Origin of the sequence: Brevundimonas sp. (assembly GCF_046295075.1) — a bacterium.
Classification (GTDB): domain Bacteria; phylum Pseudomonadota; class Alphaproteobacteria; order Caulobacterales; family Caulobacteraceae; genus Brevundimonas.
On record NZ_JBKBOC010000022.1, the window covers coordinates 1 to 43470 of the forward strand.

Sequence of the window (43470 nt, forward strand, 5' to 3'; positions counted from 1 at the left end):
CGCGCGCGTCGAAGGCGGCGGCGCCGGCGGCCGTGGACAGGTCCAGGTCGCCATAACGAATGCGAGCGTCCTGGGCCGTCGCGGGGGCGACGACGGCGGCGGACAGAACGGCGGCGGCGAAGATGACGGGGGAGAGAACCTTCATCACTTAGCTCCTGAGGCGAAAATTATCGCTCGAAGTGGCGACGAGGGCGCAATAGTCTTGTCATGCAACAGGATGATGAGGGTTCAGGCGCCGATCCGCGACAATGGGATTAAATCGTCGTCACGGCGCCCAGGCCGTCACCCGCTGTTCCTCAATCCCGCCGCCACGCCGTTGATGGCCAGAAGGATGCCCTCGCGGACGCGGGGGTCGTCGTCGCCGGCGCGGCGGCGGCGGATCAGCTCGATCTGGACGTGGTTCAGCGGCTCGACATAGGGCATGCGCAGGCGGATCAGCCGGTCCAGCTCGGGCTGGCCGCCCAGCAGTTGGTCGTGACCGGTGATGGCCAGGATGGCGTCGTGGGTGCGCTGCCATTCCTCGCGGATCTCGCCATAGATGCGTGAGGCCAGAGACGCGTCGGGGACCAGGGTGGCGTAGCGGCGGGCGATGGTCATATCGGACTTGGCCATGACCATCTCCATGTTCTGGACCAAGGTCTTGAAGAAGGGCCAGGCCTCGGCCATCGCCTTCAGCTCGCCCATGTCCTGACCCTGGACGGCCGAGCCGAAGCCGAACCAGCCGGGCAGCATAACCCGGCTCTGCGACCAGCTGAACACCCAGGGGATGGCGCGTAGGTCCTCGATCCGCGTCGAGGCGGTGCGCGACGACGGGCGCGAGCCGATCTTCAGGTCGGCGATCTCGGCGATGGGGGTGGCGGCGCGGTAGTAATCGACGAAGCCGTCGGTCTCATAGACCAGCTGGCGATAGGCGGCCATCGAGCGGGCCGACAGGTCTGACAGGGTGGCGCCGTGCTCGGCGGTGAAGGCGTGATCCGTCCCCTTGCCCAACGAGGCCAGCATGGCGCCGCAGGTCAGGGCGTCCAGATTGCGCAGGGCGATCTCGGGCTCGCCGTATTTGTTGGCGATGACCTCGCCCTGTTCGGTGGTGCGGATGCGGCCCTGGACCGTGCCTTCCGGCTGGGCCAGGACGCCGGCGAAGGACGAGCCGCCGCCGCGCCCGACCGTGCCGCCGCGCCCGTGGAACAGTTGCAGCTTCAGTCCGTGCTTCTGGGTCACCTCGACCAGGGCACGCGAGGCCTCGTGCAGCTCCCATCCCGAGGTCAGGTAGGAGCCGTCCTTGTTCGAGTCCGAATAGCCGATCATCACCTCCTGCACCCCGCGCGCCTTGGCGACGGCCAGGGCGGACGGCTCCTGAAGCAGACGCTCCAGGGTGGGGCGGGCGGCACGCAGATCCTCAATGGTCTCGAACAGGGGGGCGGCCTGGATCGGGCAGGCGGCGGGGTCTTCGGGCCGATAGAGACCGACTTCCTTGAGCAGCAGATAGACCTCCAGCAGGTCCGAGGCCGCGTCGGTCTTGGACACGATATGGGTGCGGATGGCCTGGGGTCCGAAGGCGGCGAGCGAGGTGGCGGCGGCCTGAAGGATGGCGCGCTCCTTCAGCGTCACGGCCTCATAGTCGGCATAGGGGCTGAACAGCAGGCGCGACGAGGCCAGTTCCTCGGCCAGGACTTTCAGCCGCCCTTCCTCGTCGAGCGCCAGATAGTCGGGGCAGACGCCTGCGACCTTCAGCAGGTCGGCGACGACAACTTCATGGACGTCGGCGTTCTGGCGCATGTCCAGGGTCGCCATGTGGAAGCCGAACACCTCGACCGCCGTGATCAGGTCGCTGAGCCGGTCGTCGGCGAAGACGCCGCCGTGGTGCGAGACCAGGCTGTCGTGCAGGGTCTTCAGGTCGGCCTCGAAGGCGTCGGGACCGGGATAGGGCTGGGCCTCGACGGCGGGACGACGCGGGGCGGGGGCGTCGCCCAGCTTCTGGTGCGTGGCGGCGAGACGGGCATAGACCCCGGTCAGGGCGCGGCGATACGGCTCGTCCGCGCGGTGGGGCGAGGGGTCGTGGGCGGCGTCGGCCAGGGCCTGAAGTTGAGGCGACACCTGGGCCAGTTCGGCGGCGAGGCTGAGTTCGGCCCCCAGGGCGTGAATCTCTTCCAGATAGAAGGTGAGCACCGCCCGGGCCTGGGTGCGGAAGGCGGCCGTCATGACCGTGGCGTCCACGTTCGGATTGCCGTCGCGGTCGCCCCCGACCCAGGTGCCGACGCGCATGAAGGGCTGAAGGTCCGGCGCATCCAGCAGGCGCCGCCAGGCCGCCAGCTGCTTGGGCGCAACGTGCAGGAAGATGCGGTCCAGGAAGGAGACGACGGTGTCGATCTCGTCCTGCACCACCAGCCCCTGGGTGCGGACCAAGCGCGTGGCCCACAGGATGACGATTTGGCGGCGCAGAGGCTCGGATACGGCGTCGAGCGTGCAGGCGTCGCCGGCCTTGTCGCAGGCGTCCAGCAGGTCGGTGATGGCGGCGATCCGGTCGATGACGCTCTTTCGGCGCACCTCGGACGGGTGGGCAGTCAGGACGGGCGAGATCAGCGACTGGTCCAGCAGGGCGCGCACGGCCTCGCGGTCCACGCCCTGATCGGCAAGACGCTTCAGCGCGCCTTCGGGGGTGTCGGGTCGGGCTCCGGCCTCGGCCTGGCTCTGGGCGCGGCGGCGGGTCGAGCGGTCCTCGGCGATATTGGCCAGCAGCGAAAACAGGGCGAAGCCGTGCGCCAGCCCGGCCGCCTGATCCACCGACATGGCGGTCAACAGCTTCTCCAACCGCTTGGCGGGATGGGAGGCCGGGTCGCGGTGATAGGCGATGGAGGCCTGACGCACCGCCTCGACGTGGTCGAACAGGGCCTGTCCGCCCTCGTCTCGGATGATGTCGCCCAGAAGACCGCCCAGCAGTCGGACTTCGTCGCGCAGGGCGTCGTCGGCGGCGGGGCTCATCATCGGGCAAATCCTTGGTCGGCACGGGGAGATCGGTATCTGGAAGGGCGAAAGCGGCTGCGTCAACGCACGATCCGTGACAGCCGCCCCCAGAAATCCCCACCGAGATCATGGTGAACCGGCCGTTAGGGTTTCTTAACCGGCGCGGAGCGATGATGCGGGCCTAGGATTCCAGATCGGTTCCGTCCTTGCCCATGTTCGCCAAACGCCAATCCGCCCTCGCCGCCGCCGCCGGAGCCGCTCCGCGCGCCAAGGACGGCCCGAGCCTGACGCCCGTCATCAACGCCCTGAAGAAGCCGCCGGTCGTGGCGGGCTTGGCCGGGCTGTTTCTGCTGAGCACCAGCGCCCTGTTCCTGACGGTGCTGGGCGATCCCAAGGCCGGAACGCCCTCGGCCCATGTGGCGCTGGAGCGCGAAGCCCCGGCGCCGCAAGCGCCGGCGCCGACCGGGTTCGAGGCCTTCTCCATGGGGGCGATGGGGCTTTATCAGAACCTGGCTGGCGGCGGGGACGCCGCCACGGGCGGCGAGGCCATGATCACCCTGCCGGACGGCGGCAGCGTCTCGGGCGGCGGCGCGGCCTATAGCGCGCCGGTCCATACCGCCTCGCCCTTGGCCAAGGCGCCGATCGCGGGCCTGTCGCAGCCCGGCCCGAACGGCGTCCTGCCGATGATCGCGCCTGACGGCCGCGTCCCGGCCCAGGCCTATGCCCGCCCCTTCCGCCCCAACGGCAAGCCGCGCGTGTCGCTGATCGTCGGCGGTCTCGGCCTGAATGCGGTGACGACTCGCGCGGCCATCGAACGCCTGCCGCCGGAAGTGACGCTCAGCTTCGTGCCCTATGCCGACAACCTGCAATCCTGGATCGACCAGGCGCGGGCGCAGGGCCACGAGGTCATGCTGGAAATGCCGATGGAGCCGACCGGCTATCCCGACAACGATCCCGGCCCCTATACGCTGCTGGCCGACGGCGGCGCCGACGACGTGACCGCCAAGATGGACTGGCTGCTGGGCCGGGCCACCGGCTATTTCGGGGTGACCAACTACCTGGGCGACCGGTTCTCAGGCTCGGACACGGGCATGAACGCCTTCCTGGGCATCCTGCGCCAGCGCGGCGTCGCCTTCCTGGACGACGGTTCGTTCCAGCGCCGACCGGGCGCCTGGGCGCGGGCCAGCGCGGATCGCGTCATCGACCGGACCCAGTCTCCCGCCGCCATCATCGCCGCCCTGAACAGCTTGGAAGCCCAGGCCAAGCTGCGCGGCTCTGCCCTGGGAACCGGCTTCAGCTATCCGGTGACGGTCGAGGCCGCCGCCCGCTGGACCGCCGGTCTGGAACAGCGCGGCCTGCAACTGGCGCCCGCCTCGTCCATGTCGATGCGGCCGGGGCGCTAGTGGCCGATCTCGACGCCTATCGGCCCAATGTCGGTGTCGTGCTGTTCAACCGCGACGGCCTGGTCTGGTACGGCCAGCGCCACGCCACGCCCGGTCCGCATAACTGGCAGTTTCCGCAAGGGGGCGTCGATGCGGGCGAGGATCTGGAAGCCGCCGCCCGACGCGAGCTGCGCGAGGAGACGGGCGTGACCTCGGTCGTGCTGCTGGCGCGGACCGACGACTGGATCCTGTACGACTTCCCGCCCGAGGCCATGAACAACGCCAAGGCCTGGCGCGGCTTCAAGGGCCAGAAGCAGCAGTGGTTCGCCTTCCGCTTCACCGGCGACGAGGCGGAGATCGATCTGGCGGCCGACGACGATGTCGAGTTCGACGCCTGGCGCTGGGGCCCGCTGTCGGACGCCTGCGACCTGATCGTGCCGTTCAAGCGGCCGGCCTATGAACAGGTCGTCGCCGCCTTCGCGCATCTGGCGGCATAGAAAAAGGGCGGCGCGAACGCCGCCCTTTGATAGTCTGCCTTGAAACGGCTCAGGCCGCTTCGGCGGCCTTCTTTTCGGCCTTGCCTTCGATCAGCGGCTGGCCGGCGCCGATCTCGATGCGGCGAGGCTTCAGCGCCTCGGGCAGTTCGCGCTTCAGCGAAATCGACAGCAGGCCGTTGACCAGGTTCGCGTTGGTGACGACGACATAGTCGGCCAGCTGGAAGCGGCGCTCGAAGTCGCGCTCGGCCAGGCCGCGATGCAGATAGGTCTTCTGCGCGGCGCCCCCGTCCAGGTTGGCATCGTTGGCGGTCTTGCGGCCGGTCACGGTGAGCAGGTTTTCCTTCACCTCGATATTCAGCTCGTCGGGGCCGAAGCCGGCGACGGCGATCTCGATGCGATAGGCGTTCTCGCCCGTGGTCTCGATATTGTAGGGGGGATAGCCCGTGTCCTGGCCAGTCGTGCGCGAGGCGCTTTCCAGCAGATTGGCCAGACGGTCGAAGCCGACGGCCGAACGGTACAGCGGGGTGAAATCATAGGTACGCATCAGCATCCTCCTGAGGATCAGCAAGGTTGAGCCGCCCGGCGGTTTGGCCCGGACGGTAGGGATGCAGTCCGACGACCCGAAATCGGCGCCGTCAGTCTGGAGAACCCGAAATCGGCGCTCTCGGGAGAAGAGATGGTGACCTGCAAAACCGCGTCAAGGGGCGCGGCGTCGATGATTCTGCTTGCGTCAAATTGGCCGGCGTCTCGCGAACGTCATTTGCTCGGGCGCCGGGTCTGCCTATGGAGAAGGACCTGAACCCGGAGCCCCTGATCATGCGCCCTGCCGTCTTTGGCCTCGCCGCCGTCCTGCTGTCCGCCGCCCCCGCCGTCGCCCAACAGTCGCCCCAGACCGAAGGCGCCTGGACGCCGCCGCGCTCGGCCCTGTCCAGCGCCCTGCCGACCTTCGCCGAGGACACGGCCTTGCAGGCCGCAGTCGCCGCCGAGACCCGGCCCGCCGCCGACCGCGCGCGCGACGTCTATCGCCACCCTTACGAATCCCTGACCTTCTGGGGCCTGACGCCGGGCATGACGGTGGTGGAGATCGAGCCGGGCGGCGCCAGCTGGTGGCGGCACATCCTGGAGCCCTATGCGGCGGCGACCGGCGGTCGCTACGTGCCCGTCAACCGCCCGCTGGAAGACATGGGCGTGGCTGAAGGCAGTGCGGACTTTATCCTGGTGGCGCGCGCCTTCCACAACTGGTCGCGCAACGACCGGACCCAGCCCTATCTCCAAGCCTTCTTCAAGGCGTTGAAGCCGGGCGGCGTCCTGGCCGTCGAACAGCACCGCAGCGCCGAGGGGCTGAACGTCGCCGACGTGGCCTCGACCGGCTATGTGCCTGAAAGCTATGTGATCCACGAGGCGCGCAACGCCGGCTTCGTTCTGGAGGCGCGCAGCGAACTGAACGCCAATCCCAAGGATGATCACGACCATCCGTTCGGCGTATGGACCCTGCCGCCCATCCGCCAGTCGGCGGCGCGCAACGATCCGTCCGGCCGCACCCTGACGCCCGAGGAACGGGCCGCCTTCGACGCCATCGGCGAGAGCGACCGCATGACCCTGCGGTTCCGCAAGCCGGAATAGCCGGAATAGGGGTTCGCGTTTTGACCGGGCCCGCGAACCCCATTAAGCCCAATCCGCCAAGGTGTGTCGGACGCGGGTCCCGATGTCTGCGGGAGTGTTGAATGGCTGATTGTCTTGCGAGCGCGGGCGGATTGTCGCGTCGGTTCCTGCTGAGCGGCGCTGCGGCGCTGGCTTTGACCGGCGTGGCGGCTTGCGGACGCAAGGACGAGACCGCCAAGGCGCCCGAGGCGCCGCCCACGCCCGCCGGCCCGGCGGAAGGGTCGCTGGAATGGGCGGTCCAGGGATCCTGGCGCTCGGCCCAGGACAAGGCGCGCGACGCCTTCCGCCATCCGATGGAGACGCTGCGGTTCTTCGGGCTTCAGCCGCGCATGACGGTGGTGGAGTTCTGGCCCGGCAGCGGCTGGTACACCGAAATCCTGGCGCCCTATCTGGCCAAGGGGGCGGGGACCTATGTCGCCGCCCTGTTCCCGGAAGGGCCGACCGCCGATCCAGCCCAGGCCGTGCTGAACGCCGCCTTCCGCACGCGGTTCTCCAGCGACAAGAAACTGTATGGCGAGCCGCAGTTCACGGTGTTCGGCGCGGAGTCCGGCCCGGTGACCGCAGCAGCGGGGACGGCGGAACTGTGCCTGTTCATGCGCACCCTGCACGGCTGGATGGCGGCGGGCATCGTCGAAAAGGCCTTCTCCGACGCCTTCGTCGCGCTGCGGCCCGGCGGCATATTGGGCATCGAGCAGCACCGGTTGTCGCCGGAAGAGGATCAGGATCCCGTCGCCGCCAACGGCTATGTCCAGGAGGCCTTCGTGCGCCAGCTGGCGGCCGAGGCGGGCTTCGTCTTCGTCGCGGCGTCCGAGATCAACGCCAATGAGGCCGACACCAAGGACCATCCGTTCGGCGTCGACACCCTGGCGCCCACGCGCCTGACGGCGCCGCGCGGCGAGCCGGCCGATCCCGCCTTCGACCGTTCGAAATACGAGGCGATCGGCGAGAGCGATCGCATGACCTTGAAGTTCAGGAAGCCCGAGTGAACCGCGCCCAAGCCTTCGCCGCCAACGCCCCCCTGATGGGGGTTCCGGGCGCCGCCTCGCCACCCGGCGGCAAGGGCGACTGGTTCCGCGGCGCGGGCGGAATGCGCCTGCGCGCCGGTCTGTGGAAACCGTCGCACCTGAGCGCGGACAAGGTGCGCGGCACGGTGGTGCTGAGCCCCGGCCGCACCGAGCCGATCGAGAAATACTACGAGGTCATCGGCAACTTCCTGGCGCGCGGCTGGTGCGTGCTGAGCCATGACTGGCGAGGCCAGGGGCTGTCGGCGCGCCTGCTGCCCGACCGGTTGAAGGGTCACGCCCGCGCGGTCGAGGAGTTTCTGGACGACTACAACCGCCTGCTGAATGCCTATGAGGATCAGTGCCCCAAGCCCTGGATCATGGTGGGGCATTCCATGGGCGCCTGCCTGAACCTGCTGACCCTCGAAAGCGGCGAGGATCGGTTCGCGGGCGCCGTCCTGTCCAGCCCCATGCTGCGCATCAAGACCGGCAAGCGGTCGATGTGGTCGGTCAAGCTGGTGGTGCGCTGGAACATCCGCCACGGCCAGGCGGGCGACTATATTCTGGGCGATCCCGACGATCCGTTCGACCACAACTTCGCCGAGGACGCCCTGACCTCGGACGAGAGCCGATACGAGACCTGGCGTCAGCAGCTGTATGCCTGCCCGCACCTGGCCATCGGCGGCCCGACCTATGGCTGGCTGGCCTTTGCCCTGGACGCCGGCGAGCGGGCGCTGAAGCCCAAGGCGCTGAAGGCGGTCAAGGCGCCGGTCGTCATCGTCCAGGCCGACGCCGACGACGTGGTGTGGAAACAGACGAACCGCTGGGCCGCCAAACGCATCCCGCGCGGCCGCTATGTCGAGGTGGCTGGGGCCAAGCACGAGGTCATCATGGAGGCCGACGACCTGCGCGCCGTCTTCCTGAACGAGTTCGACGCCATGGCCGACCTGGTCGCCCCGACGGCGGATGCGGTCACTGATCCGTCGGCGAGGACGGTGGATATGACGGCGGAGACGCCGTCCGTCGCCTGAGTTAAATCATGGGCAAAGTTGATTTAATGAGCATTGCCGACTTCCCTTTCATTGCCGTGACCCTCGCTGCACTGCTCGTGCACCTCCTCAGCGGCATCGTGGCAACTTTGATCAAACCTGTCTGGCAAGGCGACACGGTGCTGGATCGCTGGTGGGCGCCGGCCCAGACAGCGAGACTTTTCAATGTGAAGCGATCAGAAATTGGATCGACGCTTGTCTGGTATGCTCTGGTCACGGCGCGTATCGCGCTAGTCATCGCCGTCGTATCGTTCACGCTTGATCTTTTCATAAACTAGAACTGCGACACCCACTCACATCGCCGCCCGCTTCAGCGTCACCAGGGCCTGGTCGATCAGGCGGGCGTCGCCGACGGCGAGGATCTGGCCGTTGTCGTCCGGCGCCGCGCCGCGCCAGTTGACGACCTTGCCGCCAGCGGCCTCGATCACGGGGACCAGGGCGGACCAGTCCCAGGGTTTGAGGCTGGTCTCGGCGACCAGATCCATTTTGCCCGCCGCGACCATCGCATAGGCATAGGCGTCGCAGCCCAGGCGGGCCAGGCGAGCGGTGGCGCGGACCTGGGTCCAGGCGCCCAGTTCGGCGCCGTTGAAGATGTCCGGGTCGGTGGTCGAGATGACGGCGTCGGTCAATTTCTCGCACGCCCTGACGGCGAGCGGCGTCTGGGTCTCGCCGCGCAGCAGTCGCGCGCCGGACGGGCCGCCGATGAAAATTTCGTCCAAATAGGGCTGGGCGATGACGCCGACCGTAGGGCGCGCCTCCTGGCGCAGGGCGATCAGGGTGGTCCATAGCGGCAGGCCCGAGATGAAGGCGCGGGTGCCGTCGATGGGGTCCAGCACCCAGACATGCTCGGCGTCGGGTCGGTCCTGACCGTATTCCTCGCCGATGACGCCGTGGTCGGGATAACGGGCGGCGATCAGGCGGCGGATGGCGGCTTCGGCCTGTTTGTCGGCCTCGGTGACCGGGTCGAAACCGGCGGCGCCGCCCTTGTCCTCATGCCCAATGTCGGAGCGGAAGAAGGGCAGGGTGACGCGCGCGGCTTCGCGCGCCAGTTCGATGGCGAAGGCTTCGTATTCGGTCATGAGGCTCCCTTACCGTGCTTTCGCCGGCTTGGGCGCCCCTCAGCGTCTCAGGCCGGGGCCACATCCGTATGCAGCGACTTGGCAAGATCCAGCAGGCGACGGCGGGGGCGTTCGTCCAGCTGATAATAGGCCTGGATCAGGTCCAGGGTCTCCTTGCGCGAGAAGACCTCGCCGCCCTTGGGCGTCGGCGCGTCATCATCCATCGCCTCGGCGAGACCGTCGTAGAAATAGGCGACGGGCGTTTCCAGCGCCTCGGACAACTGCCACAGGCGGGCGGCCGAGATGCGGTTGGCGCCGCATTCGTATTTCTGGATCTGTTGGAAGCGGATGCCGACCTGGACGGCCAGCTGCTGCTGGGTCAGGCCCAGCAGACGCCGGCGCCGACGCAGGCGGCGGCCCAGATGCAGGTCGATGTCGGCGGCCATGGCCGTGATCCTCGTCTCAACGTCTGTCCCGATGCGGGACGACACACGTCGATGGGGGCAATCGTCGTGCCGGATCGCGTCCGAGGCGAGTTCGGCGATATTGCGGCGAACGTGAAGAGACGACGCAACCGTATGGCCCGAACTGCATTTACTGCTGCAGCTTGGCTTTTAAAGGAAGGAACCACAGCATGGGTTTGGGAATCATTGGTTGGCTCGTCATCGGCATCGTCGCCGGCTGGTTGGCTGAAAAGGTCATGGGTCGTAATCACGGCCTGCTGACGAATCTGATCGTCGGCGTCATCGGCGCTCTGCTCGGCGGCTTCATCTCCAACAACATCTTCGGCACGCCGGTCGGCGGCTTCAATTTCGTCACCCTGATCGTGGCGTTCCTTGGCGCCTGCCTGCTGCTGTTCCTGCTGGGACTGGTCAAGCGTCGCGCTTGATCCGGCAATAGGCTGAAGACGAAGAGGGCGGCTCGAAAGAGCCGCCCTTTTTGCTGCGCGATGTCGTTGATCGATTGCAGGCAAACGAAAGGGCGGTCGGGAAACCCGACCGCCCTTCATCATTCAACCTTGAAAGGCTGTTTTACTGCGGCTCGGTCGGAGCCGGGGTCGCGGCTTCCGGGGCCGGGGCCGGGGCCGGGGTGGTTGGCTCGGTCGTGGCGGGATCGGTCGGTTCCGTGGTCGGCTCAGCCATCGGGTCCGAAGTCGGAGCCGGTGCGGGGGCGGCAGCCGGAGCAGGCGGTGCGCCTGGGATCGGAGCAGCAGCGTCAAACTCGGCCTTGGTGTAGGCCACGACGACGCCGGTGCCTTCCTGGCGGATGCCGCTCAGCGGCACGGCGCGAAGCTGGCCGTCTGCGCCGCGAACGGTGAGCTCTTGCTTACCTTCGGCATTGGACTGAACACCTTCCAGCTTGCCCAGTTCGCCGTCAGGACCTGCGACGCTCGAACCGGGGTTGAGCGAGAGCGATTGCTGCGAGGACGCAGCGGCGGCAGGCGCAGCAGCCGGAGCGGGCGTGGTTTCTTGCGCCATAGCCGGCGCGGCGGTCATGAAGGCGGCGGCAGCGCCGGCCAGAAGAACAGTCTTGATGGTCATGGGAGAACGTCCCCGGTTACGCGAGCCCGACGCCCGCACCGCAATATACTCCCCACGTTACGGATTGTTTCACCTGCCTAGAAATGACCTTGGGAGCGCCCCGGTTGGGCGATTCTTGGTCTATGTTCGGGCAATCACGATTCGAAAGGCCACGCTTGTCCAGCCGACCCAAGCATACGTCAGGTCTGATCCGCCGCCTTCTCGGATTGGCCTATGAGCTGACGCCGCAGATTTTCGCCATTGTGGCGTTCGTGGCCGGGGCCTTGATGCTGGTCACGGCGGTGACGCCGGAGTTCGACGACCGGCTGCGTCGGCTGACCGGGGTCGTGTCTCCGATCCTGATCGACCTGTCCCACTTCGTGGCCAGCATCGCCGGCTTCCTGTTGTTGTTGCTGTCGGCGGGGCTGTGGCGGCGTCGGCGGGGGGCCTATTGGGCGGCTCTGCTGGTGCTGGCGATGGGGGCGGTGTTCTCCATACTGAAGGGACTGGATTGGCAGCAGGCGATCAATCTCGTGATGGTCGCGGCCCTGCTGGCGCCCTGCCGCTCCGCCTTCAATCGCCGGTCGAGGTTGAGCGAGCCGCTGCGGCCCAGCTGGCTGCTGTTGCTCACGGCGGTTGTGGCGGCCATGCTGTGGCTGGGCTTCTTCGCCTATCGCGACGTGGCCTATAGTGATGAGCTGTGGTGGCGTTTCCTCAGCGATCGCCAGGCGTCGGGCTTCCTGCGGGCGGGGCTGGTGCTGGCGATCCTGACGCTGGTCGTGGCGGGGCGCTCCTTGCTGAGTTCACCGGGCGCACACAATCACGGCCCGGCCAGCGCCGCCGACATCGAACGCGCGACGGCGGCGCTCAAGGCGGCGGACTCGGCCACGCCCGAGGCCTGGTTGGCCATGCTGGGCGACAAGGCCCTGATGTTCAGTCCGTCGGGATCCAGCTTCCTAGCCTATCGCGTGCGTGGGCGACGCTGGATCACCATGGGCGAACCGGCAGGCCTGAAGAGCGAGCGTCGTGAACTGCTGTGGTCCTTCGCCGAGATGGCCGACAGCTATGGCGGCGCTGCGGTCTTCTATTCCGTCAGCGAGGATATTCTGGGCGACCTGGCGACGATGGGGCTGGCGGTGCGCAAGGTCGGCGAGACGGCGGTGATCGAGGCCGACAAATTTTCCATCGAGGGCAAGGGCAAGCAGAACCTGCGCACGGCCGTCAATCGCGCCGAACGCGAAGGGTCGTCGTTCGAGGTGCTGCCGCCCGGCTCGGCCGAACCCATCGCCGACGAGCTGCGCGAGATTTCGGACGCCTGGCTGGCCATGCACGAGGGGTCTGAGAAATCTTTCTCCATGGGTCGGTTCGACGCCGCCTATCTGGATTTGACGCCGCTGGCCGTGGTGCGAGAGGGCGGGCGGATCGTGGCCTTCGCCAATCTTCTGACCTCGCCGGACGAGGCGGCGGTGGACCTTATGCGCCACAGGCCTGACGCGCCGCACGGGGTGATGGATTATCTGTTCATCCGCTGCGCCCAGTGGGCCAAGGCGGAAGGCCTGGCCAGTTTCGACCTGGGGATGGCGCCGCTGGCGGGCCTGGAGGATCGCCGGATTGCTCCGGTCTTCGCGCGGGTCGGCGCTCTTGTGTTCGAGGAAGGCGGGGCGCTTTACGGCTTCCAGGGCTTGCGCAGTTACAAGGGCAAGTTCGGGCCGGACTGGCGTTCACGCTTCATCGCCGCCCCCGTGTCCACGCCCCTGCCGCTGGCGCTGCTGGACGTGGCGCTTTTGACCAGCGGCGGATGGCTGGGGATGCTGGGTCTGAGGAAAGGCTAAGTCAGCAGCGCCTTCAGCACCCCGTCCAGCACCGGACGGCCGCGTGCGGTGGCGATCAGCCGGTCGTCTTGCAGCATCAGGAAGCCGTCGGCGATCAGGTCCGCCATCGGCGCGCGCGCGGGCGACAGGTCCAGAGCTGAGAGCAGGCCCACGGGCGCGCCCTCGGTCGTGCGAAGGGCCAACAGGAACCGCTCCTCGGCCGCATCGGCGGGGCTCTGGGCGTCGCGGTCGGGCCAGGGCGTGCCGGCCGATACCCCCACGACATAGTCGGCGATACGGCGATGGGCGACGGTCGCGGTCCTGACGCCGTCCAGGGTCAGCCGCCCGTGGGCGCCGGGGCCGAGGCCCAGATAGTCGCCGCCGCGCCAGACATGCAGATTGTGCGACGACCGGGCGGTCGGGCCGCGCGCATGGTTGGACACCTCATAGGCGTCGAAGCCGGCGGCCGACAGCACGGCTTGGGTGGTTTCATAAAGAGAGGCGGCACGGTCTTCGTCCGGCGGCGTCAGGGTTCCGCGCGCAAAGGCCCGACCGAAGGCGGTGCTGGGCTCTATGGTCAGCTGATAGGGCGAGACATGCTCGAACCCCAGGGCCAGGGCCGTGGTCAGTTCGGCGGCCCAGTCGCCGGGCGTCTGGTCCGGACGGGCGTAGATCAGGTCGATAGACAGGCGGTCGAAGGCGCGGCGGGCCAGATCGACCGCGCGCAGGGCCTCGGCCGCAGAATGGTCGCGACCCAGAAAGCGCAGGGCGGGGTCGTCCAGCGCCTGAACCCCCATCGACAGGCGATTGATCCCGGCGTCGGCCAGGGCGGCGAACCGGCCGGCCTCGGCGTCGGTGGGGTTGGCCTCCAGCGTGATCTCGATCTCGCCAATGGGTGGGAACAGGTCGTGCGCCGCCGCCACGACGCGGGCGACGGCCTCGGGCGCCATCAGCGAAGGCGTGCCGCCGCCGAAGAAGATCGAGGCCAGCCGTCGCGGGCCGGTCAGAATTCTCTGCGCGCGCAGATCGGCCAGGATCGCCTCGACCAGCCCGGCCTGCTCTTCGCTGCGTCCCCGGTCGCGCACGACGTTGAAGTCGCAATAGGGGCAGATACGCGCGCAATAGGGCCAGTGGACGTAGAGGCCGACGTCGGTCCCTGGATCGCAGGGATCAGTCAATCAGGGCGGCCTTCAACTTGGCGAAGGCGCGGGTGCGGTGGCTGATGGCGTCCTTGGCCTGGGGCTCCATCTCGCCGAAGGTCAGGTCGCCGCCGTCGGGCCCATCGTCAGGAATGAAGAGAGGGTCGTAGCCGAAGCCCCGGTCGCCGCGCGGCGGGAAGGTCAGCTGGCCGTGAACCTCGCCCTCGACCACCACGCAGGGGCCGTCGGGCCAGGCGACGGCCAGGGCCGAGGTGAACCAGGCGGCCCGGTCGGTCGCGCCGATTTCCTCCAGCCGTTCCTCGACCTTCTTCATGGCGACGGCGAAATCCTTGCCCGGTCCGGCCCAGCGCGCGGAGAAGATGCCCGGCGCCCCGTCCAGGGCCGCGACGGACAGGCCGGAATCGTCGGCCAGCGAAACCTCGCCCGACAGCTGGGCTGCGTGGCGTGCCTTCAGCATGGCGTTTCCGGCGAAAGTGGTCTCGGTCTCGTCCGGCTCGGGCAGATTCAACTGGCCTGCGGTGACGATCTCGTAATTTCCGCCCAGCAAAGCCGAGATTTCCGGGACCTTGCCGGGGTTATGAGTCGCGACGACGAGCCGCATCCCCTTGATAAGCTTGAGATTCATCGACGATCACGCCCCTGAAACAGTCTATTGCCAAAGTTTAATATCGTTAAACGATATGTAACGTGCCTTTTCTGTCCGCACGGCCTATCTATTGATCGTCAGGAACGAGGTCGCAACGTTCATGGTTTCCGCGAAAACGGAAACGATCATGCGATTAACAAATGCAAAGGGCGATAATCGCCCAAACAGGAAAGACGGAGAAATACCATGCACACGATGAACGTCTCGATGTGGCTCGACAAGGTCGGCGCTGCTTTTGTCAGCACCGTTCTGATCGCCGCCCTGCCGACCGCCCTGGTCGTCATTCTGTTCCAAGGCTTCTGATCTAGCCATTTTCGATCAAGAGAGCTTTGACGACCTGTATGAAGACCGCGATGTATAGAGCCGCGCGCGGGTTCGCCGGACCCCGCGTGGCCACCGCCCCGCCTTCCCCGGCCTGAGATCAGAAAGACCATGCGCCTGCCGACGCCGCCAAATCCGCTGAAGCGAGGCGAGGCAAGCGCCCTGAAGGGGCTGAGCGCCCTGCGTGTTCCGTTTAAAGCCCCATTCAGAGCCATGGGGCCGGGTTCGGTCTCCAGCGTGCTGAAGGTGGTGCTGGACGTCGCCTATATCCTGCTCTGGCTGATCACCGGCCTGCTGCTGCTGCTGGTCATCGCGGCGATCTTCATCCCCCTGGACAATGTGAACATCACCGTCAGCGGGGATTCCGGCGGCAAGCAACTGCCGCTGACGCGCACCCTGCTGCTGTTCGGCCTGGGCGCCGCGACGGCTTATTTCGGCGGCTTCATGCTGATCCTGCGCAGTCTGCGCCGCATCATTCGCACCCTGACCATGGGCGATCCGTTCCAGCCCGACAATGTGCGCCGCCTGCGCCAGATCGGCCTGACCCTGGCGGTCGTGACCGGCGGCGTCTGGGTGGCGCAAGGCTTCGTCGCCAAGCGGCTGGCGCCCGGCGTCATGGACCCGCAGGGGTTCGGCGAACTGCTGACCCCGATCTTTTCCGTGCTGATCGTCTTCGTGCTGGCGGAGGTGTTCCGCGAGGGCGCGCGCCTGCGCCGCGAATCCGAACTGACGATCTGAGCCGTTTCGAATAGGATTTTCCGCATGGCCATCCGCGTCCAGCTCGACCGCGTCCTCGTGGAACGCCGCATGTCGTTGACCGAACTCGCCGACCGGGTCGGGGTGACGGTGGCGAACCTGTCGATCCTGAAGACGGGCAAGGCGCGCGCGGTGCGGTTCTCGACCCTGGACGCCCTGTGCCGCGAACTGGACTGCCAGCCCGGCGATCTTCTGGCGCACGAGCCGGGTCCGGGCGACACGATCGAGGACGACGGCGAGGCATGAGGCGAAAGGGGTCGAGTCGCGACGACAACGGACTGACGCCCGAAGACCGTCGCATCTGGACCCGCGTCGCCGGATCGGTGTCGGCGCCGAAAACGCGCAAGGCCGCCCGCGTCACCCCCGGCGCCGAGACCCCGCCCGAGATCGTCGTCACGCCGATGGAGCGCCCGCGTCCGTTGGCCAAGTCGTCGCCGAAACGCGTCGCCGCCGCGCCCCCGGTCGAAAAACGCCCTTCCCCCCCACGCCCCAAGCCTGCGCCAGAGGATCTGGAGCCGCGTCGCAAGCAGCGGCTGTCGCGCGAACGCGACCCCATCGAGGCGCGCATCGACCTGCACGGCTTTGGCCGGTTCGAGGCCGAGGATCAGCTTCGCGGCTTTTTGACCTCGTGCCAGGCGCGGGGGATGCGGGCGGTGCTGGTCATCACGGGGCAGGGACGGATGGGCGGCGGAGTCATCCGCTCGGCCTTTGCGGAATGGATGCAGTCGCCCGCGCTGCGGGGCGTGGTGTCGGGCTTCACCGTCGCCCACCAGCGGCACGGCGGAAACGGCGCCTTCTACGTCACCCTGAAAAGGCGCCTCTGACGGCCAAGAAAAAGGCCGGACCCGCACTGGCGGACCCGGCCTTTTCGAAAGCACTTGTCGTTGGCTTATTTGGCGGTGATGGCGCCGGCCAGGATCACGTCGATCTGCTTGCCCATATGGTCCGACAGGGCCTGCGCGTCCCATTCGTCATAGGCGGCGCGGCGATAGTTCGACAGATAGGCGTCCCAGATCAGCTCGACCAGCAGACGGCTGTCGGCGTCCTTGGACAGTTCGCCCTTGGCCACGGCCTCCTGCAGGATGCCGCCGATGGCGAGCAGCAGGTTCTTGGTCGCGGCCCGGGCGCGCATCTCGGCGGCGAGGGGCTGGAACCACGACCGGGCGACGATGGCCTGGAACAGGGGCAGTTGGTCCAGCGACGAGTGGTAGCCGGCGCTGAGGGCGGTGACGAGACGCTGGCGGACGGGCTCGCCCTTGGGGGCGGCGGCCTCGACCACTTCGGCCAGACGCGTCATGTCCTCGGTCAGGACGGCCTCGAACAGTTCGGCCTTGTCCTGGAAGTTGGCGAAGACGGCGCCGGTGGACATGCCTGCGCCCTTGGCGATGTCCCGGATGGTGGCGGGCTCGTAGCCGCGCTCGGCGAAGAGCGAGCGGGCGGCGTCGAGAACCTTTTGTCGCGTGCGGATCTTGGCGGCCTGGCGCCGGTTCAGGCGGGGTTCGACGGCGAGGGTTGCGACAGTATCAGTCATAAATCAGGCTTTTACTCTACTTTAAGTCGCGGATGAGGGGGAGCATCCGCCATCGACTTCAGGTGAATATCTCGGCCCGAGGGCGGGACGGATGGGCGCTGCTGCTCCGAAGATGCAGGGATACGGAAGCGGCGCTTGCATCATGGAACCATGACGAAAATGGGTCCGCTTGGCGACCGTAGGTATGAGTCCCTAGTCTTGGCTGGGGGCAGTTTTGGCCGGACGGACCGTGCGGCGCAGCGCCCGGCTGGGGCGATTGCGGCGCTCGATCGGGGTCGCCGCCTGGAAGGCCTTGCGAAACTGGTCGCGTCTCTCGTGGATGGAGGCCAGCACCAGACCCATGGGCACGCCCAGATCGACCAGGGTGTTTTCGGCCAGCTGCAGGCTGGCCTCAGTCGTCTCCGGCACGGCGTCGGTGACGCCCAGGCCATACAGCCGCATGGCGTGCTGGTCGTCGCGGGCGCGGGCGATCAGGATCAGATCCTCGCGCATGGACCGCGCGGCCGTGACCACCTCGTCCACCTTGGTCGGGGCGTCCATGGTCACGATCAGGGCGCGGGTGGATTGCACGCCGCAGTGCTGCAGCATCTCGCGGCGGCCGGCGTCGCCATAGAAGACGTCGAAGCCGTCGCGCCGGCCGGCCGAGACGGCGCCGGGATCGGTGTCTAAGGCGATGAAGGCTTGGTCGTGCTCCTTCAGCATCTCGCCGATCAGCCGCCCGACGCGGCCGAAGCCGACGATGATCACGGCCCCGTCCATCGCCTCGGGCGGAGGAAGGTCGGGCAGGCGCTCGCCATCCGGCGCCGTCTTGCGCGCCAGCCGCTGACCCAGCAGGGCCAGCAGGGGGATGGAGAAGATGCTGACCGTCGCCGACAGGGCCACGGTATTGGTCAGTTGCGGCGGCGCCAGACCTTCGACCAGGCCGGTGGCGAAGACGACGAAGGCGAACTCCCCCGCCGGGGCCAGGACCAGGGCCGTCTCCAGCGCGGGTCGCGCGCCCAGGCCCCAGACCCTTGCCAAGCTGAAGATGACGCCTGTCTTCACCACCGTCAGCGCCAGGGCCAGGCCGAAGACGGCGACGGGATCGGCGGCGATGGCGTCCAGGTCCAGCCCCAGGCCGACGCCGACGAAGAAGACGCCGAGCAACAGGCCCTTGAACGGTTCGATGGAGACCTCGACCTCGCGCCGGAACTCGGTCTCGGCCAGCAGCACGCCCGCCAGCAGGGCTCCGATGCTCATCGACAGGCCGCTGGCCTGGGCGGCGAGGCCGGCGCCCACCACCACCAGCAGGGAGGCGGCGACGAACAGTTCGCCGCCCTGATCGACCTTGCGGGCCTTGGCCACCGACCGGAACATCGGCCGCAGCACGACGCGCCCCAGCAGGACCATCAGCCCCAGGCCGATGGCGGCGGGCACCAAGGTGAACAGGGCTCGCCCCAGGACGGCGGTGTCCAGCGCGCCGCCCTGCTGGGCCAGGGCCGCCAGGACGGTGACGGTGATCAGGATGGGGGCGACCGACAGATCCTGGGCCAGCAGGATGGCGAAGGTGGAGCGGCCGACCGTTCCCTTCAGCCGGCCGCGCTCGGCCAGGACCGGCATGACCACGGCGGTCGAGGACAGGGCCAGGCCCATGCCCAGCACCACGGCGCTGGCCAGCGTCTGACCCATCAGCAGGAAGCCGCAGGCCAGCACGCCGGTGCAGACCACGACCTGCATCAGGCCCAGGCCGAACACCAGCCGGCGCATGGCCCGCAGCCGCTCCCACGACAGCTCCAGCCCGATCATGAACAGAAGAAAGGCGACGCCCAGTTCCGACAGCTGGGCCAACTGACCCGGATCGCCGATGGTCAACCACGACAGCCAGGGCACGCTCTGCGCGAACCGGCCCAGGCCGTCCGGCCCCAGCAGCACCCCCGCCGCCAGGAAACCCAGGATGGGACTGATCTTGAGCCGGTTGACCAGGGGCACGATGACGCCGGCGGCGGCCAGAAAAACCACCAGATCCTTATAGTCCCCGCCCTGACCGTGCATCCGCCCTCCTTATGTCCACGTATGTGACCTTGTTCCCCCGGCCGTGGCGAGAGGTCGCACGGCTTTCATGAACTTTTTTTAAGGCGACACCCCATCGCTCGGGTCTAGGGTCCGCCCCGACCCGTCCGTTTCAGGGGCGACTTCCAGGAATCCGTGATGAAAAGATTGCTTATCGGGGCCGCTGTCGGCGCCATTCTTCTGCCCGCCAGCGCCGTTCTGGCGCAGGACGTCGGCCACGACCACGCCTGCATCGACGAGACCTGCTCGATCGTTTCCCTGTTCTCGGGCGAAGAGACGGCGGCGGGCTGGAAAGGCACAGAGGCGCCCCGCTACGGGACCTGGGGCTTCGACATGGCCGGCCGCGACACATCGGTGAAGCCGGGCGACGACTTCTTCCAGTACGCCAACGGCACGGCGCTGGAAAAACTGGTCATCCCGTCGGATCGCACCAGCTACGGCTCGTTCGCCCTGCTGCGCGAACTGTCGGACAACCGCATGAAGGAACTGGTGCTGGGCCTGGCGAACCGCACCGACCTGGCGCCCGGTTCGGACGAGGCCAAGGTCGCCGACGCCTATCGCTCCTACATCGACGAGGCGCGCATCGAGCAGCTGGACGCCCAGCCGCTGCAACCCTATCTGGCCGCGATCCGCGCCGCCGACAGCCATGAAAAGATGGCCGTCTATATGGGTCAGACGGTCGGCCGATTCGGTTCGTCCTTCTTCGGCACCGGCATCACCATCGATTCCAAACAACCGACCCGCTACGTCGTCTCGACGGGCCAATCGGGCATCGGCCTGCCGAACCGCGACTACTATCTGGACGCCCGTTTCGCCGACAAGAAGGTCCTGTACGAGGCCTATGTCGCGCGCATGCTGGGCATGATCGGCTGGGCCAACCCGACCGAGACCGCCGCCCAGATCGTGGCTCTGGAAAGCAAGATCGCCGAGGCCCACTGGTCGCCGGCCGAGAACCGCAACCGCGACAAGACCTACAACGAGTTCACCATCGCCAAGCTGGCCGAAGACGCGCCGGGCTTCGCCTGGCAGGCCTATTACGACGCCGCCGAACTGGGCGGCGTGCCCCGCCTGATCGTGCGCCAGGACACGGCCATGCCCAAGATCGCGGCCATCTACGCCGAGACGCCGGTCGAGCTGTTGCAGGCCTGGGAAGCCTTCCACACCGCCGACGACATGGCGCCGATGATGTCCAAGCGCTTCTCGGACGCCCAGTGGGAGTTCCGCTCGCGCGACCTGTCGGGCCAGCCCGAGCAGCGCACCCGCGAAAAGCGCGCCATCTCTTTCGCCGAAGGTTCGCTGGGCGAGGCTGCGGGCCGGCTCTATGTCGCCCAGTATTTCCCGGCCGAGTCCAAGGCCAAGATGGAAGAACTGGTCGCCAACCTGCGCACCGCCCTGTCGCACCGGATCGAGAACCTGACGTGGATGGGGACCGAGACCAAGGCGGCGGCGCAGGAGAAGCTGCGCAAGTTCACCGTCAAGATCGGCTATCCCGACAAGTGGCGCGACTACTCCGGCTTGGAGGTCCGCCCCGACGACTTGGTCGGCAACGCCGAGCGCCGCGGCCTGTTCGAGTGGAACTATGACCTGGCCCGCCTGAACGAACCGGTCGATAAGTCGGAGTGGGGCATGACCCCGCAGACGGTGAACGCCTATTACAACTCGGCCAACAACGAGATCGTCTTCCCGGCGGCGATCCTGCAGCCGCCCTTCTTCGATCCGAACGGCGATGCGGCGGTCAACTATGGCGGCATCGGCGGCGTGATCGGCCACGAGATCGGCCACGGTTTCGACGACCAGGGCTCCAAGTCCGACGGCGACGGCGTGCTGCGCAACTGGTGGACGCCCGAGGACAAGGCCAACTTCGAGGCCCTGACGGCGCGTCTGGGTGCGCAATACGCCACCTACGAGCCGATCGCCGGCTACACCATCAACCCCGGCCTGACGATGGGCGAGAACATCGGCGACGCCTCGGGCGTGGCGGTGGGGCTTGAGGCCTATCACCTGTCGCTGAACGGCCAACCGGCGCCGGTTCTGGACGGGGCGACGGGCGATCAGCGCTTCTTCTACGGCTGGGCCCAGGTCTGGCAGTCGAAGTATCGCGACGAAGCCCTGAAGCAGCAGGTCGCCACCGACCCGCACTCGGCGGCCCAGTTCCGGGTCATCGGCCCGGTGCGCAACATGGACGCCTGGTACGACGCCTTCGACGTTCAGCCGGGCACGAAATACTATCTGACGCCTGAGGAACGCGTCCGCCTCTGGTAAGGCGACGCTTCTTCGATAAATGGAAAAGGCCGGGGTCCGCCCCGGCCTTTTTCATATCGACAATCGTCTCTCGAAACCTCGACACCGCATCGACAATTTGTCGAGGTTTTTAGAAGTCACGCCTGGGTTCCAGGCGCGAAAAAGCCCGCTGCGGGGGATACATCGCAGCGGGCTTTCGCGCTCTTTGCAGAGCGGACGTTTCCTCCCCGAAACGCCTTCGAGTGCTGCGCGCTTGAGCAACGCTTGCCCTCGAGTGAGTTCATTTGACGCATCGGCCCCCGCCCCGTCAACGGCCGGTTTCGCCGGAGTCGAACTTTCTTCGACTTATCGCTGATAACTCATCTTCAGCACGCCTTATTATCGAAGCTTATTCGATAATGGATTTGATGGCGGCGACCAGACCGGCGCGGGGGATTTTCATCTGGCCCGGACGTTCGGCCTTCCACGCGTCGTTGTCGGTGATGGCGGCGGCGGCGGCGCGGCCGGCGTCCAGATCCTTGATGGTGACCTCGCCGGCCGCGATCTCGTCCCCGCCCAGGATGACGACGGCGGGGGCGCCGCGCCGGTCGGCGTATTTCATCTGCGCCTTCATGCCTGCGCGACCCAGATAGAGCTCGGCGGCGATGCCTGCGGCGCGCAGTTCGGCGACGGCGGTCAGGTAGTGGGCCATGTCGTCTTCGGAGAAGACAATGACCACGACGGGTCCGCGCACGGCGTCCTCAGCCCCGCGACCGGCCGCGCGCAGGGCCGAAGCCAGGCGCGAGACCCCGAACGAGAAGCCGGTGGCCGGCGTGCTCTGGCCGGTGAAGCGGGCGACCAGATCGTCATAGCGGCCGCCGCCGCCGATGGAGCCGAAGCGCACCGGCCGACCCTTGTCGTCCACGGTGTCCAGCAGCAGTTCGGCCTCGAACACGGCGCCGGTGTAATATTCCAGACCGCGCACGATGGTGGGGTCGAACTTCACCGCCTCCTGACCGACCGACATGGCGGCCAGCGCCCGGTCGATGGCGGCGAGCTCGTTCAGCGCCGCCTCGCCTGCTGCGCCCAGATCGCCCGAGCGCGCGACGGCGTCCAGTGTTTGCGCCCGCGTCAGGCCGGGCGTATTGGCCGAGGCTAGGAAGGCCTCGATGGCCGCCGTCACCTTGGCGGGCAGGGCCGCGCCCTTGGTGTAGTCGCCGGACTCGTCCAGGCGGCCTTCGCCCAGCAGCTGGACCACGCCCTCCCAGCCCAGGCGGTCGAACTTGTCGATGGCGCGAAGCGCCGTCAGCCGCTGACCGGCCTCGGTCACGCCGCCGGCGTCGAACAGGCCGTCGAACAGTTTGCGGTTCGAGACGCGGATCTGGGCCTGTCCGGCGTCGAGACCCGCGCTTCGCAGACCCTCGCAGGCCATGGCGATGATTTCGGCGTCGGCCTCGGGTCGGTCCGAGCCGACGGTGTCGGCGTCGCATTGCCAGAACTCACGGAACCGACCGGGACCGGGCTTTTCGTTGCGCCAGACCGGGCCATAGGCGTAACGGCGGAACGGCTTGGGCAGGGTCTCCCATGTCTGGGCCGCGAACCGGGCCAGAGGCGCGGTGTGGTCGTAGCGCAGGGCCATCCATTCTCCGGGTTCGTCCGAACCGGCGTCGTCTTGCATGGCGAAGACGCCCTCGTTGGGACGGTCCGCGTCGGGCAGGAATTTGCCCAGGGCGTCGGCATATTCGAAGGCTGGCGTCTCCAGCGGCTCGAAGCCCCAGCGCTCATAGACCTCGGACACCCGGGCGACGATGCGCCGCTCGGCGGTCAGGTCGCGACCGCGCTTGTCGGCGAAGCCGCGGGGGTTGCGGGCGAGGGGGCGGATCGGCGTTTCGGTGCTCATGGCGCGCGCTTAAGCCAAGGGGCGAGGGACCGCAAATTGCATGGGCGGCGAGAGCGCTGTGGGCGGGATCAATGAATGTCGGTCGATGCACACAGGCGGTTGTTACGAAAAGAGAAATCGCAATGGGGCGGAACCTGGGCGAGGGCTTTCCGTTGTTGAGGCGATGACGCCGCACGCCCTTCTCGTACCCCGCACCTGCAACACGTCGGACCGACGCACCATCCGCTGGTGGGAGTGCGAACTGGTCGATATGGATGGGTCGCGACACATCCGGCACCAGGCCTTCTTCTCCATCGGCGAGGCGAAATCCTGGGCATCGGCGCAGGGCTATCCGGTCAGCGATGACACCGCGTCGTCCCGCGAAGTCTGATGACCAAGGCGGTGCCGAAGGGCGTTCTGACCGCCGAATCGTTTGACACGCCGCGTATCCTGCTGGCCGGCGCCGTCGATTATGCAATGTACGACAGGTTCCGCGATCAGCTTGCCGACGCCCCCAAGACTGGTCTGACGGTGATCGAGTTGTCGACGCTGGGCGGCGATCCCGAAGTCGCCCGGATGATGGGCGAGGACGTCCGGTTTCAGAGCGACATCAATCCGTCGCGGCGGCTGGTCTTTCTAGGCAAGGCGGCGATCTATTCCGCTGGAGCCACCTTCATGAGCTTCTTCGCCGTGGAGAACCGCTATCTGACACGGGGCGCGCGGGTCATGATCCACGAGCGCAAGATGGACAGGACACTGCATGTGACCGGGCCGTTGACCACCTGCATCGCCTCGGTTCGCGCGATGCTGAACGAGCTGGAACACTCCATCGCCATCCAGAACGAGGGGTTCGAAAACCTGGTGCGCGGATCGTCGGTGACCATGGAGGATGTGCTGAGACGCGCCCCGGCCAACTGGTACATCGAGGCCCAGGAGGCCAAGGCGCTGGGCCTGATCGCGGAAGTGATCTGACCCGGCGGCCGGGTCAGGCCTGAAGCGTCTCCACCGTCAGATTGCCGTTGGTGTAGACGCAGATCTCGGCGGCGATCTTCATCGCCTTGCGGGCGACCTGTTCGGCGTCCAGTTCGGTCTCATCGATCAGGGCGCGGGCGGCCGACAGGGCGTAGTTGCCGCCCGAACCAACAGCGGCGACGCCGTACTCCGGCTCCAGCACGTCGCCGACGCCGGTCACGGTGAAGATGGACGACTTGTCCGCCACCAGCAGCATGGCCTCAAGCCGACGCAGATAGCGATCGGTGCGCCAGTCCTTGGCCAGGTCCACGCAGGCGCGGGCCAACTGGTCGGGATACTGCTCCAGCTTTGCCTCCAGCCGCTCGATCAGGGTGAAGGCGTCGGCCGTGGCGCCGGCGAAGCCCGCCAGCACCTTGCCGCCGGCCAGAACCCGCACCTTGCGCGCCGCGCCCTTGACGATGGTCGGCCCCATGGAGACCTGGCCGTCGCCGGCGATGACGGTGCGGCCGTTCTTGCGCACCGCCAGGATGGTGGTGCCGTGCCAGTCGGGGAAGGACGAGGAGGGAGCGTCAAAGGATCGGGTCATGCCGATCAGATGGACAGTGGGCGCTGCGGGATCAAGTCTAGCAAGCTCCTGACACCGGTGGTCATATTCTGACCGAACTTAGCCGTATAACGGCAATATGCAGGCGTGAATGCCGCGAAACTTGGAACGTACGTTGCTCTATCGCCTGGTTTTTGTGAGTGAAATGATCGGTGGGATCGGGACGGACGTGCAGTCGGTCGCCGAAATCCTCGGCGCGTCCGAGCGTAACAATCGCCGCGACGAGATCAGCAGCGCCATGATGTTTTACGAAGGCGAAGCGGCCCAGATGGCGGAAGGCGCGCGCGCAGACCTGGACCGACTGCTGACGCGGCTGTCGAAGGACCCCCGTCATCGCAACATCCGCATTCTCGAAGACCGCCCGGTGATGCAGCGTCGGATGCGGGACTGGGCTCGTCTGTGCGCGCTCACCGATTTGCAGGCTCAGGACATCCTGTGCGGTCGGCGGTTGAGCGATCTGTCCAGCACGGGGCTGGAAAAGCTGCTGTCGTGCGAACACGTCAAGATGGCCGCCTGACCCGCCTCTGACCCGCCCCCGAGGCGGCGCCTTCTGTTAACCCTCATCGCCTAGCTGTCGCGTGTCGGGCCTTGGCCCTGAGTTGCGTACAGAGTGGGTATGGCGTTGTTCCGCATTGTCTATGTGAGCGAGGCGACCGGGTCGGTCGGCTCCGGCCTGATGCCCCTGATCGACATCATCGGCGTGTCCGAACAGAACAATCGCCGCGACCATCTGACGGGCGTGCTGATGCGTCACGAAGGACGGTTCCTGCAGGTTCTGGAAGGCGCACGCTCCGATTTGAACCGCGTCATGGCGCGGGTGAGCCAAGACCGTCGCCACGATAATCTGCGCATCCTGTCGGACCAGCCGATCTCGGAGCGCCTGTTTCCCGACTGGGCCATGGCGCGGTTGGAGACGACGCCTGATGTCGAAGCCTTTTTGGCTAACGGTCTGAAACAGGCGGACGTCCCCGCCGAGGTGGATCGCCTGCTGGCGGGTCTGGTTCAGACGACGGCCGACGCCGTTTGACGCTGAGCCCCCTCGCGCCCCGTCGTCGGCAGGGCTAAATAGGGCGGTGATCTTTTCCGAAGCCGAAGTCGAACGCTATGCGCGCCACCTTGTCCTGTCCGAAGTGGGCGGGCCGGGGCAGCAGACGCTGAAACGCGCGCGGGTGCTGATCGTCGGCGCGGGCGGGGTGGGGTCGCCGGCGGCGCTTTATCTGGCGGCGGCGGGCGTCGGGACGCTGGGCCTGATCGACGACGACGTGGTGGGCCTGTCCAACCTGCAGCGCCAGATCGCCTTTTCCACGGCGGAGGTCGGCCGGCCCAAGGTCGAGGCGGCAGCGGAACGGCTGGGTGGTCTCAATCCTCATGTGGCGGTCGAGACCTTCGCCGAGCGGCTGACGCTCGACAATGCAGCGGCCCGGGTGGCCGCGTTCGACATCGTCCTGGACGGGACCGACGATTTCCAGACCCGGCTGTGGGTCAATGCGGCCTGCGTCGCGGCCGGCAAGCCGCTGGTGTCCGGCGCTTTGGGCCGCTGGAACGGTCAGGTCGGGGTGTTTGCGGGCCGGCCCTGCTATCAATGTTTGACGCCGGAGATCCCGCCGGACGCGGAAACCTGCTCGCGCGTCGGGGTGGTCGGGGCGTTGGCCGGCGTGATCGGGTCGATGGCGGCGCTGGAGGTGATCAAGCTGATCACGGGGGCGGGCGAGGCCCTGACCGGACGGCTCCTGCTCTATGACGGTCTGGCGGGCACAGCGCGCACCGTGCGGGTGGGGGCAGACCCCCATTGCCCGATCTGCGGCGGCTGAGCCTCAGGCGGCGGTGGCGAAGCGGATGTCGGCCAGGTCCAGATCCGGCAGGGGGGCGGCGAAGCCCAGGGCGGGATTGCTGAGCACAGTCACCAGCCGCTCGCCGCAATACAGATACAGGGTCTCGAACCCGACCCAGTTGCGGGCGATCCCCTCCAGCGCCTGATTGGCTGCCGTGTCGTTGGCGGCGTCCAGGACGCAGATGTCCCGCACCGGAACGCCGGGCAGGTTGACGATGCAATAGTAGGAGTCCAACGCAACACTTCCTCAGACAGGTCGCCGGAAACGAAGCTCGCTCGCGGCGGTTCCTCCCCTGCCCGTGGTTTTCGACAGCCGTGTGAGTCCGGTCCGACAGACTTGTGAACAGGAGGCCCGATGGCCCGACGTCCCGCCTCGCCCAAACGCCTGAACGCCGCCAGTCTGAGCGGGTTGGGGGCGGATCGCCTGGGCGAACTGCTGATGCAGGCGGCCGACGCGGACGCCATTCTGAAGCGCAGGCTCAGGCTGGTGCTGGCGGCCGAGGCCGGGCCGGACCTGCTGGCGCTGGAACTGGACAAGCGTCTGTCGACCATCGCCGCCAGCCGCGCGCGGGTGTCGTGGCGCAAGCGCCCCGACCTGCTGCGGGATCTGGACATCCTGCGCGGGGCTATCGTCGATGATCTGGCCGTGGCGGCGCCGGGGGAGGGGCTGGAGCGGCTGATCGCCTGGTTCGACCTGTTTCGCGGCCTGGCGACGCGGGTCAAGGACCAGAAGGGCGAGGTGTCGGCCGCGTTTGAGACGGCGGCGCCGGACCTGTGGCGGATCGCCGGGGCTGCGGTTCAGGCGGACGAGAGGGCTGTCGCGCTGTTGGCTCAGGCGGTGGAGCGTCAGCCGCTGGAATACGCTCGCTGGATCGGGCCGGGCGGCGAGGAACTGACGGCGGACCTGGCCATGCGGCTGCTGGACCCTCTGGACAAGGCGTCGAGCGCGCGCGGGATGCGGACGGTGATGCGGCGGCTGGCGGACCGGGCCGGCGATCTCGATCTGTGGCTGTCGCTGACGACGCCGGAGGAGCGGGGCTCGCCGGATTTCGCGGCGGTGATGGCCAAGCGGCTGCTGGTCGCCGACCGTGTTCCGGAGGCGCGACAGGCGCTGGAGGCGGCGCTGGCGCCCTCGGCGGGCAATCGGCGCTGGACGTTCGGACGTTCGCCGCAAGCCGGCCCTCCGACCCTGACGCCGGCCTGGGAGGCGACCTCGATCGACCTGCTGGAAGCCGAGGGCCGCAAGGACGAGGCGCAAGAGCTTCGCTGGGCCATGTTCGAACGCGACCTGTCGGCGCCGGTGCTGAGGGCCTATCTGGCGCGCCTGCCGGATTTCGACGATGTCGAGGCGCTGGACCGCGCCCTGGCGCACGCCGCCACCTATGCCGATTTCGAGACGGCGCTGAGCTTTCTGATGGACTGGCCCGCGCACCGCGAGGCGGCGGCCTTGGTCGAACGCCGCATCCGCGAGGTCCGCACGCCGCTGCCGCTTAAGGCGGACTGGGCAGCGCGGCTGGCGCAGAAATATCCGGAGGCGGCCGAGCGGCTGCTGGACGCGGGCTAAAGCATGGCTGGAATGACCCGGTCCGGCGGGCGGTGGCCGTTCTGGTAGGTCATGACATTGGCGATGACCCGGTCGCCCATGTCCTGGCGGGCTTCCAGGGTGGCGGAGCCAAGGTGGGGCAGAAGCACGACATTGGGCTGGCCCAGCAGGCCTGGGTGGATGTCCGGCTCGTTCTCGAACACGTCCAAGCCGACGCCGGACAGGGCGCGCATGGCGACGGCCTGAGACAGGGCCGCCTCGTCGATCAGTTCCCCGCGCGCGGTGTTGATCAGTATGGCGTGGGGCTGAAGCCGGGCCAGGCGTTCGGCCGACAACAGGTGATGGGTGTCCCTGGTCGCCGGACAGTTCAGCGAAACGATGTCCATCCGCGCCAGCATCTGATCCAGGTCGTCCCAATAGGTCGCGCCCAGTTCTTCCTCGATCAGGGCCGGGACGGGTTTTCTGTTGTGATAGTGGACCTGCAGGCCGAAGGCCTTGGCGCGACGGGCCAGGGCCTGGCCGATGCGGCCCATGCCGACGATGCCCAGCCGCTTGCCCCACAGTTTGCGTCCGCACATCCAGGTGGGGGTCCAGCCCTCAAACCGGCCCTCTGCGACCACCTGGGCGCCCTCGACGATGCGGCGGCTGACCGCCAGGATCAGGCTCATGGCCAGGTCGGCGGTGTCCTCGGTCAGGACGCCGGGGGTGTTGGTGACGATGATACCGCGCGCCACGGCCGCGTCGATGTCGATATGGTCCACGCCGGCGCCGAAGTTGGCGATCATCTTCAACTGCTCGCCCGCGCCGTTGATCAGGTCGGCGTCGATGACGTCCGTGATGGTCGGGACCAGGACCTCGGCCCGCTGGACGGCGGCCTGGAGCGCGGCGCGGTCCATCGGCTGATCCTTGAGGTTCAGTTCGGCGTCGAACAGCTCGCGCATCCGCGTTTCCACCGCGTCGGGCAGGCGTCTGGTTAATACGACCTTAAGCTTGCGGGCGGACATTGCGGGCCTTGGTTTGCGGGCGGCGATTCAGACGGATCGAAAGCCCGCGCGACGGGTCGTTCCATTCAGTGTCTAGCAAAGCCGCCGCCATCTTCCAAAGCCTGCGACGCCGCACCGCCGTCGTTCTGGCGATTCTCGGTCTCTGGGTGATGGCCAGTGCGGGCGCGACCATGCCTGACGGCCGCCCGACACCGACCGGGCTGGAGGTGCCGCGCTGGATTTCTCTGAAGTCCTCGCACGTGCGCGCCCGTCAGGGTCCGGGACTGGATTATCCGATCCTGTGGGAATACCGCGCCGCCGGTCTGCCGGTTCAGGTGATCGCCGAGACGACCGAATGGCGCAAGATTTGCGATCCCGACGGCGCCGTGGCCTGGATCCACCGCACCGTGTCGTCGGGCCGACGCTATGTCTTCAACACCACCGCACAGGAAGTGCCGATCCGGTCGGGCCGTTCGGAGACGGCCTCGGTGCGGGCGCGCCTGTCGCCGCGCGCCCTGGTGCTGCTGGACGAATGCGAGGAGGGTTGGTGCAAGGTCCGGGCGCGAAGGCTGGAAGGCTGGGTGGCGCAGCGGGCGGTGTTTGGAACCCAGGAACGGGCGTTGTGCAACGCCAATCGGCCGGCGGGCACGGGGCGCAACTGACCGCACGCTGTTGAGCGAAGCGGCGCGGTCGTGTAACCCGCGCGCAACGTCTTAAGAAACGGAAGCGCCTTGACCCAGTCCCAATACCCTTCGTCCTTTGATCATGAGGCCCTGCTGGCCTCGGGCCGCGGCGAACTGTTCGGTCCCGGCAACGCCCAGCTGCCCGCCCCGCCGATGCTGATGTTCGACCGGATCACGACGATCAATGCAGACGGCGGCGAGCACGGCAAGGGCTATGTCGAGGCCGAACTCGACATCAATCCCGAGCTCTGGTTCTTCCAGTGCCACTTCATCGGCGACCCGGTCATGCCGGGCTGCCTGGGCTTGGACGCCATGTGGCAGCTGGTCGGCTTCTACCTGGGCTGGATCGGCGGACCCGGCAAGGGCCGCGCCCTGGGTGTAGGCGAGGTCAAGTTCACCGGCCAGGTCACGCCGGACATCAAGAAGGTGGTCTATAAGATCAACCTGAAGCGCGTCATCAACCGCAAGCTGGTCATGGGCATCGCCGACGGCGTGCTGGAGGCCGACGGTCAGGTCATCTACACCTGCAATGACATGCGGGTCGGCCTGTTCGGCGCCAAGGATGAGGCGGCGGGCGCTTAAGCCCCTATATAACCGCGAACAAGGCGGAAGACCCTCGGGTCGAGAAGCATCAGAAGGAAACACCATGCGTCGTGTCGTCGTCACTGGCCTGGGCATCGTCTCCTCCATCGGTCACGGCGCCGAAGAGGTCACCCAGTCCCTGCGCGAAGCCCGTTCGGGCGTCGTCCATGCCCCAGATCACGCCAAATACGGCTTCCGCAGCCAGGTCTGGGCGCCGCCCAAGATCGGCCCGTGGGAGGAACTGGTGGACCGTCGCGCGGCCCGCTTCCTGGCCAACGGCACGGCCTGGGGGCACATCGCCTTCGAAGAGGCGCTGAAGTCGTCGGGCATGACGGCGGACGAGATCAAGGACGACCGCATCGGTCTGATCGTCGGCGAGGGCGGTCCCTCGACCCAGGTCATCCTGCAGGCCGCCGCCACCACGGTCGAGCGCGGGTCGCCCAAGCGCATCGGCCCGTTCGCGGTGCCCAAGGCCATGGCGTCCGGCCCCTCGGCGGTGCTGTCCACCTGGTTCCAGATGCGCGGCGTCAACTATTCGATCAGCTCGGCCTGCGCGACCAGCGCCCACTGCATCGGCGCCGGGGTCGAACAGATCCAGTGGGGCAAGCAGGACGTGGTCTTCGCCGGCGGCTGCGAGGACATCGACTGGTCCATGTCGAACATGTTCGACGCCATGGGCGCCATGTCGTCCGACTTCAACGACAATCCGTCGGTCGCCTCGCGCGCCTATGACGTCAACCGCGACGGTTTCGTCATCGCCGGCGGCGCCGGCATCGTGGTTCTTGAAGAATACGAGCGGGCCAAGGCCCGCGGCGCAACCATCTACGCCGAAGTCACCGGCTACGGCGCCAATTCCGACGGCCATGACATGGTCGCCCCCTCGGGCGAGGGCGCGCAACGCTGCATGAAGATCGCGCTGGAACAGGCCGGCAATCCCCGGATCGACTATCTGAACCCGCACGGCACCTCGACCCCGGTCGGCGACTCCAAGGAAATGGAAGCCGTCCGCGCCGTCTTCGGCGACCAGATGCCGATGATCTCCTCGACCAAGTCGCTGACGGGCCATTCGCTCGGCGCGGCGGGCGCGCAGGAAGCCATCTACTGCCTGCTGATGATGCAGAACGGTTTTGCGGCCGAGAGCGCCCATATCGAAAACCTCGATCCGGCCTTCGAGGGCATGCCCATCCTGCGCAAACGCCACGAGGGCGAACTGACCCACGTCATGTCCAACAGCTTCGGCTTCGGCGGCACCAACGGTACGCTGATCCTGTCGAAGGTCTGACCCTCTACGATGACTCGTCATCCCAGGGACAAGTCCTGGGATGACGAAACTTTGCGCCGTAGAAGCCCAATAGCGTCATCTGCGGCCGATCTTTACCAATTTGTCTGTTTACACGACCGGCTCTCGCCCTTAGAGAGCGTCGCCGTGACCCAGCGCCTGACCAAAGCGATGACCTCGAAAACCACCGGCTTCGGCGGGGCGGTTTCGGGTGTGCGCAAGGTCTGAAGCGCCGAACCCCGATCCCAAGCCCCGCCGATGCGCGGGGCGGTCGATCCGGCTGAGCCCCGCGCCTCCATTCTTCTAGGAGACGCCTGAATGTCCTTTTCCCCGTCCAATCCCACGCACGTCGGTATCGTCGGCGCCACCGGCCTCGTCGGCGAGATGATGCGCGGGCTGTTAGCCGAGCGGAACTTCCCGCTGGCCTCGCTGCGCCTGTTCGCCTCGGCCCGGTCGGCGGGCAAGACGATCCGCTTCGGCGAGACCGACATCGTGGTCGAGGATGCGGCGAGCGCGAACTACGCCGGTCTGGACATCGTCTTCTTCTCGGCCGGCGGGGATACGTCCAAGGCTCTGGCGCCCAAGGTGGCGGCGGCCGGCGCGGTGGTGATCGACAACTCCTCGGCTTGGCGCAGCGACCCCGAGGTGCCGCTGGTGGTCGCCGAGGTGAACCCCCACGCCTTGGCCAACCTGCCCAAGGGGATCATCGCCAACCCCAACTGCACCACCATGGCCGCCATGCCGGTGCTGAAGCCCCTGCACGACGCGGCGGGGCTGAAGCGTCTGACGGTCTCGACCTATCAGGCCGTCTCGGGCGGCGGGATCGAGGGCATCCGGGTGCTGGAGGACCAGGCGCGCGCCACCGTGGGGCAGGGCGCGGCCCTGGCCCGCGACGGCGGGGCCGTGGACTTCGGCGCGCCCGAAAAGTGGGTCGTGCCGATCGCCGCCAATGTGGTGGCCCTGAACTACACGCTCGGCGAGGACGGCTATACCGACGAGGAGCTGAAGCTGCGCGACGAGAGCCGCAAGATCCTGGAGATCCCCGGCCTGCCGGTGTCGGGCACCTGCGTGCGGGTGCCGGTCTTCACCGGTCACTCGCTGTCGATCAATGTCGAGTTCGAACGCCCGCTGTCGGCGGCCCAGGCGTTGGAACTGCTGGCCCAGGCGCCCGGCGTGGTGGTGACAGCCGTGCCGAACCCGCTGGAGGCCGCGGGTCAGGATCCCGTCTTCGTGGGCCGGGTGCGTCCCGATCCGACGGTCGAGCACGGCCTGGCCCTGTTCGTCTCGAACGACAATCTGAGGAAGGGCGCGGCTCTGAACGCGGTTCAGATCGCCGAGGTTCTGGTCCAGCAGCGCGGCTGATCCGACCACAGGCGGGGTTCAGTCGTAGCGCACGCCGCTGAGATAGAGCCCCGCCGAGGGGGCGACGGGACCGCACCGGGCGCGGTCCTTCGCCTCCAGCGCCGCCTTGACGTCATGGGCGGTCCAGCGGCCCAGACCCACCTCGACCAGGGTTCCGGCCATCGACCGGACCTGACGGTGCAGGAAGCTGCGGGCCTGGAAGACCAGGTGCACCTCCTCGCCGAAACGGCTGACACGGGCCACGTCCAGGGTCTTGACCGGCGACTTGGACTGGCAGCCCACGTCGCGGAAGGTGGTGAAGTCGTGCAGACCGACCAGGACCTGGGCGGCGTGGTGCATGGCCTCGGCGTCCAGGGTCTTCTTGACGTGCCAGACCCGGTCCCGCTCCAGCACCGGCTGGGGGCGGCGGTTCAGGATCCGGTACAGATAGCCCCGGCCAGTGGCGGAGAAGCGGGCGTGCCACTCCGGATCGGGCGCCGGCTCGGCGGACAGGACGCAGACATCCTGTTTCACTAGATGGGCGTTCATGGCGTTCAGGACGGTGTCCACCGACCAGTCGCGCTCCAGATCCGCATGGATGACCTGGGCCGTGGCGTGAACGCCGGTGTCGGTGCGCCCGGCGGCGGCGATACGGACCTGCTCGCCCGAGAAGGCCAGGATGGCGGCCTCCAGCGCGCCCTGAACCGTCGGCTGGTCCGGTTGCGCCTGGAAGCCGTTATAGGCCGTGCCGTCGTATTCGATGATCAGCTTGTAGCGCGGCATCAGCCGAGCACGGTCCCGACCGGCAGGGGGAAGCCGCGCAGCATCTCATCGGCCGATTGCGCCGCCTTGCCTTCGCGCTGGACCCGGATCAGGCGTAGGGCGCCGGTGCCGCAGGCGACAGTCAGGGTGTCGTCCAGCACCGCGCCGGGCGCGCCGGATCCGTCGGCGAGGGCCGACAGCAGGGCCTTGACCCGTACCGGTCCGGCCTCTGACGGCGCTTCAAACCAGGCGCCGGGGAAGGGCGACAGGCCGCGGATGTGGGCGTCCACCTCGGCGGCGGGACGGGTCCAGTCGATGCGGGCTTCGGCGGGGGTGATCTTCTTCGCATAGGTCGGTTCGCCGACCTGTTCCGACGGGGTGACGCTGCCGCGCTCGATGGCGGCCAGCGCCCGGGGCCACAGGCCGGCGCCGACATGAGACATGCGCTCAGACAGGGTGGCGGCCGTGTCGTCGGCGCGGATGTCCATCAGTTCGGTCAGCAGGATGGGGCCTTCGTCCAGCCCGACGCCCATCTGCATGATCTGGGCGCCGGTCTGGGCGTCGCCGGCCATGATGGCGCGCTGGATCGGCGCCGCGCCGCGCCAGCGGGGCAGCAGCGAACCATGAAGATTGAAACAGCCCAGGCGGGGCGCATCCAGCACCTCGGCCTTGAGGATCTGACCGTAGGCGACGACGCAGGCGGCGTCGAGGTCCAGGCTCTGGAAGGCGGCGATGGCGTCCGGGCTCTTCATCGACTCGGGCGTGAAGACCGGCAGGCCCATAGTCTCGGCGAAGGCGTGGACCGGCGACGGCGTCAGCTTCTGGCCCCGGCCCCTGGGGCGCGGCGGCTGCGAATAGACTGCGACAATCTCGTGACCCGAGGCGATCAGCTCGGCCAGGGACGGCACGGCGAAGTCGGGAGTTCCCATGAAGGCAAGGCGCATGGGCACGCCTTTAGAGCATGATCGTTTCGGACGGAACTGCAATGCGGTTCAGGCCGAAGCGTGAATCATGCTCTCCAAGAAGGCGGTTTAGGCCGCCTACTGCCAGCGGGTGAAGACGCCGCCGCCCTCGTCCCATTCGCCGCCCGCGTCCAGGGCGTCGTCAAAGTCGAGCAGCTTGTCCAGCAGCAGGCCCGCCACCACGCCCAGCAGGGCCACGCCCGCCAGGGTCGCGACCCCGGCGACGCCGATCTTCTGGCTGCGGGTCAGGCGACGACGGCCCTCGGAATCGATGATCAGCGAGCGGCCGCGCGGAATGGCCGGCGCGATGCGGCGCGCGGCGCGTTCGATACGTTCGGGGCGGACGATCTTGGTCATCAGGCGGCGATCCTGTCGCGGGCGGCCTTCTTGACCTTGGTCACGGCGCGATCCCGCTTGAGACGCGACAGATGGTCGATGAAGAGCACGCCGTTAAGGTGGTCCATCTCGTGCTGGATGCAGACGGCATAGAGGCCCTCGGCCTCTTCCTCCACCGACTGACCGTCACGGTTCAGATAACGAATGCGGACGCGGGCCGGGCGTTCCACCTTGTCGAAATACTCGGGGATCGACAGGCAGCCCTCTTCGTAGGTGTAGAGCTCGTCCGAGGTCCACAGGATTTCCGGATTGGCGAAGAAACGCGGGTTTTTGCGCGCCTCGAACGCCTCGGGCGTGTCCTCTTCCTCGGTCTCGGGGATCGTGCCGTCGCGATCGCCCAGGTCCATGACGATGACCCGGTCCAGGGCGCCGACCTGCACGGCGGCCAGGCCGATGCCGGGCGCGTCGTACATGGTCTCCAGCATATCGTCCATCAGGGCGCGGACGGCGTCGTCCACCGCCGCGACGGGCGTGGAAACCTGCTTCAGGATCGCCAGGTCGGCGGCGTTGTCGATGGTGAGGATGCGTCGGATGGCCATGGCCGGGACGTAAGCCCGCCCCGGCGTCAGGTCAAGATTTGCGCCTATTCCTTGCCGGCCCTATTCTTTGCCAGGAAGCGCACGCGGTTTGCGGTGCTCGTCGATGGCGACATAGGTGAAGACGCCCTGGGTCACCCGCACGGACGCGGCCTGGGGCTGGCCCCGCGCCCGTTTCCAGGCCTCGACCTGAACGCGGATCGAGGTGCGACCCGAGCCGATGACATGGGCGTAGATGCTGACCTCGTCGCCGACCGAGACGGGCTGGTGAAAGACCATGCTGTCCAGCGCCACGGTGGCGCAGCGTCCGCAAGCCAGTTCGAACGCCGGGGTCGCGCCCGCCACGTCCATCTGAGCCAGCAGCCAGCCGCCGAAGATGTCGCCCTCGGGATTGGTGTCCGCCGGCATGGCGATGATGCGGCCGACGGGCTGGAACTCGGGCGGTTTTTCGGGGGCGTCGGACATGATGGAGCCTGCTGTTCGGGGAGGCGGGCTCTCTAGCGCGGCTTTTGCGGCTTGTCGCCTTTGAGCGATCTTTGTCCGCGCCGGCACAGAGAGTGTCAAACGGGAGGTACGCACGGCCTGGGCGTCTCGCAGCGCACGCCAGGCGGCGCCCAGCTCCATAGCGGTGAGAAGATGGTCCTGGGTCAGGGTTTCTCGCCGGGCGTTTCGCAACGCTGCGACATCGCCCAGAAGACGGGCGGCGGCGCGAAGGTCTTCGCGCTCCGAGCGGGCACCCAGATCCTGAAGCCGCGCGAACCGCCAGCCCTGTTCGGGTGGGTATTCAAGCGCCAGGGCGAACCGTTCGGATGGCCCAAGGTCGGCGGACAGAAACGTCCACTCCTCGCTGTCGGGCTCGCGCCGGTAGTGACCGGGCTGCGTCGGCCAGCCGGCGCCGGCGTAGATGTCGAGCGCGCCGGCCTCGATCTCGTCCAGCGCCAGGTCCAAGGCGTCGGGTTCGGCGGGGTCCAGATCGGCAGGACGCTCGAACGGATCAGCGCGGTCGTCGGCAGGCGCGGCGGCGGGCCTGCGTGAGAACAGACCCGAAAGCAGCGCCCGCCGTCTGGCCATGATGTCAGTTGTTGTTGAGCGTGCTGGTCACCGACACGTCATAGACGACGCGGGTCAGGCTCTGAACCACCTCGAAGAATTTCCGCATCTCGGCGGCGCCGGCCAGGGGCACATAGATCACGTCTTCCGGCATGACCTGCATGTTGGTGGCGGCGAAGACGTTGGCGGCGTCGCTGAAGTCCAGTTCATAGACCACCGGCACGCCGCGCGGGGTGGCGGGCTGGTTGATCCCCAGGGCCTGGGCCACCTCGGGGCGTTCGAAGCGGAAGATCAGAACGCGACGGGCGTTGGCGGTGTTGGTGTTCAAGCCGCCGACCTTGGACATGGCGCCGGTCAGGGTCATGGGGCCGGCCGGCATGTCGACCTGGGCCACGGCGTTCAGGCCGCCGAAGGTCGAGAAACGGCGAGGCTTGTACTGGACATTGACCACGTCACCGCGTTGCAGGCGGACGTTCTCGCCGAACTCGGTCGTCACGGCCGACAGGGGGGCGGTGTAGGTCTGGCCCTCGCGCTGGATCGAGATGGTCAGGTCGTCGGTCGTGCGGGCCGAGCCGCCGGCCGCCGCGATGACGTCCAGGATACGGTCGCTGTTGACGCCCAGAGGCGCGCGGCCCGGCTGGCGCACGTCGCCCAGAACGTTGACGGTGTTGGAGGCGTTGCCGGCGATGGATACCAGAACCTGAGGGTTGGCGACCTTGCCGACCAACGAACGTCGGATGGCCGCCGCCGCTTGGGTCGAGGTCAGGCCCTGGACGCGAACCTGACCGCCGAACGGAATGGCGACCGAGCCGGAGCGATCAACGACGGCGCCCGGCAGGGCCTGATTGCCACCGGTCAGGGTCGTATTCGTGCGGCCGGACGACGAGCCGGAGCCCAGGGTTCCGCCGAACAACGAGCCGGAAGGATCGAATATCGAGATCGCCAAGGTGTCGCCTTCGCCAATCACGTCGGCGGGCTGGTCGCTGGATCCGGCGGCCAGGGTGCCGAAGAATTGCGGGGGCACCTGTTTCATCCGCTCGGTGACCTCGTAGGTCAGCGGCACCAGGGCGTAGCTGCCCAGGGTGGAAGCTGTGGTGGCGCCGGCGTTGACCGAGGCGCCCGACGGTCCGTCGCGCGGCAGGGTGGAGCAGCCGCCCAGGATGGCGACGATGGCGAGCGGCAGGATGGTGCGAGTCATGAAGCGGGGTAGCCCTTGTTCGCGGATTGATTACAAGCCTTTGAACGCGCTCGCCAGAGGCTAGGCGTGTTCAAGGCCGATGGCGTCGGCGACGATGCGGAAATGCCCTGGCCAGTCCGGGGCGATATAGGCCGGGGGCGATGCTGGGGCCGCCTGCGTGGCGCGCTCGATGGCGGCCAGCCAGCCCAGGCCGTCAAGCGGGTCGATCAGTTCGGCGTTCGGCGTCAGTTCGCGGTGCGGCGGGATGTCGGAGGCGATCAGGGGCAAGCCCATGGCGCAGGCCTCGACCGCCGGCAGGTCGAACCCCTCGACGGAGGAGGGGGCCAGCACGGCGCGGGCGCCGCGCATCAGACGCGCGAGGACGGCGTCGGACAGGTTGGAGGCCTGATGCACCACCCCCTGCAGATTGGGCGAGCGTTGCAGATGATCCAGCACCGCCTCGTTCTCCCAGCCGTAGCGGCCGACCAGCACCAGCGACGGGGTTCGCTCGCCCAGCCGCTCCTCCAGCCGGCGCCACAGCGTCAGCAGAAGGGCCAGGTTCTTGCGCGCCTCTATGGTGCCGACATGGACGAAATAGGGCCGGGCCGCCGCGACGGCGTCGCCGGCGACGAATGCCGGCTCCAGCCCAAGGTGGGCGATGTGGATGGGGGGCTGGGGCAGGCCTTCACGACTGGCGAAGGCGCGCAATTCCTCGCCGGTGTAGGCCGAGTTAACGATGATCCGGCTGGCGAGGCGCAGGGTGTTGGCGACGCGCGCATGATGTTTCTCGCCATCGCCAGGGCGGCAGAACTCGGGATGGGTCACAGGAATCAGGTCGTGGATCAGGACGACCCGCTCGATTCCGGCCGCCTGAAGACCTTGAAGCGCCGCCGGATCGTGCAGGGTGGTGTGCCCTACGGTCAAATAGAGGTCGGCCTCCGGCAAAGGCTTGGCGTGACGGGACCGAAAGAACTGTTTCAGCACGCGAGTCTTGTCGGCGGGCTTCTCCTGCACGGGGGCCGGGGGCGCGCCCAGCACCGATGCGGCGGGCCGAGTCTCTGAGGTCAGGGCCGCCAGCAGTCGCTGTTCGTGCGCAAGATCGGCTGGAGAACTGGCCGCCCCGTTCCATTTGGCCCGCAGATCGACGACGAAACGTCGGAACCAGCCGATCTCGACGGCGACGAGCCGGTTCTTGCGACCCCGCACTGGAATGGTCGTCACGTTCGGCGAGGCCAGCAGCCATTCGGCATAGGCCAGACAGACTCGGTCCACGCCGGTCGGGGCGGAGCGGTCGGCCCGGCTCATCAGCCGGCTGGCGTCATAGAGAATACGCATTTCAGGCGACGTAGCCGGCCTGCATCAGTTCGGCGACATGGACGATGGCCGTAGGCTTTCCGTTCTCGACCACGAACAGATTGGCGATCTTGTTGGCTGTCAGCAGATCGACGACATCGCTCATACGCGCATCGGGATCGACGGTAATGGGGTTGGCCCCCATGATGTCGGCCGCTTTCAGATGGGTGGTGTCGCGCTGGAAGGCCCGGCGCAGGTCGCCGTCGGTGACGATCCCGACCAGCGAGCCGTCATCGGCCAGTACGGCCACGGCGCCCTTGCGGCCCTCGGTGACGGCCGACACCACATCTCCAAAGCTCGCGTTCAGCGGCACGCTGGCCGGAGCGGCGGCGTTGTCGCCCATCCATTCGCGCACGCTCTGCAGGCTCATGCCCAGGGCGCCGCCGGGGTGATGCAGGCCGAAGTCCATCGCCGTGAACTCCCGACGATCCATCAGCACCATGGCCAGGGCATCGCCCAGGGCCAGGGTCATCAGGGTCGAGGTGGTGGGGGCCAGGCCGTTGGGACAGGCCTCAGCCACCTTGGGCATGGTCAGGCAGACGGCGGCGTTGCGCCCCAGGAAGCTGGCGGGGCGTTGGGTAATGGCGATGACGGGGATGCCGTTGCGCTGGCAATAGATCAGCGGATCGCGCAGTTCGCGGCTCTCGCCCGAGTTGGAAATCGCCAGCACGGTCACGTCCGGACGCAGCATGCCCAAGTCGCCGTGGCTCATTTCGGCCGGGTGAACGAAGAAGGCGTTGGTGCCCGTCGACGCCAGGGTCGCGGCGATCTTGCCGCCGATATGGCCCGACTTGCCCATGCCCGTGACGACGACATAGCCAGGTCGGCTCATGATCACGTCGACGGCGCGGGCCATCGACACATCGATCGAACGCTCCAGCGCCTCCAGCGCCTCGATGTTCAGCCGGACGACCTCGCGCGCGCGATCGGTCATGCCAGCGATGTCTTCGGGGGTCGAGTGAACGATCTCGGTCATGCTGTGACGGCCCGCAACCGGGCTCTCCTTCTTTGACGGGCGCGATCCACCGTGACTGCGTGGCGCGCGCCGCCCTCCTTTCAGACGACTTTGTCGGTTTCTGGTCAACCTTTGCCGCATTGGCGCGTTACGGTCGCCGGGGAAGTCAAAATAAAGAGTCTGATCGTCAATGCCGTCTCATGCCGGAGCCGCTTCGCTATTGCTCCCGACACCGCCTGTCGTCGCCGACGGGATCGCCCTGTTTCTGGACATGGACGGCGTCCTGGCGCCGATGGCCCCTACGCCTGACGCGGTCCTGCCCACGGCGCGACGCACGTCGGCGCTGAAGGCGGTCGAGGCGCGCCTGTCCGGTCGCGTCGCCATCGTCAGCGGGCGCACCATCGCCGAGATCGACCGCATCTCCGACAACGCCCTGATGTCCGGTTCGGGCGTGCATGGTCTGGAGCGCCGTCTGAAGGACGGCTCGATCCAGCGCAAGACGGCGGACGCTGGGGTCGCCGAGGCCATGGAGGCGTTCGAGGCCTTTGCCGCCGACCGGCCCGGCATAATTGTCGAGGACAAGGGCGTGTCGGTCGGCCTGCATTACCGACAGGCGCCAGACGAGGCGGGCGCCGCCAAGGCGCTGGCCGCCGAACTTCAATCCGAAACCGGCCTGACGCTTCAACCCGGCCATATGGTGCTGGAACTGAAGACTCCGGGGGCCGACAAGGGCACGGCTGTCACCGCCTTCATGCAGGAGGCGCCGTTCAAGGGCGCGGTTCCGGTCATGCTGGGCGACGACCTGACCGATGAATACGGGTTCGAGGCGGCGGCGGTCCTGGGCGGCTATGGCGTGCTGGTCGGGCCCGAGCGCGAGACGGCGGCGCGTTACCGCCTTGATGATGTCGATGCCGTACTGACCTGGCTTGAAGCCGTAGCGAAGGCCTGAACCGATGAAGCCCAATCTTGATCTTTTCCCCATCGGCAACTGCGGCGTCAGCGCCCTGATCGACCGTCAGGGCCGCTTCGTCTGGGCCTGCGCACCCCGCGTGGACGGCGACCCGGTGTTTTCCGCCCTGATGGACGGAGAGGAACCCGATCACGGTTTCTGGGCCATCGAGATGGAGGGGATGACATCGATCGAGCAGGCCTATGTCCGCAATACCCCGGTGCTGCGCACAGTGATGACGGCCGAGGACGGTTCGAGCGCAGAGATCATCGACTTCGCCCCGCGCCATCCCAAACATTCACGCACCTATCGCCCGCTGGCCTTTGCGCGGATGGTGCGGCCGCTGTCGGGCACGCCGCGCATTAGGGTCAGGCTGCGGCCCTCGACGGACTGGGGCGCGCGCCCGGCGCCGAACACCTCCGGCTCCAACCACATCCGCTATATGTGCGCCGACGTGACCTTCCGCCTGACGACCGATTGTCCGGTGTCGCACGTGCTGGAGGAACGGGTGTTCCGGCTGGAACGGCCGCACGCCTTCTTCCTGGGTCCGGACGAGGGCTACGACCAGGATGTCGGTCACGGCGTGCAGGGCGCGCTGGACCGGACGGTGGCCTACTGGCAGGACTGGGTGCGCAAACTCTATCTGCCGCTGGACTATCAGGAGGCGGTGATCCGCGCGGCGATCACGCTGAAGCTTTGCGCCTATGAAGAGACCGGCGCCATCGTCGCCGCCATGACGACCTCGGTGCCCGAGTTTAAGGAGAGCGGGCGCAACTGGGACTATCGCTACTGCTGGATTCGCGACGCCTATTACACGGTGCGGGCGCTGAACCGGCTGGGCGCTGTGGACATCCTGGAGAACTACCTCGTCTATCTGAGGAACCTGGTCGACGATTCCGCCGGCGGTCACGTCCAGCCGGTCTATGGCGTGGGTCTGGAGCCGGGCATCGGCGAAAGCATCGTCGATTCCGTCGAGGGTTATCGCGGCATGAAGCCGGTGCGGATCGGCAACCAGGCGCACGAGCATCTGCAACATGACGTGTACGGACAGATTGTCCTGCCGCTGGTCCAGGCCTTCTATGACGCGCGCCTGCTGCGCCCCGGCACCCTCGACGACTTCCATGCGCTGGAGACCATCGGCGAGCGGGCCTTCGCTATGCACGACAAGACCGACGCCGGCCTGTGGGAGTTCCGCACCATCGCGCGGGTGCACACCTATTCCTCCGTCATGTGCTGGGCCGCCTGCGACCGCCTGGCCAAGGCGGCGGACCATCTGGGCCTGCCGGATCGCGGCGAGTTCTGGCGCGAACGGGCCCGCATCATCCGCGAGCGGATCGAGGCTGAAGCCTACCTGCCCGACGAAGGCCGGTTCGCCGCCAGCTTCGGCGGGCGCGAGCTGGACGCCTCCTTGCTGCAGATGACCGATCTGGGTTTCCTGGAGGCGCACGATCCGCGTCAGGTCGCTACCTTCGACGCCATCGAGCGCGATCTGAAGAAGGGGCCGTTCCTGTTCCGCTACGTCGAGCCGGACGACTTCGGCGAGCCGGAAACCGCCTTCAACTTCTGCACCTTCTGGTTCATCGAGGCCCTGCACCAGAACGGCCGGATCGAGGAAGCGCGCACCATCTTCCAGGAAATGCTGGACCGCCGCACGGCCGCAGGCCTGTTGAGCGAGGACATCTCGATCGACGACGGCGAACTGTGGGGCAACTATCCGCAGACCTATTCGCTTGTCGGGATCATCAATTGCGCCGTGCTGTTGAGCCGTTCGTGGACCGATGTGCGTTAATATCCGGACCCCGGGGCTGGGGTCGCCGTTCGAAGTGAAGTCATGAGCCGCCTTATCGTCGTTTCCAACCGGGTCTCCGCCCCGGCAGACCCTGCCGCAGGGTCTGCCGGCGGCCTGGCCATGGCCCTGTCCGCTGCGTTGAGAAAATACGACGGCCTGTGGTTCGGCTGGTCCGGCGAAACGATCGACCACTATACCGGCGAGGTGAAGATCGAGGACC

The 43470-nt window shown here is 67.5% G+C and carries 46 protein-coding genes and 1 pseudogene; 25 read left to right on the forward strand and 22 right to left on the reverse strand.

Annotated features, from left to right (window positions below; all coding sequences use genetic code 11):
* A partial coding sequence (locus ACK4MH_RS14245) for a UrcA family protein (RefSeq protein WP_409719586.1) occupies window positions 1-145 on the reverse strand: 145 nt, incomplete at its 3' end.
* A 137-nt stretch (window positions 146-282) separates the two neighbouring features.
* Window positions 283-2982 carry a phosphoenolpyruvate carboxylase gene (gene ppc / locus ACK4MH_RS14250; protein ID WP_409719507.1) on the reverse strand — a complete coding sequence of 900 codons (2700 nt, stop codon included), beginning with the start codon at window positions 2980-2982 and terminating at the stop codon, window positions 283-285.
* Between the two features lie 191 nt (window positions 2983-3173).
* Between ppc and ACK4MH_RS14255 the strand changes: the two genes are divergently transcribed.
* Both ACK4MH_RS14255 and ACK4MH_RS14260 read left to right on the forward strand, forming a co-directional pair.
* Window positions 3174-4364 carry a divergent polysaccharide deacetylase family protein gene (locus ACK4MH_RS14255; protein WP_409719588.1) on the forward strand — a complete coding sequence of 397 codons (1191 nt, stop codon included), beginning with the start codon at window positions 3174-3176 and terminating at the stop codon, window positions 4362-4364.
* The gene (locus tag ACK4MH_RS14260; RefSeq protein ID WP_409719509.1) at window positions 4364-4840 is read left to right on the forward strand and encodes an RNA pyrophosphohydrolase; all 477 of its coding nucleotides are present in this window, start codon (window positions 4364-4366) and stop codon (window positions 4838-4840) included. Before ACK4MH_RS14255 ends, ACK4MH_RS14260 begins: the two co-directional genes overlap by 1 nt.
* A gap of 49 nt (window positions 4841-4889) precedes the next feature.
* Here ACK4MH_RS14260 and ACK4MH_RS14265 read toward each other — a convergent pair whose 3' ends face one another.
* Window positions 4890-5384 (reverse strand): Hsp20 family protein, encoded by a 495-nt coding sequence (locus ACK4MH_RS14265; RefSeq protein WP_409719511.1) that lies wholly within the window; start codon window positions 5382-5384, stop codon window positions 4890-4892.
* Window positions 5385-5656: 272 nt separating this feature from the next.
* Between ACK4MH_RS14265 and ACK4MH_RS14270 the strand changes: the two genes are divergently transcribed.
* The 4 genes from ACK4MH_RS14270 (at window position 5657) to ACK4MH_RS14285 (ending at window position 8830) form a co-directional block, all read left to right on the forward strand.
* Window positions 5657-6463 carry a class I SAM-dependent methyltransferase gene (locus tag ACK4MH_RS14270; protein ID WP_409719513.1) on the forward strand — a complete coding sequence of 269 codons (807 nt, stop codon included), beginning with the start codon at window positions 5657-5659 and terminating at the stop codon, window positions 6461-6463.
* A 101-nt stretch (window positions 6464-6564) separates the two neighbouring features.
* Window positions 6565-7488: a class I SAM-dependent methyltransferase gene (locus ACK4MH_RS14275; protein WP_409719515.1), complete on the forward strand. Its 924-nt coding sequence runs from the start codon at window positions 6565-6567 to the stop codon at window positions 7486-7488.
* Window positions 7485-8534, forward strand: a complete 1050-nt coding sequence (locus tag ACK4MH_RS14280) for an alpha/beta fold hydrolase (protein WP_409719517.1) — start codon at window positions 7485-7487, stop codon at window positions 8532-8534. Before ACK4MH_RS14275 ends, ACK4MH_RS14280 begins: the two co-directional genes overlap by 4 nt.
* 26 nt (window positions 8535-8560) lie before the next feature.
* The gene (locus tag ACK4MH_RS14285; RefSeq protein ID WP_409719520.1) at window positions 8561-8830 is read left to right on the forward strand and encodes a hypothetical protein; all 270 of its coding nucleotides are present in this window, start codon (window positions 8561-8563) and stop codon (window positions 8828-8830) included.
* Window positions 8831-8845: 15 nt separating this feature from the next.
* On the opposite strand, the gene hisN is transcribed toward ACK4MH_RS14285, so the two are convergent.
* Window positions 8846-9631, reverse strand: a complete 786-nt coding sequence (gene hisN, locus ACK4MH_RS14290; RefSeq protein WP_409719522.1) for a histidinol-phosphatase — start codon at window positions 9629-9631, stop codon at window positions 8846-8848.
* Window positions 9632-9678: 47 nt separating this feature from the next.
* Window positions 9679-10065, reverse strand: a complete 387-nt coding sequence (locus tag ACK4MH_RS14295) for a helix-turn-helix domain-containing protein (protein WP_409719590.1) — start codon at window positions 10063-10065, stop codon at window positions 9679-9681.
* A gap of 179 nt (window positions 10066-10244) precedes the next feature.
* Between ACK4MH_RS14295 and ACK4MH_RS14300 the strand changes: the two genes are divergently transcribed.
* Window positions 10245-10499: a GlsB/YeaQ/YmgE family stress response membrane protein gene (locus ACK4MH_RS14300; protein ID WP_055754335.1), complete on the forward strand. Its 255-nt coding sequence runs from the start codon at window positions 10245-10247 to the stop codon at window positions 10497-10499.
* Window positions 10500-10641: 142 nt separating this feature from the next.
* Here the strand turns inward: ACK4MH_RS14300 and ACK4MH_RS14305 are convergent, their stop codons facing one another.
* Window positions 10642-11151 carry a hypothetical protein gene (locus ACK4MH_RS14305; protein WP_409719524.1) on the reverse strand — a complete coding sequence of 170 codons (510 nt, stop codon included), beginning with the start codon at window positions 11149-11151 and terminating at the stop codon, window positions 10642-10644.
* Window positions 11152-11306: 155 nt separating this feature from the next.
* On the opposite strand from ACK4MH_RS14305, the gene ACK4MH_RS14310 reads away from it, so the two are divergent.
* Window positions 11307-12962 carry a GNAT family N-acetyltransferase gene (locus tag ACK4MH_RS14310; protein ID WP_409719526.1) on the forward strand — a complete coding sequence of 552 codons (1656 nt, stop codon included), beginning with the start codon at window positions 11307-11309 and terminating at the stop codon, window positions 12960-12962.
* On the opposite strand, the gene hemW is transcribed toward ACK4MH_RS14310, so the two are convergent.
* Window positions 12959-14119, reverse strand: coding sequence for a radical SAM family heme chaperone HemW (hemW, locus tag ACK4MH_RS14315; RefSeq protein ID WP_409719528.1), 1161 nt, complete (start codon window positions 14117-14119; stop codon window positions 12959-12961). The two genes, ACK4MH_RS14310 and hemW, sit on opposite strands and share 4 nt — an antisense overlap.
* Complete coding sequence (gene rdgB / locus ACK4MH_RS14320; protein ID WP_409719530.1) at window positions 14112-14726, reverse strand: RdgB/HAM1 family non-canonical purine NTP pyrophosphatase; 615 nt, start codon at window positions 14724-14726, stop codon at window positions 14112-14114. Before rdgB ends, hemW begins: the two co-directional genes overlap by 8 nt.
* A 453-nt stretch (window positions 14727-15179) precedes the next feature.
* Between rdgB and ACK4MH_RS14325 the strand changes: the two genes are divergently transcribed.
* The 3 genes from ACK4MH_RS14325 to ACK4MH_RS14335 are packed head-to-tail and all read left to right on the forward strand — an operon-like array spanning window position 15180 to window position 16648.
* Complete coding sequence (locus tag ACK4MH_RS14325) at window positions 15180-15806, forward strand: DUF2975 domain-containing protein (RefSeq protein ID WP_409719532.1); 627 nt, start codon at window positions 15180-15182, stop codon at window positions 15804-15806.
* Window positions 15807-15830: 24 nt separating this feature from the next.
* Window positions 15831-16070 (forward strand): helix-turn-helix domain-containing protein, encoded by a 240-nt coding sequence (locus tag ACK4MH_RS14330; RefSeq protein ID WP_017504942.1) that lies wholly within the window; start codon window positions 15831-15833, stop codon window positions 16068-16070.
* Window positions 16067-16648, forward strand: a complete 582-nt coding sequence (locus ACK4MH_RS14335) for a Smr/MutS family protein (protein ID WP_409719535.1) — start codon at window positions 16067-16069, stop codon at window positions 16646-16648. The genes ACK4MH_RS14330 and ACK4MH_RS14335 overlap by 4 nt, the downstream gene beginning before the upstream one ends.
* A 65-nt stretch (window positions 16649-16713) precedes the next feature.
* Here ACK4MH_RS14335 and ACK4MH_RS14340 read toward each other — a convergent pair whose 3' ends face one another.
* Together ACK4MH_RS14340 and ACK4MH_RS14345 are read right to left on the reverse strand one after the other, a co-directional pair.
* Window positions 16714-17355 carry a TetR/AcrR family transcriptional regulator gene (locus ACK4MH_RS14340; protein WP_135193997.1) on the reverse strand — a complete coding sequence of 214 codons (642 nt, stop codon included), beginning with the start codon at window positions 17353-17355 and terminating at the stop codon, window positions 16714-16716.
* Between the two features lie 192 nt (window positions 17356-17547).
* Complete coding sequence (locus tag ACK4MH_RS14345) at window positions 17548-19386, reverse strand: cation:proton antiporter (protein WP_409719537.1); 1839 nt, start codon at window positions 19384-19386, stop codon at window positions 17548-17550.
* Window positions 19387-19542: 156 nt separating this feature from the next.
* On the opposite strand from ACK4MH_RS14345, the gene ACK4MH_RS14350 reads away from it, so the two are divergent.
* Window positions 19543-21666, forward strand: a complete 2124-nt coding sequence (locus ACK4MH_RS14350) for a M13 family metallopeptidase (protein ID WP_409719539.1) — start codon at window positions 19543-19545, stop codon at window positions 21664-21666.
* A 367-nt stretch (window positions 21667-22033) separates the two neighbouring features.
* On the opposite strand, the gene hisS is transcribed toward ACK4MH_RS14350, so the two are convergent.
* Window positions 22034-23524 (reverse strand): histidine--tRNA ligase, encoded by a 1491-nt coding sequence (gene hisS, locus ACK4MH_RS14355; protein ID WP_409719541.1) that lies wholly within the window; start codon window positions 23522-23524, stop codon window positions 22034-22036.
* Window positions 23525-23687: 163 nt separating this feature from the next.
* Between hisS and ACK4MH_RS14360 the strand changes: the two genes are divergently transcribed.
* Window positions 23688-23894, forward strand: coding sequence for a hypothetical protein (locus ACK4MH_RS14360; RefSeq protein WP_409719543.1), 207 nt, complete (start codon window positions 23688-23690; stop codon window positions 23892-23894).
* Window positions 23894-24475 carry a ClpP family protease gene (locus ACK4MH_RS14365; RefSeq protein ID WP_409719545.1) on the forward strand — a complete coding sequence of 194 codons (582 nt, stop codon included), beginning with the start codon at window positions 23894-23896 and terminating at the stop codon, window positions 24473-24475. The genes ACK4MH_RS14360 and ACK4MH_RS14365 overlap by 1 nt, the downstream gene beginning before the upstream one ends.
* Before the next feature lie 13 nt (window positions 24476-24488).
* On the opposite strand, the gene hslV is transcribed toward ACK4MH_RS14365, so the two are convergent.
* A complete protein-coding gene (gene hslV / locus ACK4MH_RS14370) occupies window positions 24489-25061 on the reverse strand; it encodes an ATP-dependent protease subunit HslV (RefSeq protein ID WP_409719547.1) in 573 nt (190 codons plus the stop codon).
* 133 nt (window positions 25062-25194) lie between these two features.
* Between hslV and ACK4MH_RS14375 the strand changes: the two genes are divergently transcribed.
* The 3 genes from ACK4MH_RS14375 (at window position 25195) to ACK4MH_RS14385 (ending at window position 26890) form a co-directional block, all read left to right on the forward strand.
* Window positions 25195-25596: a BLUF domain-containing protein gene (locus ACK4MH_RS14375; RefSeq protein ID WP_409719549.1), complete on the forward strand. Its 402-nt coding sequence runs from the start codon at window positions 25195-25197 to the stop codon at window positions 25594-25596.
* A 99-nt stretch (window positions 25597-25695) separates the two neighbouring features.
* The gene (locus ACK4MH_RS14380; RefSeq protein ID WP_409719551.1) at window positions 25696-26106 is read left to right on the forward strand and encodes a BLUF domain-containing protein; all 411 of its coding nucleotides are present in this window, start codon (window positions 25696-25698) and stop codon (window positions 26104-26106) included.
* Between the two features lie 46 nt (window positions 26107-26152).
* Window positions 26153-26890, forward strand: coding sequence for a HesA/MoeB/ThiF family protein (locus ACK4MH_RS14385; protein WP_409719553.1), 738 nt, complete (start codon window positions 26153-26155; stop codon window positions 26888-26890).
* Window positions 26891-26893: 3 nt separating this feature from the next.
* On the opposite strand, the gene ACK4MH_RS14390 is transcribed toward ACK4MH_RS14385, so the two are convergent.
* On the reverse strand, window positions 26894-27145 hold the full coding sequence (locus ACK4MH_RS14390) for a hypothetical protein (protein WP_409719555.1): 252 nt from the start codon (window positions 27143-27145) through the stop codon (window positions 26894-26896).
* Window positions 27146-27265: 120 nt separating this feature from the next.
* Between ACK4MH_RS14390 and ACK4MH_RS14395 the strand changes: the two genes are divergently transcribed.
* Entirely contained in the window at window positions 27266-28474 is a 1209-nt protein-coding gene (locus ACK4MH_RS14395) for a DUF6880 family protein (protein WP_409719557.1), read from the forward strand.
* On the opposite strand, the gene ACK4MH_RS14400 is transcribed toward ACK4MH_RS14395, so the two are convergent.
* Window positions 28471-29457, reverse strand: coding sequence for a 2-hydroxyacid dehydrogenase (locus ACK4MH_RS14400; protein ID WP_409719559.1), 987 nt, complete (start codon window positions 29455-29457; stop codon window positions 28471-28473). The genes ACK4MH_RS14395 and ACK4MH_RS14400 overlap by 4 nt on opposite strands.
* 68 nt (window positions 29458-29525) lie before the next feature.
* Here ACK4MH_RS14400 and ACK4MH_RS14405 point away from each other — a divergent pair, with 68 nt between their 5' ends.
* From ACK4MH_RS14405 to ACK4MH_RS14420, 4 genes are all read left to right on the forward strand, one after another.
* Window positions 29526-30098 (forward strand): SH3 domain-containing protein, encoded by a 573-nt coding sequence (locus tag ACK4MH_RS14405; RefSeq protein WP_409719561.1) that lies wholly within the window; start codon window positions 29526-29528, stop codon window positions 30096-30098.
* Window positions 30099-30167: 69 nt separating this feature from the next.
* Entirely contained in the window at window positions 30168-30701 is a 534-nt protein-coding gene (fabA, locus tag ACK4MH_RS14410) for a 3-hydroxyacyl-[acyl-carrier-protein] dehydratase FabA (protein WP_372693327.1), read from the forward strand.
* A gap of 64 nt (window positions 30702-30765) precedes the next feature.
* Window positions 30766-31983, forward strand: a complete 1218-nt coding sequence (fabB, locus tag ACK4MH_RS14415) for a beta-ketoacyl-ACP synthase I (RefSeq protein ID WP_409719564.1) — start codon at window positions 30766-30768, stop codon at window positions 31981-31983.
* Between the two features lie 315 nt (window positions 31984-32298).
* Entirely contained in the window at window positions 32299-33342 is a 1044-nt protein-coding gene (locus ACK4MH_RS14420) for an aspartate-semialdehyde dehydrogenase (RefSeq protein ID WP_409719566.1), read from the forward strand.
* 18 nt (window positions 33343-33360) lie between these two features.
* Here the strand turns inward: ACK4MH_RS14420 and truA are convergent, their stop codons facing one another.
* The 8 genes from truA to ACK4MH_RS14460 form a co-directional block, all read right to left on the reverse strand.
* Window positions 33361-34104: a tRNA pseudouridine(38-40) synthase TruA gene (gene truA, locus ACK4MH_RS14425; protein WP_409719568.1), complete on the reverse strand. Its 744-nt coding sequence runs from the start codon at window positions 34102-34104 to the stop codon at window positions 33361-33363.
* Window positions 34104-35027 (reverse strand): methionyl-tRNA formyltransferase, encoded by a 924-nt coding sequence (gene fmt, locus ACK4MH_RS14430; RefSeq protein WP_409719570.1) that lies wholly within the window; start codon window positions 35025-35027, stop codon window positions 34104-34106. The genes truA and fmt overlap by 1 nt, the downstream gene beginning before the upstream one ends.
* Before the next feature lie 96 nt (window positions 35028-35123).
* Window positions 35124-35402, reverse strand: coding sequence for a hypothetical protein (locus ACK4MH_RS14435; protein WP_409719572.1), 279 nt, complete (start codon window positions 35400-35402; stop codon window positions 35124-35126).
* On the reverse strand, window positions 35402-35980 hold the full coding sequence (gene def, locus ACK4MH_RS14440) for a peptide deformylase (protein WP_409719574.1): 579 nt from the start codon (window positions 35978-35980) through the stop codon (window positions 35402-35404). Before def ends, ACK4MH_RS14435 begins: the two co-directional genes overlap by 1 nt.
* A 60-nt stretch (window positions 35981-36040) precedes the next feature.
* Window positions 36041-36442: an acyl-CoA thioesterase gene (locus ACK4MH_RS14445; protein WP_409719592.1), complete on the reverse strand. Its 402-nt coding sequence runs from the start codon at window positions 36440-36442 to the stop codon at window positions 36041-36043.
* 610 nt (window positions 36443-37052) lie between these two features.
* Window positions 37053-38225: a polysaccharide biosynthesis/export family protein gene (locus ACK4MH_RS14450; protein WP_409719576.1), complete on the reverse strand. Its 1173-nt coding sequence runs from the start codon at window positions 38223-38225 to the stop codon at window positions 37053-37055.
* 60 nt (window positions 38226-38285) lie between these two features.
* Window positions 38286-39539, reverse strand: a complete 1254-nt coding sequence (locus tag ACK4MH_RS14455; protein ID WP_409719578.1) for a glycosyltransferase family 4 protein — start codon at window positions 39537-39539, stop codon at window positions 38286-38288.
* 1 nt (window position 39540) lies between these two features.
* On the reverse strand, window positions 39541-40533 hold the full coding sequence (locus ACK4MH_RS14460) for an SIS domain-containing protein (RefSeq protein WP_409719580.1): 993 nt from the start codon (window positions 40531-40533) through the stop codon (window positions 39541-39543).
* A 169-nt stretch (window positions 40534-40702) separates the two neighbouring features.
* On the opposite strand from ACK4MH_RS14460, the gene otsB reads away from it, so the two are divergent.
* The 3 genes and pseudogenes from otsB to ACK4MH_RS14475 all read left to right on the forward strand — a co-directional run.
* Entirely contained in the window at window positions 40703-41461 is a 759-nt protein-coding gene (gene otsB / locus ACK4MH_RS14465) for a trehalose-phosphatase (protein WP_409719582.1), read from the forward strand.
* Between the two features lie 4 nt (window positions 41462-41465).
* Window positions 41466-43250 carry a glycoside hydrolase family 15 protein gene (locus tag ACK4MH_RS14470; protein WP_409719584.1) on the forward strand — a complete coding sequence of 595 codons (1785 nt, stop codon included), beginning with the start codon at window positions 41466-41468 and terminating at the stop codon, window positions 43248-43250.
* 42 nt (window positions 43251-43292) lie between these two features.
* Window positions 43293-43470: pseudogene (locus ACK4MH_RS14475) on the forward strand (trehalose-6-phosphate synthase); the annotation flags it as partial.

Coding starts and splice junctions, on each gene's coding strand:
- ACK4MH_RS14445 (WP_409719592.1), bottom strand. CDS start 36,442: ATGTCCGACGCCCCCGAAAAACCGCCCGAGTTCCAGCCCGTCGGCCGC.
- ACK4MH_RS14340 (WP_135193997.1), bottom strand. CDS start 17,355: ATGACTGATACTGTCGCAACCCTCGCCGTCGAACCCCGCCTGAACCGG.
- fabB (WP_409719564.1), top strand. CDS start 30,766: ATGCGTCGTGTCGTCGTCACTGGCCTGGGCATCGTCTCCTCCATCGGT.
- otsB (WP_409719582.1), top strand. CDS start 40,703: ATGCCGTCTCATGCCGGAGCCGCTTCGCTATTGCTCCCGACACCGCCT.
- ACK4MH_RS14300 (WP_055754335.1), top strand. CDS start 10,245: ATGGGTTTGGGAATCATTGGTTGGCTCGTCATCGGCATCGTCGCCGGC.
- ACK4MH_RS14305 (WP_409719524.1), bottom strand. CDS start 11,151: ATGACCATCAAGACTGTTCTTCTGGCCGGCGCTGCCGCCGCCTTCATG.
- ACK4MH_RS14255 (WP_409719588.1), top strand. CDS start 3,174: ATGTTCGCCAAACGCCAATCCGCCCTCGCCGCCGCCGCCGGAGCCGCT.
- ACK4MH_RS14365 (WP_409719545.1), top strand. CDS start 23,894: ATGACCAAGGCGGTGCCGAAGGGCGTTCTGACCGCCGAATCGTTTGAC.
- ACK4MH_RS14335 (WP_409719535.1), top strand. CDS start 16,067: ATGAGGCGAAAGGGGTCGAGTCGCGACGACAACGGACTGACGCCCGAA.
- ACK4MH_RS14380 (WP_409719551.1), top strand. CDS start 25,696: ATGGCGTTGTTCCGCATTGTCTATGTGAGCGAGGCGACCGGGTCGGTC.
- hslV (WP_409719547.1), bottom strand. CDS start 25,061: ATGACCCGATCCTTTGACGCTCCCTCCTCGTCCTTCCCCGACTGGCAC.
- ACK4MH_RS14460 (WP_409719580.1), bottom strand. CDS start 40,533: ATGACCGAGATCGTTCACTCGACCCCCGAAGACATCGCTGGCATGACC.
- ACK4MH_RS14400 (WP_409719559.1), bottom strand. CDS start 29,457: ATGTCCGCCCGCAAGCTTAAGGTCGTATTAACCAGACGCCTGCCCGAC.
- ACK4MH_RS14265 (WP_409719511.1), bottom strand. CDS start 5,384: ATGCGTACCTATGATTTCACCCCGCTGTACCGTTCGGCCGTCGGCTTC.
- ACK4MH_RS14275 (WP_409719515.1), top strand. CDS start 6,565: ATGGCTGATTGTCTTGCGAGCGCGGGCGGATTGTCGCGTCGGTTCCTG.
- ACK4MH_RS14435 (WP_409719572.1), bottom strand. CDS start 35,402: ATGACCAAGATCGTCCGCCCCGAACGTATCGAACGCGCCGCGCGCCGC.
- fmt (WP_409719570.1), bottom strand. CDS start 35,027: ATGCGCCTTGCCTTCATGGGAACTCCCGACTTCGCCGTGCCGTCCCTG.
- hisN (WP_409719522.1), bottom strand. CDS start 9,631: ATGACCGAATACGAAGCCTTCGCCATCGAACTGGCGCGCGAAGCCGCG.
- ACK4MH_RS14345 (WP_409719537.1), bottom strand. CDS start 19,386: ATGCACGGTCAGGGCGGGGACTATAAGGATCTGGTGGTTTTTCTGGCC.
- ACK4MH_RS14330 (WP_017504942.1), top strand. CDS start 15,831: ATGGCCATCCGCGTCCAGCTCGACCGCGTCCTCGTGGAACGCCGCATG.
- ACK4MH_RS14270 (WP_409719513.1), top strand. CDS start 5,657: ATGCGCCCTGCCGTCTTTGGCCTCGCCGCCGTCCTGCTGTCCGCCGCC.
- ACK4MH_RS14325 (WP_409719532.1), top strand. CDS start 15,180: ATGCGCCTGCCGACGCCGCCAAATCCGCTGAAGCGAGGCGAGGCAAGC.
- ACK4MH_RS14450 (WP_409719576.1), bottom strand. CDS start 38,225: ATGACTCGCACCATCCTGCCGCTCGCCATCGTCGCCATCCTGGGCGGC.
- rdgB (WP_409719530.1), bottom strand. CDS start 14,726: ATGAATCTCAAGCTTATCAAGGGGATGCGGCTCGTCGTCGCGACTCAT.
- ACK4MH_RS14455 (WP_409719578.1), bottom strand. CDS start 39,539: ATGCGTATTCTCTATGACGCCAGCCGGCTGATGAGCCGGGCCGACCGC.
- ppc (WP_409719507.1), bottom strand. CDS start 2,982: ATGATGAGCCCCGCCGCCGACGACGCCCTGCGCGACGAAGTCCGACTG.
- def (WP_409719574.1), bottom strand. CDS start 35,980: ATGGCCATCCGACGCATCCTCACCATCGACAACGCCGCCGACCTGGCG.
- ACK4MH_RS14420 (WP_409719566.1), top strand. CDS start 32,299: ATGTCCTTTTCCCCGTCCAATCCCACGCACGTCGGTATCGTCGGCGCC.
- truA (WP_409719568.1), bottom strand. CDS start 34,104: ATGCCGCGCTACAAGCTGATCATCGAATACGACGGCACGGCCTATAAC.
- hisS (WP_409719541.1), bottom strand. CDS start 23,524: ATGAGCACCGAAACGCCGATCCGCCCCCTCGCCCGCAACCCCCGCGGC.
- ACK4MH_RS14470 (WP_409719584.1), top strand. CDS start 41,466: ATGAAGCCCAATCTTGATCTTTTCCCCATCGGCAACTGCGGCGTCAGC.
- ACK4MH_RS14360 (WP_409719543.1), top strand. CDS start 23,688: ATGACGCCGCACGCCCTTCTCGTACCCCGCACCTGCAACACGTCGGAC.
- ACK4MH_RS14350 (WP_409719539.1), top strand. CDS start 19,543: ATGAAAAGATTGCTTATCGGGGCCGCTGTCGGCGCCATTCTTCTGCCC.
- ACK4MH_RS14285 (WP_409719520.1), top strand. CDS start 8,561: ATGAGCATTGCCGACTTCCCTTTCATTGCCGTGACCCTCGCTGCACTG.
- ACK4MH_RS14395 (WP_409719557.1), top strand. CDS start 27,266: ATGGCCCGACGTCCCGCCTCGCCCAAACGCCTGAACGCCGCCAGTCTG.